General features: G+C 72.3%; 45 protein-coding genes and 3 tRNA genes (1 of these 48 only partly in view). 21 read left to right on the forward strand and 27 right to left on the reverse strand.

Translation table 11 applies throughout. The features are described 5' to 3' along the window. The 8 genes from ACIQTP_RS00980 to ACIQTP_RS01015 form a co-directional block, all read left to right on the forward strand. A protein-coding gene (locus ACIQTP_RS00980) for a long-chain-fatty-acid--CoA ligase (RefSeq protein ID WP_403395045.1) crosses the window boundary here: on the forward strand, positions 1–670 show its end. The gene continues 995 nt to the left of window position 1, outside the view; only the last 670 of its 1,665 coding nucleotides appear in the window; the start codon falls outside the window, past its left edge; it ends in the stop codon at positions 668–670. Between the two features lie 337 nt (positions 671–1,007). Beyond that, positions 1,008–2,204 (forward strand): MFS transporter, encoded by a 1,197-nt coding sequence (locus ACIQTP_RS00985; RefSeq protein ID WP_403396050.1) that lies wholly within the window; start codon positions 1,008–1,010, stop codon positions 2,202–2,204. Next, entirely contained in the window at positions 2,158–5,364 is a 3,207-nt protein-coding gene (locus tag ACIQTP_RS00990; RefSeq protein ID WP_403395047.1) for a type I polyketide synthase, read from the forward strand. The genes ACIQTP_RS00985 and ACIQTP_RS00990 overlap by 47 nt, the downstream gene beginning before the upstream one ends. Next, positions 5,361–10,985, forward strand: coding sequence for a MupA/Atu3671 family FMN-dependent luciferase-like monooxygenase (locus tag ACIQTP_RS00995; RefSeq protein WP_403395049.1), 5,625 nt, complete (start codon positions 5,361–5,363; stop codon positions 10,983–10,985). Before ACIQTP_RS00990 ends, ACIQTP_RS00995 begins: the two co-directional genes overlap by 4 nt. A 6-nt stretch (positions 10,986–10,991) precedes the next feature. Further along, positions 10,992–12,284, forward strand: coding sequence for a M18 family aminopeptidase (locus ACIQTP_RS01000; RefSeq protein WP_403395051.1), 1,293 nt, complete (start codon positions 10,992–10,994; stop codon positions 12,282–12,284). A gap of 41 nt (positions 12,285–12,325) precedes the next feature. Then, positions 12,326–13,045 (forward strand): thioesterase II family protein, encoded by a 720-nt coding sequence (locus ACIQTP_RS01005; protein WP_403395053.1) that lies wholly within the window; start codon positions 12,326–12,328, stop codon positions 13,043–13,045. Between the two features lie 13 nt (positions 13,046–13,058). Next, positions 13,059–13,898 (forward strand): mycofactocin-coupled SDR family oxidoreductase, encoded by an 840-nt coding sequence (locus ACIQTP_RS01010; protein WP_403395055.1) that lies wholly within the window; start codon positions 13,059–13,061, stop codon positions 13,896–13,898. 21 nt (positions 13,899–13,919) lie between these two features. Continuing rightward, positions 13,920–16,421: an amino acid adenylation domain-containing protein gene (locus tag ACIQTP_RS01015; protein ID WP_403395057.1), complete on the forward strand. Its 2,502-nt coding sequence runs from the start codon at positions 13,920–13,922 to the stop codon at positions 16,419–16,421. A gap of 33 nt (positions 16,422–16,454) precedes the next feature. Here the strand turns inward: ACIQTP_RS01015 and ACIQTP_RS01020 are convergent. The 6 genes from ACIQTP_RS01020 to ehuB form a co-directional block, all read right to left on the reverse strand. Continuing rightward, positions 16,455–16,528: transfer RNA gene (locus tag ACIQTP_RS01020), tRNA-Lys, on the reverse strand. Positions 16,529–16,630: 102 nt separating this feature from the next. After that, complete coding sequence (locus ACIQTP_RS01025; RefSeq protein WP_403395058.1) at positions 16,631–17,389, reverse strand: IclR family transcriptional regulator; 759 nt, start codon at positions 17,387–17,389, stop codon at positions 16,631–16,633. 216 nt (positions 17,390–17,605) lie between these two features. Beyond that, entirely contained in the window at positions 17,606–18,382 is a 777-nt protein-coding gene (ehuA, locus tag ACIQTP_RS01030) for an ectoine/hydroxyectoine ABC transporter ATP-binding protein EhuA (protein ID WP_402041721.1), read from the reverse strand. Between the two features lie 10 nt (positions 18,383–18,392). Next, positions 18,393–19,043 (reverse strand): ectoine/hydroxyectoine ABC transporter permease subunit EhuD, encoded by a 651-nt coding sequence (ehuD, locus tag ACIQTP_RS01035; RefSeq protein WP_403395060.1) that lies wholly within the window; start codon positions 19,041–19,043, stop codon positions 18,393–18,395. After that, a complete protein-coding gene (ehuC, locus tag ACIQTP_RS01040) occupies positions 19,040–19,768 on the reverse strand; it encodes an ectoine/hydroxyectoine ABC transporter permease subunit EhuC (RefSeq protein ID WP_403395061.1) in 729 nt (242 codons plus the stop codon). The genes ehuD and ehuC overlap by 4 nt, the downstream gene beginning before the upstream one ends. Beyond that, positions 19,765–20,694, reverse strand: coding sequence for an ectoine/hydroxyectoine ABC transporter substrate-binding protein EhuB (gene ehuB, locus ACIQTP_RS01045; RefSeq protein ID WP_403395063.1), 930 nt, complete (start codon positions 20,692–20,694; stop codon positions 19,765–19,767). The genes ehuC and ehuB overlap by 4 nt, the downstream gene beginning before the upstream one ends. Before the next feature lie 107 nt (positions 20,695–20,801). Here ehuB and ACIQTP_RS01050 point away from each other — a divergent pair, with 107 nt between their 5' ends. Continuing rightward, positions 20,802–21,296 (forward strand): DUF3830 family protein, encoded by a 495-nt coding sequence (locus ACIQTP_RS01050; RefSeq protein WP_403395065.1) that lies wholly within the window; start codon positions 20,802–20,804, stop codon positions 21,294–21,296. A 17-nt stretch (positions 21,297–21,313) separates the two neighbouring features. Here the strand turns inward: ACIQTP_RS01050 and ACIQTP_RS01055 are convergent, their stop codons facing one another. Further along, positions 21,314–22,729: an amidase gene (locus ACIQTP_RS01055; protein ID WP_403395067.1), complete on the reverse strand. Its 1,416-nt coding sequence runs from the start codon at positions 22,727–22,729 to the stop codon at positions 21,314–21,316. Between the two features lie 20 nt (positions 22,730–22,749). Next, positions 22,750–23,673: a D-2-hydroxyacid dehydrogenase gene (locus ACIQTP_RS01060; protein WP_403396052.1), complete on the reverse strand. Its 924-nt coding sequence runs from the start codon at positions 23,671–23,673 to the stop codon at positions 22,750–22,752. 290 nt (positions 23,674–23,963) lie between these two features. On the opposite strand from ACIQTP_RS01060, the gene ACIQTP_RS01065 reads away from it, so the two are divergent. From ACIQTP_RS01065 to ACIQTP_RS01075, 3 genes are all read left to right on the forward strand, one after another. Beyond that, positions 23,964–24,746, forward strand: coding sequence for a decarboxylase (locus ACIQTP_RS01065; protein WP_403395069.1), 783 nt, complete (start codon positions 23,964–23,966; stop codon positions 24,744–24,746). Beyond that, positions 24,743–25,474 carry a decarboxylase gene (locus tag ACIQTP_RS01070; RefSeq protein WP_402041290.1) on the forward strand — a complete coding sequence of 244 codons (732 nt, stop codon included), beginning with the start codon at positions 24,743–24,745 and terminating at the stop codon, positions 25,472–25,474. The genes ACIQTP_RS01065 and ACIQTP_RS01070 overlap by 4 nt, the downstream gene beginning before the upstream one ends. Before the next feature lie 483 nt (positions 25,475–25,957). Beyond that, on the forward strand, positions 25,958–27,052 hold the full coding sequence (locus ACIQTP_RS01075) for an LLM class flavin-dependent oxidoreductase (RefSeq protein WP_403395071.1): 1,095 nt from the start codon (positions 25,958–25,960) through the stop codon (positions 27,050–27,052). Between the two features lie 39 nt (positions 27,053–27,091). Here ACIQTP_RS01075 and ACIQTP_RS01080 read toward each other — a convergent pair whose 3' ends face one another. Next, positions 27,092–29,092: a putative bifunctional diguanylate cyclase/phosphodiesterase gene (locus ACIQTP_RS01080; RefSeq protein ID WP_403395073.1), complete on the reverse strand. Its 2,001-nt coding sequence runs from the start codon at positions 29,090–29,092 to the stop codon at positions 27,092–27,094. A 584-nt stretch (positions 29,093–29,676) separates the two neighbouring features. On the opposite strand from ACIQTP_RS01080, the gene ACIQTP_RS01085 reads away from it, so the two are divergent. Further along, entirely contained in the window at positions 29,677–31,107 is a 1,431-nt protein-coding gene (locus tag ACIQTP_RS01085) for a M6 family metalloprotease domain-containing protein (protein WP_403396054.1), read from the forward strand. 70 nt (positions 31,108–31,177) lie between these two features. On the opposite strand, the gene ACIQTP_RS01090 is transcribed toward ACIQTP_RS01085, so the two are convergent. The 7 genes from ACIQTP_RS01090 to ACIQTP_RS01120 form a co-directional block, all read right to left on the reverse strand. Beyond that, positions 31,178–31,251 (reverse strand) — tRNA-Lys (locus ACIQTP_RS01090). After that, the gene (locus ACIQTP_RS01095; RefSeq protein WP_403395075.1) at positions 31,242–31,877 is read right to left on the reverse strand and encodes a bifunctional DNA primase/polymerase; all 636 of its coding nucleotides are present in this window, start codon (positions 31,875–31,877) and stop codon (positions 31,242–31,244) included. Before ACIQTP_RS01095 ends, ACIQTP_RS01090 begins: the two co-directional genes overlap by 10 nt. Before the next feature lie 288 nt (positions 31,878–32,165). Beyond that, positions 32,166–32,549 carry a hypothetical protein gene (locus ACIQTP_RS01100; protein ID WP_266582632.1) on the reverse strand — a complete coding sequence of 128 codons (384 nt, stop codon included), beginning with the start codon at positions 32,547–32,549 and terminating at the stop codon, positions 32,166–32,168. A 347-nt stretch (positions 32,550–32,896) separates the two neighbouring features. Beyond that, positions 32,897–34,231: an AAA domain-containing protein gene (locus ACIQTP_RS01105; RefSeq protein ID WP_403395077.1), complete on the reverse strand. Its 1,335-nt coding sequence runs from the start codon at positions 34,229–34,231 to the stop codon at positions 32,897–32,899. After that, a complete protein-coding gene (locus ACIQTP_RS01110; RefSeq protein WP_403395079.1) occupies positions 34,228–35,832 on the reverse strand; it encodes a hypothetical protein in 1,605 nt (534 codons plus the stop codon). The genes ACIQTP_RS01105 and ACIQTP_RS01110 overlap by 4 nt, the downstream gene beginning before the upstream one ends. Beyond that, the gene (locus tag ACIQTP_RS01115; RefSeq protein ID WP_403396056.1) at positions 35,823–37,037 is read right to left on the reverse strand and encodes a hypothetical protein; all 1,215 of its coding nucleotides are present in this window, start codon (positions 37,035–37,037) and stop codon (positions 35,823–35,825) included. The genes ACIQTP_RS01110 and ACIQTP_RS01115 overlap by 10 nt, the downstream gene beginning before the upstream one ends. After that, on the reverse strand, positions 36,988–37,986 hold the full coding sequence (locus tag ACIQTP_RS01120; RefSeq protein ID WP_403395081.1) for a phosphatase PAP2 family protein: 999 nt from the start codon (positions 37,984–37,986) through the stop codon (positions 36,988–36,990). The genes ACIQTP_RS01115 and ACIQTP_RS01120 overlap by 50 nt, the downstream gene beginning before the upstream one ends. Before the next feature lie 262 nt (positions 37,987–38,248). Here ACIQTP_RS01120 and ACIQTP_RS01125 point away from each other — a divergent pair, with 262 nt between their 5' ends. Then, a complete protein-coding gene (locus tag ACIQTP_RS01125; RefSeq protein ID WP_403395083.1) occupies positions 38,249–38,845 on the forward strand; it encodes a histidine phosphatase family protein in 597 nt (198 codons plus the stop codon). A gap of 20 nt (positions 38,846–38,865) precedes the next feature. On the opposite strand, the gene ACIQTP_RS01130 is transcribed toward ACIQTP_RS01125, so the two are convergent. Beyond that, a complete protein-coding gene (locus ACIQTP_RS01130; protein WP_403395084.1) occupies positions 38,866–40,314 on the reverse strand; it encodes a hypothetical protein in 1,449 nt (482 codons plus the stop codon). Positions 40,315–40,614: 300 nt separating this feature from the next. Here ACIQTP_RS01130 and ACIQTP_RS01135 point away from each other — a divergent pair, with 300 nt between their 5' ends. Then, positions 40,615–41,046 (forward strand): hypothetical protein, encoded by a 432-nt coding sequence (locus tag ACIQTP_RS01135; RefSeq protein WP_402041317.1) that lies wholly within the window; start codon positions 40,615–40,617, stop codon positions 41,044–41,046. Positions 41,047–41,121: 75 nt separating this feature from the next. Beyond that, positions 41,122–42,039 (forward strand): spermidine synthase, encoded by a 918-nt coding sequence (locus ACIQTP_RS01140; RefSeq protein WP_403395086.1) that lies wholly within the window; start codon positions 41,122–41,124, stop codon positions 42,037–42,039. Between the two features lie 106 nt (positions 42,040–42,145). Here the strand turns inward: ACIQTP_RS01140 and ACIQTP_RS01145 are convergent, their stop codons facing one another. Beyond that, positions 42,146–42,673 carry a hypothetical protein gene (locus ACIQTP_RS01145; RefSeq protein WP_403395088.1) on the reverse strand — a complete coding sequence of 176 codons (528 nt, stop codon included), beginning with the start codon at positions 42,671–42,673 and terminating at the stop codon, positions 42,146–42,148. A gap of 119 nt (positions 42,674–42,792) precedes the next feature. On the opposite strand from ACIQTP_RS01145, the gene ACIQTP_RS01150 reads away from it, so the two are divergent. The 3 genes from ACIQTP_RS01150 (at position 42,793) to ACIQTP_RS01160 (ending at position 46,513) form a co-directional block, all read left to right on the forward strand. Continuing rightward, positions 42,793–43,494, forward strand: a complete 702-nt coding sequence (locus ACIQTP_RS01150) for a response regulator transcription factor (protein ID WP_067380965.1) — start codon at positions 42,793–42,795, stop codon at positions 43,492–43,494. After that, positions 43,491–44,873 carry a sensor histidine kinase gene (locus tag ACIQTP_RS01155; RefSeq protein WP_403395090.1) on the forward strand — a complete coding sequence of 461 codons (1,383 nt, stop codon included), beginning with the start codon at positions 43,491–43,493 and terminating at the stop codon, positions 44,871–44,873. The genes ACIQTP_RS01150 and ACIQTP_RS01155 overlap by 4 nt, the downstream gene beginning before the upstream one ends. Positions 44,874–45,031: 158 nt before the next feature. Beyond that, positions 45,032–46,513: a cellulose binding domain-containing protein gene (locus ACIQTP_RS01160; RefSeq protein WP_403395092.1), complete on the forward strand. Its 1,482-nt coding sequence runs from the start codon at positions 45,032–45,034 to the stop codon at positions 46,511–46,513. Positions 46,514–46,530: 17 nt separating this feature from the next. Here ACIQTP_RS01160 and ACIQTP_RS01165 read toward each other — a convergent pair whose 3' ends face one another. From ACIQTP_RS01165 to ACIQTP_RS01185, 5 genes are all read right to left on the reverse strand, one after another. Next, the gene (locus ACIQTP_RS01165; RefSeq protein ID WP_403395093.1) at positions 46,531–47,262 is read right to left on the reverse strand and encodes a class I SAM-dependent methyltransferase; all 732 of its coding nucleotides are present in this window, start codon (positions 47,260–47,262) and stop codon (positions 46,531–46,533) included. A 300-nt stretch (positions 47,263–47,562) separates the two neighbouring features. Then, positions 47,563–48,999: a GH1 family beta-glucosidase gene (locus ACIQTP_RS01170; RefSeq protein ID WP_403395095.1), complete on the reverse strand. Its 1,437-nt coding sequence runs from the start codon at positions 48,997–48,999 to the stop codon at positions 47,563–47,565. Between the two features lie 140 nt (positions 49,000–49,139). Continuing rightward, positions 49,140–50,048: a carbohydrate ABC transporter permease gene (locus ACIQTP_RS01175; RefSeq protein WP_403395097.1), complete on the reverse strand. Its 909-nt coding sequence runs from the start codon at positions 50,046–50,048 to the stop codon at positions 49,140–49,142. A gap of 12 nt (positions 50,049–50,060) precedes the next feature. Next, positions 50,061–51,074 (reverse strand): carbohydrate ABC transporter permease, encoded by a 1,014-nt coding sequence (locus ACIQTP_RS01180; RefSeq protein WP_403396058.1) that lies wholly within the window; start codon positions 51,072–51,074, stop codon positions 50,061–50,063. Positions 51,075–51,079: 5 nt separating this feature from the next. Further along, a complete protein-coding gene (locus tag ACIQTP_RS01185; protein WP_403395099.1) occupies positions 51,080–52,411 on the reverse strand; it encodes an ABC transporter substrate-binding protein in 1,332 nt (443 codons plus the stop codon). Between the two features lie 431 nt (positions 52,412–52,842). On the opposite strand from ACIQTP_RS01185, the gene ACIQTP_RS01190 reads away from it, so the two are divergent. Continuing rightward, a complete protein-coding gene (locus ACIQTP_RS01190) occupies positions 52,843–53,898 on the forward strand; it encodes a LacI family DNA-binding transcriptional regulator (RefSeq protein WP_402041343.1) in 1,056 nt (351 codons plus the stop codon). Positions 53,899–53,934: 36 nt separating this feature from the next. Further along, positions 53,935–54,765 carry a serine/threonine protein kinase gene (locus ACIQTP_RS01195; RefSeq protein WP_403395101.1) on the forward strand — a complete coding sequence of 277 codons (831 nt, stop codon included), beginning with the start codon at positions 53,935–53,937 and terminating at the stop codon, positions 54,763–54,765. A gap of 2 nt (positions 54,766–54,767) precedes the next feature. On the opposite strand, the gene ACIQTP_RS01200 is transcribed toward ACIQTP_RS01195, so the two are convergent. From ACIQTP_RS01200 to ACIQTP_RS01215, 4 genes are all read right to left on the reverse strand, one after another. After that, a complete protein-coding gene (locus ACIQTP_RS01200) occupies positions 54,768–55,283 on the reverse strand; it encodes a GNAT family N-acetyltransferase (protein ID WP_403395103.1) in 516 nt (171 codons plus the stop codon). 113 nt (positions 55,284–55,396) lie between these two features. Further along, positions 55,397–55,469: transfer RNA gene (locus ACIQTP_RS01205), tRNA-His, on the reverse strand. 106 nt (positions 55,470–55,575) lie between these two features. Then, entirely contained in the window at positions 55,576–56,178 is a 603-nt protein-coding gene (gene orn, locus ACIQTP_RS01210; protein WP_402041352.1) for an oligoribonuclease, read from the reverse strand. A gap of 133 nt (positions 56,179–56,311) precedes the next feature. Further along, positions 56,312–57,541: a helix-turn-helix domain-containing protein gene (locus tag ACIQTP_RS01215; protein ID WP_101405028.1), complete on the reverse strand. Its 1,230-nt coding sequence runs from the start codon at positions 57,539–57,541 to the stop codon at positions 56,312–56,314. Between the last annotated feature and the right edge of the window lie 130 nt (positions 57,542–57,671).

The following is a 57,671-nucleotide window of genomic DNA, read 5'->3' on the forward strand; positions in this document are numbered from 1 at the left end:
CGACCCGGGGACCCGGGCCGAGTGCCCGCCCGCCGTCTTCGCCGAGGACGGGCGGCTCCTCAACGGGGACGAGGCGATAGGGGAGTTGGTGAACCGCGGGCCCAACCCCTTCGAGGGGTACTGGCGCAACCCCGCGGCGGACGCCGACCGCCGCCGCGACGGGTGGTACTGGACCGGAGACCTCTTCTACCGCGACACCGACGGCTTCCTCTACTTCGCCGGGCGGGCGGACGACCGGCTGCGCGTCGACAGCGAGAACCTCGCCGCCGCGATGATCGAGAACATCCTCGCCCGTCACGAGGGCACCGCCGCCGTGGCGGTGTACGCGGTCCCCGACCCGGTGGCCGGGGACCAGGTGATGGCGACGATCGCGCCGCGCGAGGGGGCCGGCTTCGACCCGTCGGCCTTCGCGGAATTCCTCCTCGCCCAGCCCGACCTGGGGACCAAGATGGCACCCCGCTTCGTCCGGATCGTGACGCGGATGCCGGTCACCGCCACCAACAAGATCCACCGGGTGGGGCTGCGCCGCGAGGGCTTCCGCTGCGCCGACCCGGTGTGGTGGCGGCCACCGGGGGAGTCCGTGTACCGCAGACTGCGCGAGCCGGACGTCGAGGGGCTGCTGGCCGAGTACCGGGCGCGCGGACGCGAGAAGTTGCTGCCGACCGGGTAGGTTCCGGGCGCGCCTCCCGCGCGGGGGTGCCCGCCGGCCGGAACTTTCGGCGGCCCGGCGGACGTCCCGTCTCAGGGAGTCCCGGGGCAGAGGAATCCCCTCCGCCCCACAGGGGGAGGATGCCCCCGGACACCTGTGCCGTCCGCGCCGAGGAATGAGGGAACATGCGTCACCTGATCCGGGTCGTGAACATCGCCGATGCCGCACCGCCACGCGGCGGACGGGGGCGGTCGGCGGTCCGGGGGCGGCTCGTGGCGCGGCACCGGTGACGGCCGAGGGGCGCTACCGCGTCCTGGTCGCCGGCTACTCCGTCTCCTCGTACGGCACCTTCCTCAACATGGTGGCGCTCAACCTGTTCGTCTACGCCAGCACCGACAGCGCGCTCGCCGTCGGACTGTTCATGGCGGTGCGGCTGGGCGCGGGGTTCCTGGCGGGGACGGTCGCGGGGCGTGTGCAGGCCCGGTTCGGGGTCAAGCCGGTCATGCTGTGGGCCAATATCGCCCAAGCCGTTGTCATGTTCCTGCTGGTAGTGACGCCGGACGGGGGACTGCGGACCGGCGTGCTGTTCACGGTGTCCGCGGCTGTCGGGGCGTGCAGCACCGTGTTCATGGTCGCGCTGCGCAGCTCCATCCCCGACCTGGTCGGCGCGGACCGGCGCGCCTGGGCCAACTCACTGATGGTGGGCGGACGTTCGCTGGCGATGGTCGCCGGGTTCGCCTCGTCCGGTGTGGTGGTGCCCTGGCTCGGCTTCACCGCCGCCTTCCTGGTGGACGCGGCGAGCTTCCTGGTGTGCGCGGCGGCGGTCGCGTGGCTGCCCGGCATCCAGCGCGCCCCCGAGCCCCCGCGGGCGCCCGACGAACCCCGCGAGAAAAGCGGCGTGTGGGCCGCGATGACGGCACTGGCCACCGTGCCCGCGCTCGGCCTCATGATGTGTCTGCGCACCGTCGACGCCCTCGGCTCCTCCTCGCACAACGCGGCCCTGCCCGTCTACTCCAGCACGCTCCACCCGGACGACCCGGCCGCGTTCGTCAGCCGCTTCTGGCTGTTCTGGGCGCTGGGCAACGTCCTGGCGCAACAGGTCATCCAACGCTGGGCCAAACGCTCCGGACGGGCCGTCGGCGCGCTCGGCTTCGGACTCGGCACCATCGTCATGTCCTGCGCGTTCATCCTCGGCTTCGCCGGGTTCCCGATGGCGGCGACCGTGCTGATCGCCCTCGTCGCGGGCGCCGCGGACGGCCTCACCGAGGTGTCGTACACCTCGCATCTGCAGACCCTGCCGGAGACCCTGCGCGGCCACGCCTTCGGGCTCACGGCGACGGTCGAGAACCTCGGCTTCGGGATCGGCATGATCGGGGTGTCGGCGGCCCTCGAATCGTTCTCCGCGTTCACCGTCGTGGCCTGGTCGCACGGCCTCGCCATCGTCGTCGCGGGGATCTACCTGCTCCGGTTGTACGCGGTCCACGGCACCGGCAAGGAGGGGACGAGCGGTGCGTACGGCAGTCGTCGGGATGGCGCTGAGGTTTCCGGGGGCTGACACCCCCGACGGGTACTGGCGGGACATCCGGGCGGGCGTGACGCACGTACGGCGGTTCACCGACGCCGAGCTGGCGGCGGCCGGGTTCGCCCCCGAGGAGTACGGCGCACCCGACTTCGTGGCCGCGAGCGCCCCGCTGCCCGGCATCGACGGCTTCGACGCGGCCTTCTTCGGGATGAGCGCCCGCGAGGCCACGGTCACCGATCCGCAGCAGCGGCTCTTCCTGGAGTGCGCCCACCACGCCCTGGAGGACGCGGGGTACGCGCAGCCGCGCGCCGGGGTGCGGATCGGGGTGTGCGGGAGCACCGGCTACCGGCTGTACTCGCTGCACAGCTACCTCGCCAACAACCTGCGGGAGGAGGCGGATTCGGGGGACTGGCAGCGGCAGAAGCAGGCGCAGGTCGGCAACTACCCCGATTTCGCGGCCCCTCGGACGGCTCACCGGCTCGGACTGACGGGCCCGGCCCTGAACGTGGCCACGGCCTGCTCGTCGTCCCTGGTGTCCGTCCATCTCGCCTGCCAGGCCCTGCACCTCGGCGACGCGGACCTCATGGTCGTCGCCTCGGCCGCCCTGCACGTGCCCCAGGTCACCGGGCACCGGCATGTACGCGGCTCGACGATCTCGCGCTCCGGGACCGTGCGCGCCTTCGACGCCGACGCGGACGGCACCGTCGGCGGCAACGGCGTCGCCGCCGTCGTCCTCAAACCGCTGGAGAGGGCGCTCGCCGACGGCGACACCGTGTACGCCGTGATCGCCGGGTCCGCCGTCACCAACGACGGCGCCGACCGGGCCGGGTTCGCCGCGCCGGGCTCCGCCGGCCAGCGCGACGCCGTGCTCGGCGCCCTGCGCGCGGCCGGGGTGCCCGCCGACTCCATCGGCTACCTGGAGGCGCACGGCACCGGCACGCTCAAGGGCGACCCGATCGAGTTCGCCGCCCTCACCGAGGCGTTCCGGCTGCACACCGACCGCACCGGCTTCTGCGCGCTGGGCTCCACGAAGTCGGCGATCGGCCACCTGGACAGCGCGGCCGGTCTCGCGGGGCTGATCAAGGCGGTGCTGGTGCTGCGGCACGGGGAGATACCGCCGCTGGTGAACCACACCCGCCCCAACCCGGCCCTGGACGTGACCGGGAGCCCCTTCGTCCTGCCCACCCGCGCGCTGCCCTGGCCCGCCGAGGAGGGCCGCCCGCGCCGGGCCGGGGTGCACTCCATCGGGATGGGCGGGACGAACGCCCACGTGATCCTGGAGGAGGCGCCGGCCCCGGCCCCCCGCCCGCCGGACCGCGGGCGGGCCCCCGCACTGCTGCCGCTGTCCGGCCACACCCCCGAGGCGCTCCTCGCCTCCGCACGGGCCTTCCGCGACCACCTCACCGAACACCCCGGGACCGACCCCGCCGACCTGCTCCTGACCACCGCGCTCGGACGACGGCACCTGGAACACCGACTGGTGGTCACCGCGGAGGCAGGCGGCACGGCGGCGGCGCTGGACGCCTTCGTGCGGGGTGAGGCGGGGGCGTACGCGCTCGGCGTCGCCGGGGCGGAGGCGGGCGGTGGACCGGTGTTCCTCTTCACCGGCCAGGGCAGCGGATACGACGGGATGGGCGCTGCGCTCGCCGAGCGGTTCCCGGTGGTGGCCCGCACGTTGGAGGAGTGCGCGGGGATCCACCGGGACGAGACGGGCGAGGAGGGGTTCCTCGACCGGTTGCTGGGCGGCGCCGACGGTGGTCCCCCGGAGGGAGCGCGGGTCTGGGACACCGCCTTCGCGCAGCCCGCGCTCTTCGCCCTGCAGGTCGCGCAGGCGCGGCTGTGGCGGCGCTTAGGCGTCGAACCGGTCGCGGTGGCCGGGCACAGCGCCGGGGAGTACGCGGCCCTGTGTGTGGCCGGAGCCCTGACGCTGGAGGACGGGCTGCGGCTGGTCTGCGAGCGGGGGCGGCTGATGCGCGACGGTACCCCGGCCGGGGGCATGCTCGCGGTGTTCGCCGCCGAGGACGTCGTACGGGGACTGGTCACCGAGGTCGACGGGCTCGAACTCGCCGCGGTCAACGGGCCCGGGCAGTACGTCGTGGGCGGACCGCCCGAGGCGGTGGCCGCCGCCCGCGCCCGGCTCGCGGAACGCGGCACGCCCGCGGAGCCCCTGCCGGTGGACCGCGCGTTCCACACCGCCCTGCTCGACCCGGTCCTGGCGGACTTCCGGGACGCCTGCGGAAAGGTACGACTGCGGCCCACCAGGACCGAGTTCGTGAGCGGCCCGGACGGGGTCCGCCGCCCGGTGGGCTGGCTGCCGGACGCCGACCACCTCGTACGGGGGACCCGGCGGCCGGTGGACTTCGCCGCCGTACTGCGCACGCTGGAGCGGACACCGGGGCGGCCGGTCCATCTGGAGATCGGTCCCGACGCGCCCCTCACCGGGCTCGTCCGGCGCGCTCGGCCGGATACCCCCGCCGTCCCCACCCAGCGCCGCGGCGACCGTGGCCTCGGCACCCTCTGGGCGGCCGTCGCCCGGCTGCACTGCGCGGGCCACCGGCTCGACTGGGCGGCCCTGCTCGACGGCTGCGACGCCCGCCGGATCCCGCTGCCGCCGTATCCCTTCCAGCACCGGTCGTACTGGACAGGACCGCCGCCCACCCCCTTGGCCGACGACCGCAGGACGGAGCAGGGCATGACCGAACAGGCCGTACTGGAAAGGGTGCTGGCGCTCAGCGCCCGTCATCTCGGATACGCGCCGGAGGAGATCACGGCGGAGCGGACGTTCGTCGGGCTCGGCGCGGACTCGCTCCAACTCATCGGTATGGTGCGGCAGTTGGAGGCCGAGTTCGAGGTGGAGATCGGAATGCGGGAGATCCTGGAGGAGGCGGGAACCCCACGGCTCGCGGCCCGGTTGATCGCGCAGCGGACGGGGCGGGGAGCGGCCTCCGCGGGCGTCACCCCGGACGACGAGCCGGTCCGCGTCACCCCGGGCGACGAGCCCGCGTATGTCACCCCCGACGACGAGCCCGTGCACGTCACCCCCGACGAGGAGCCCGTCCACGCCACCCGTGCCGAGGTCGAGGAACTCGCCCGCCAGATACGCCAGCTCGCCGAGGCCCAGACCAGAATGCTCGGTCAGCTCTCCGAAGCCGTGGCCCTGCTCTCCGAGGGCCGCAAGGCGGTCGGGGGATGACCACGGCCCAGATCAGCCCCGAGTCGCGGGCGAGCGCCGAGGCTGTCGCCCGAACCGTCGCCGTCTCCGGACGGCTCGACGAACTCCTGGCGGCGGCCCGTCACCACACCGAGCCGCCCGCCGAGCCGCCCGCCGAGCCGCCCGCCGAGCCGCCCGCCGGGCAACCCGTCCACCACGGCCCCCACGTCACCCTCCCCCCTGACTCCGGCATGTTCGGCACCGGTGCGAGCGAGGCCCAGCGGGCCCACGCCGACGACCTGGTCCGCCGCTTCACCGAGCGGACCCGGGCGTCGAAGGAGCTGGCGCAGCGGCACCGGACGGTGCTGGCGGACAGCCGGGCCGTGGTCGGCTTCCGGCGGGCGACGAAGGAGATGCAGTACCCGATCGCGGCCCGCTCGGCGCACGGCGCCCGGCTGACGGACGTCGACGGCAACGACTACACCGACATCACCATGGGCTTCGGCGCGCTGCTGCTCGGCCACGAGCCCGCGCCGGTGACGGAGGCCGTCCGCCGGCACCTCGCCGACGGACTGCGCCTCGGACCGCGCTCCGAGGACACGGGCGTGGCCGCCGAACTGCTCGCGGAGCTCACCGGCATGCAGCGGGTGGCGTTCGCGAACTCCGGCACCGAGGCCAACTCCGCCGCCCTGCGGCTCGCCCGCGCGGCCACCGGACGCGACCGCGTGGTCATGTTCCGCGGCTCCTACCACGGCCACATCGACTCGGTCCTCGGCCGCCCGGGCCCCGACGGCCGCCACGCCGTCCCCGTCTCGCGCGGCATCCCCGCGAGCGCGGTGTCCGAACTCCTCGTCCTCGAATACGGCAGCCAGGAGAGCCTGGACGTCATCGACGAACTCGGCGACACGATCGCCGCGGTCCTCGTCGAACCGGTCCAGTGCCGCAACCCCGCCCTGCGCCCCGTCGCCTTCCTGCGCACGCTGCGGGAGCTGACCGCCCGGCGCGCAATCGTCCTCCTCTTCGACGAGATGCTCACCGGCCTGCGCCCCCATCCCCGCGGCGCCCAGCACCACTACGGCGTCGTCCCCGACCTCGCCACCTACGGCAAGGCCCTCGGCAGCGGTCACCCCATCGGCGCGATCGCGGGCCGCGCCGACCTCATGGACGGCATCGACGGCGGCTTCTGGCGGTACGGGGACGACAGCCGCCCGACGCGCGACACGGCCTTCTTCGGCGGTACGTACATCCAGCACCCCCTGTCGATGGCCGCCGCCCGCGCGGTCCTCACCCATCTCAAGGAGCGGGGCCCGGGGCTCCAGCAGGCCCTGAACGCCCGCACCGACGCGCTCACCGCCCACCTCGACGACTTCTTCCGCGCCGAGGAATTCCCCCTGGAGACAGCCCACTTCGGATCCATGTTCCGCTTCACCCACCGCGCCGACATGGAGCTGCTCTACCACCACCTGCTCCTGCGCGGGATCTACGTCTGGGAGTGGCGTTCCTTCTACCTCTCCACCGCGCACACCGACACCGACGTCGAACGGATCACGGACGCGGTGAAGGACTCGCTGCGCGAGCTGCGCGCGGGCGGCTACTTCCCGACGACGGCCCGCCACAGCCGAAGTCACCGCCACGGCAACGCCGCCGAGCGGCCCGCCCCCGACTTCGGCGTCTACTTCTTCGGCGACCACCCCGACGGCGAGGACAGCGCGCAGGCCTACGAACGGCTGATAGAGACCGCACGCTTCGCCGACACCCACGACTTCAGCACGCTCTGGCTCCCCGAACGCCACTTCCACTCCTTCGGCGGCCTCTTCCCCAACCCGTCCGTCCTGGCCGCCGCGCTCGCCCGGGAGACCCGCCGCATCCGCCTGCACGCGGGCTCGGTGGTCCTCCCGCTGCACGACCCCGTGCGGATCGCCGAGGAGTGGGCGGTGGCCGACAACCTCTCCGGCGGCCGGGTCGGCATCGGCTGCGCGAGCGGCTGGCACGCGAGCGACTTCGCCCTCCACCCCGACCGCTTCACCGACCGCACCGAGATCGCCTTCCGACACCTGGAGGACGTACGGCGGTTGTGGCGCGGCGAGAGCGTCGCGCGCCGTACCGGCGAAGGGCACCCCATCGACGTACGCCTGCACCCGCGGCCCGTGCAGGAGCTGCCGCCGATGTACCTGGCGACGTCCGGGCGGCGTGCCTCGTACGAGGAGGCGGCCCGCCGCGACCTCGGGATCGTCACCAACCTCATGAACCAGACGGTCGAGCAGCTCGCGGCGAACATCAGCCACTACCGCCGACTGCGCGCCGAGAGCGGCCTCGACCCCGACGCGGGCCGCGTCACCGTCCTGCTCCACACCCACCTCGCCGAGGACCACTGCGCCGCCCGGGCCGCCGCGCGCGAGCCGATGAGCCGCTATCTGCGCTCTTCCCTCCAGATGCGTTCCGCCGCGAGCGCCCTCGGCGGCCGCCCCGAGGACGTGGCCGACGCGAGCGAGGCCGACCTCGCCTATCTCTTCGACCGCGCCTACGACCGCTACTGCGACCAACGGGCCCTGATCGGCTCCCCGGACAGCTGCGCGGCCACCGTCGACGCGCTGCGCGCCGCGGGCGTCGACGAGATCGCCGCCCTGGTCGACTTCGGGCTTCCGCCGGACACGATGAGGGCGGCCCTGGAGCAGCTGGACGTCCTGCGCCGCCGCTACCACGAGCCCCCGACGGAGGTACGCGAACGGCGGGCTCCCGCGACCCCCGCCCAGCGCCGCCTCTGGCTCGCCGCCACGCTGATCGCCAACCCGGCCGCGTACAACGAGATCCAGGGCGTACGGCTGCGGGGCCCGCTGGACGTCGAGGCGCTGCGGACCGCCGTGGACGGCCTCGTCCGCCGCCACGACGGTCTGCGGACCGTGTTCGTCGCCGGGGGAGACGGGGTCTTCCAGGTCGTACGGGAGGACCGGGACCCGGCACGTCCGGCACTGACCGTCGACGACCTCCGGAGCCGGGACGCCGACGAGGTGATCCGGGCCGTCCTGCGGGAGGAGAGCTCCCGCGCCTACGACCTCGCGTCGGGGCCGCTGTTCACACCCCGGCTGCTGCGGCTCGCCGACGACGACCACGCGCTGATCCTCGGCATGCACCACCTCGTCACCGACGGCCACTCCGCCGGGCTGGTCGCCGCCGACCTCGCGGAGTTCTACCGGGCGGCGGTGGAGGGGCGCCCGCCCCGGTTCGAGCGGCCCGCCGGCAGCACGCTCGACACGGCCGAGGTGACCGGGGGAGCGGACGACCTGGACTGGTGGCGCGCCCACCTCGGGGACGGGCCGGGCGCGCCCGCGCTGCCCACGGACCGGCCGCGCACCCGCACCGTCGCCGGACGCGGCGGGGCCGTGGGGCTGCGGCTCGGGCCGGAGCGGGCGGGGCGGCTGCGGGAGTGGAGCGGACGGCAGGGGGTCACCCTGTTCGCGACGCTGCTCACCGCCTGGCGGATCGTGCTGCGCCAGTACGCGGGACAGGACGACTTCGTCATCGGGTCCACCTTCGGCCGCCGCACCCCCGAGACGCGGGACACCGTCGGCTTCCACATGTCCCTGCTGCCGTTGCGCGCAGCCCTGACCGACGGCACGACACTCACCGACGCCGTACGCGCCACCCGGGACACGCTCTTCGCCGCCGACGCCCACCAACACGTCGACCTGGACGCCCTGTCGGCGTCCCGCCACCCCGACCCGGGCAACCCGCGCCCCCTCGTCACCGTCTCCGCCGACCTCGACACCGCGCCCCTGACCACCCTCGCCCTGCCGGGCCTGCGCGCCGACCCCCTCGACGGCGGCACCGAGTCCGCGCCCCTCGAACTCGCCCTGATGGCCACCCGGCTCCCCGACGGGGACCTCGGCCTGCGCCTGCGCTACGACGCCGACCTGTTCGACGAGGCGACGGCGCGGGGGTGCCTGGACCGTCTGGAGGACGTTCTGACCACCATGACGGCGGGCGCCGCGGAGACGGTCGGCGACCTGACACCGGGTTCCCTCACCCCGGGCACCCCCGACGGCGCCCACCGTCTGCGTACCCTCTGGCAGCACACCCTCGGCTCCGCCGGCGCTCTCACCCCGGACGCCAACTTCTTCGAGCTCGGGGGGAATTCGATCGGCGCGATCAGGCTGGTGAACCGGGTCCGGGACAGCTTCGGCGTGGAATACCCCTTGGCGGACTTCTTCGCCGACGCCACGCTGGGGGCGATGACCGCCCGGCTCGCGCCACCCCGGGGCGTGACCGTGGTGGACACGGCGCCCGTCAGCGACCAGCAGGCCCGCATGATCGCGGGCGTCCTGAGCATGCCCCGCCCCGAGGTGTGGAACATCCCCACCCGGATCCGTTTCACCGGCCCCCTGGACGTGGCCGCCCTGCGCACGGCGGTGGCCGGGCTGCTCGACCGCCACCACGGACTGCGGTGCCGCTTCGTACCCGGAGACGGGCAGCCGGTCCCGTCGCACGGAACGGACGACGGGACCGGCTGGCGGCAGGAGGTTCTCGACGTGCCGCCCCCGGCGCTTCCCGTCGAGGACCTCACCGGCATCGCCGCGGAGTCCGAACGGCTCGCGCGCGCGGAGGAGTTGTGCCGGGAAGCCGCCGCGACACCCATCACGGTGACCGGCCCCGCACTGCCCGTACTGCCCGTCCTGCGGCTGCTGCGCGTCGCGCCCGACCGGTGGACGCTGATGTTCGTCGTGCACCACATCTGCGTCGACGGCTGGTCCCTCTCCCTCCTCCTGGCCGAGCTCGCCGCGCTCTACACGGCCGCCGCCGCGGGCCGCCCGCACGGTCTGCCCGAACCGGCGGCGCAGTGCACGGACTACGCCCGCTGGCAGCGCGAGCACGCCGACCCCGCCGAGGAGGCCCGCAGGACGGCGTACTGGACCCGGTATCTGGAGGGGATCCCGGCCGCGGTCGAGATCCCCGGCGACCGGCCCCGGCCCGCCGTGCCGAGCGGACACGGCGACACCCTGCGCGGCACCATGTCCGGGGAACTGCGCAGAGCCGTCGAGGAGTTGGCGGCCGCCCGGCACACCACGCCCTTCGGGGTCGCGGCCACGTCCCTCGGCGTACTGGTCGCCCGCCGGTCCGGGGTACGGGACATCGCGATGGGCACGCCGTACGCCCACCGTGAGCGCAGCGCGTTCGAGTCGATGGTCGCGCTGACGTCGACCGGCGTGGTCGTGCGGGTGACGCCCGACCCGGACGAGACGCGCGGCGCCCTCGTGGAGCGCACCGGCGCCGGCGCCCTGGAGGCGACGGCCCACGTCCTGCCGACCGCGCGGATCGTGCGCGCCCTGCGCGAGAGCGGCGCCCGCGCGGTGCCCGAGCGCTTCCCGCTGACCATCGCCTTCCAGAACTCCCTGGACACGGACATCGAGATCCCCGGACTCGACGTCGAGGTCGACGACCTCGCCCCGCCCGTGTCCCGCGGTGACCTCTCCTTCGGTCTCGCCCCGCGCCGCGATCCGGCAGGCGGCTACCGCACCTTCCTGGAGTACTCCGCCGATCTGTGGGACCCCGCCACGGCTCAGGAGCTGCTCGACGACTGGCAGGCCGTCCTCGCCGAACTGTGCACTCGGCCGGACGCGCCCGTCGCTTCACTCCTCAACCCTCTCCAGCCCCTCCGAAAGGCGTGAGCGCCCATGTCCCCCACACATGACCGCAGTCACAGCGACGACCTGCTCTCCTTCGTCCGCTCCAGCCCCTCGCCCTACCACGTGGTCGCGAACGCGGCCCAGCGCCTGGAGAAGGCGGGCTTCCAGGAGCTGCGCGAGACCGACGACTGGACGGCCGGTGCCGAGGGCGGCCGGTACGTCGTCCGCGGCGGAGCACTGCTCGCCTGGTACGTCCCCGCGGGCGCCCCGGCCCGCACACCGTTCCGGATCGTCGGCGCCCACACCGACTCCCCGAACCTGCGGATCAAGCCCGAGCCCGACACCGGCTCCGCGGGCTGGCGGCAGATCGCCGTGGAGATCTACGGCGGCGTCCCCCACAACACCTGGCTCGACCGCGACCTCGGCATCTCGGGCCGGCTGACGCTGCGCGACGGAGCCAGCCGCCTCGTCTGCGTCGACCGGCCGCTGCTGCGCGTGCCCCAGCTCGCCATCCACCTCGACCGCTCCGTCAACGAAGGCGTCGTGCTCGACCCGCAGCAGCACATGACCCCGCTGTGGGGCCTCGGCCCCGCCCGGCCCGGCGCCCTGCTCGCCCGGGTCGCCGCCGAGGCGGACACCGACGTCACCGAGGTCCTCGGCTGGGATCTGATGCTGCACGACATCCAGCCGCCCGGCTACCTCGGCGCCGACGAGGAGTTCCTCGTCTCGCCCCGCCTGGACAACCAGATCTCCGTGCACGCGGGCGTCACCGCGCTGGTCGCCGCCGCCGCCGCCGCCCGGCCGCCCGCCCATGTGCCCGTGCTCGCCGCCTTCGACCACGAAGAGGTCGGCAGCGGCTCCCAGTCGGGCGCCCAGGGCCCCCTGCTGGAGCGGGTGCTCGGCCGGTCCGTCGCCGCGCGCGGCGGCAGCGCCGAGGACTTCAACCGGGCCCTCGCCGGCGCCTTCTGCGTCTCCGCCGACATGTCGCACGCCGTGCACCCCAACTACGCCGAACGCCACGACCCGGACCACCACCCCCTCCCCAACGGCGGCCCCGTCGTCAAGGTCAACGTCAACCAGCGGTACGCCACCGACGGCACCGGAGTCGCCGCCTTCGCCGCGGCCTGCGAGCGCGCCGAGGTGCCCTGGCAGCCGTTCGTCTCCCACAACGCCATGCCGTGCGGCACCTCGATCGGCCCGATCACCGCGGCCCGGCTGGGAGTCGCCACCGTCGACGTGGGCGTACCGGGGCTGTCGATGCACTCCGCGCGGGAGCTGTGCGGGGCGCAGGATCCCGGTCTGCTGGCCCGGGTCCTCACCGAGTTCGTCACCACGGGCTGAGCCCCGGCCCCTGTTGTATCCGGAACCGAGACCCGGGAGCGATGTCAGCAGTGGAAGAGACCCACCTCGTGTGCCTGCCCTTCGCCGGGGCGGGCGCGTCCTTCTTCAAGCCGTGGCAGGACCGGGCGCCGGCGGGCCTGCGCGTCCTGCCGGTGCAACTTCCCGGCCGCGAGGAGCGGTTCGTGGAGGAGCCCCACACGGACGCGGGGCGGGCCGCCGCCGAGGCGCACGCCCAGGTGACCCGGCAGCTCCCGGAGGGCGCGCGGGTGGTGGTGTTCGGGCACAGCCTCGGAGCGGTGCTCGGCTTCGAGCTGGCGCACCGGCTGGCGGCCGAGCCCGGCGTCCGCCTCGACGCCCTTGTCGTCAGCGGCGCGCCGGGCCCGTGGACCGGCCGCGCGGACCGTGCGAGCGGTCTGCCCGACGCGCAGTTCCTGGCCCGCGTGCGCACCTTCGCGGGGTACGCGCACCCGGCCCTGGAACACCCGGAGATGCGCGAGCTGCTGCTCCCGCTGCTGCGGGCCGACGTACGGATGCACGAGACGTACCGGCCCGCCGACCGCCCGCTCGCCGCCCCGGTCCTCGCCCTGCGCGGCCGCGACGACGAGCTGGTGAGCGCTGCCGAGGCCGCCGAGTGGTCCCGCGCCACCACCGGGAAGCTCACCACGGCGGAGCTGGACGGCGGCCACATGTACCTGACGGAGAACCCGGGCGCCCTCCTGCGCCTGATCGGGGCCGAACTGCGCGCCGGACGCGCCCGGTGAGCCGGGTGAGCCGGTGAGCCCGGGCGGTACGAGGCTCTCGGGCAAGGTCGCCCTCGTCACCGGCGCGGCCCGCGGCATCGGCCGGGCGACCGCCGTCGCGTTCGCCCGGGAGGGCGCCGACCTGATGCTCGTGGACATCGCGGCGGACCTCCCTGGTGTGCCCTATCCGCTGGGCTCCGAGAGCCAGTTGGCGCACACGGCGGAGCTCTGCCGGGAGACGGGCGCCGCCGTCCGTACGGCCCGGGTCGACGTACGGGACCTGGCCGCGGTGGAGACGGCGGTGAAGGAGACGACGGCCCGCTTCGGAGGGCTCGACGTCCTCGTCAACAACGCCGGGATCGCCGCGCCCTCCGGCCGGGCCGCCCACGAGATCGAGGAGCACGAGTGGCAGCTGATGCTGGACGTGGACCTCTCCGGGGCCTGGCGCACGATCCGCGCGGCGGGCGCCCTGATGACCGCGCGGGGCGCCGGCTCGATCATCAACATCGCCTCCACGGCCGGGCTGGTCGGCTACCGCCACTTCGCCGGGTACGTCGCCGCCAAGCACGGCCTGATCGGCCTGACCAAGGCGGTCGCCCTCGACTACGCGCCCCGCCGGGTCCGCGTCAACGCCATCTGCCCCGGCTCGGTCCGCGACGACCCCCGTGTGGAGGGCCGGATGCTCGCCGAGATCGCCCGCGCCCTGGACGTGCCGGTCACCGAGCACGAGCAGACCTTCGTCCAGGCCCAGCCCATGAACGCCCTCGTCGAACCGGACGACGTCGCCACCGCCGCCCTCTGGCTCGCCTCCGACGAGTCCCGCCAGGTGACCGGCACCGTCCTCACGGTCGACGGCGGCTTCTCGGCCCGTTAGCCCCACGGTTGGAGACCGAACGTGACGTGTCACGCCCTCGCCGCGCGCCTTCCCGCCGCCGTCGATCCCGGGCCCCTGCTCGACGCGGCCGTACGCGGCTGGTGGCCCGAACTCCCGGACCGCTGGCCGGTGTTGTGGCACGACCAGGTGCCCGCGCGGTTCGCCGAACACCGGCTGCGGGCCGAACTGCACCGGCCCGTCACCGAGGGGGGCCCCGCGTTCCGCGCGGTCTTGTTGCGGTACGAGGACGGGGGCGCCCATCTGGTGCTGGTGGCGCACCACGCGCTGCTGACCCCGGGCGTGCTCCGGGACATCGCCCACGTCCTGCTCGGCCACCGCCCGGCCACCGAAGTGACCGCTCCCCTCGGCTGCGACGAGCCCCCGAAAGGCCCGCACAGGCCCCGTATCGACTGGGCGACGGGCGAGGTGGGGGCCGGTGACCGGTCGGGCGTGGTCACCGTCCCGGTACCGGCCGGGGCCCCTGCCGCGGCCCTGGTCCTCGCCCGCTACGAGCACCGCGACCCGGGGGAGGGACTACCCGCGTACGCCACGGTCCTCGACGAGGTGGGCCCGGTGGACCCCACCTTCAGTCACCGACTTCCGTTCCAGTCGGCCCCCTTCCCCCTCACCCTCGTCCCGCGCGGGACCACCGTCGAGGTGCACCACCAGCTCCGGCACATCGACGAAGCCTCCGCCCGGGCCTTCGTCCGCCACCTCACCCACGTGCACGCTCAGCTGGGCCACCGCCCCCTCGCGGAGATCGAACTGATCCCCCGCGAAGAGGCGGAGCGCCTGCTCCCGCCGCCCGCCGGCATACTCCGGTCCGCCGTTCCCTCCCGTATCGACACCGCCTTCGACGCCCGCGCCGGCCGTCACCCCGACGCCCCCGCCCTCACCCACGACGGCACCACGACGACCTACGGGGCACTGCGTGAGCGCGCCGAGCGGCTGGCCGCCGGACTGCGCGCCGCCGGGGTCCGCCCCGGTGACCGGGTCGGTATCCGGCTGGAGCGGGGCGCCGACCTGGTGGCGACGATGCTCGCGGTGCTGAAGGCGGGCGCGGCGTACGTACCGCTGGATCCGGCGCACCCCGAGGAGCGCCTCGACCGCACGGCGCGCGACGCGGGCGTACGGCTGGTCGTCCGGGACACCGCGCCCTACCTGGGCGCCGCCCGGACCGACCGGCCGCGCAACCGCACCCCGCAGGATCCCGCCTACGTCATCCACACCTCCGGTTCGACCGGCCGCCCCAAGGGGGTCGTCGTCCCTCACGCCAATGTCCTCGCCCTCCTCGCCGCCACCCGCGAGGACTTCGCCCTCACCGCCGCCGACACCTGGACGTTCTTCCACTCCGGCGCCTTCGACTTCTCGGTGTGGGAGATCTGGGGCGCCCTGCTGACCGGCGCCCGGCTGGTGGTCGTGGACCACTGGGTGGCGCGCTCGCCGGAGGACTTCCACGCGCTGCTCGTACGGGAGTCGGTGACCGTCCTCAGCCAGACCCCGTCGGCCTTCGGGCAGTTGCGGGCGGTGGACCGGAGTGCGAAGGAACGGCTGTCCGTGCGGCTGGTCGTGCTGGGCGGGGAGGCGCTGGACACCCGGCCGCTGCTCGGCTGGTTCGACCGCCACCCGGAGGACCGCTGCCGCCTGGTCAACATGTACGGGATCACGGAGACCACCGTCCACGTCACCGCGGCGACCGTCACCCGGCGCGAGGCCCTGGCCGCCTCCCGGTCGGTGGGCCGTCCGCTGCCCGGCTGGTCGGTGTCGGTGCGCGACGAGCGGGGCCGCCCGCTGCCGACGGGCGCGGCGGGGGAGATCTGGGTGGGCGGGGCCGGGCTCGCCCTCGGATACCTGGGGCGGCCCGAGCTGACGGCCGAGCGGTTCGTGAACGATCCGTACGGCCCCGGCCGGTGGTACCGCAGCGGTGACCTGGGGCGGCTGCGCGCCGACGGTGCACTGGAGCACCTGGGGCGGATCGACAGCCAGGTGAAGGTGCGCGGGTACCGGATCGAACCGGACGAGATCCGGGCGGTGCTGCTGGAGGACCCGGTGGTCACGGCGGCGGCGGTGGTGCTGAGCGGGGACGCCTTCGAGGACGCGGCGGGGGTGCGGATCGACGCGTATGTCGTGGCCGACGGGGACACCGGCGGCGTACGCCGCCGGGCCGCCCGGCTGCTGCCCGACCACATGCTGCCGACGACCGTCACCGCCGTCCCCGCGCTGCCGCTCACCCCGAACGGCAAGCTGGACCGCGACCGTCTGACGGCGACGGCGCCCGTGAGGCCCGTACCGGTGTCCGCGCCCACCGGAGACCTGGTGACGGCCCTCGCCGGAGTCTGGGAGGAGATCCTCGGTGTTCCCGTCGGCCCGGACGACAACTTCTTCGAGCTCGGCGGGAACTCGCTGTACGCGATCCGTGTCGGCACCGCGCTGCGGGAACGCGGGCTGCCCGCGCTTTCCATGCGGCTGCTTTACACGACCCCGACGGCCCGCGCCCTCGCCGAGGCGCTGGGACATGCTTGAAGGCCCCCCACAACCGTGAAGGGCCTTCTCATGTGCGCCGCCAGGGACTCGAACCCCGGACCCGCTGATTAAGAGTCAGCTGCTCTAACCAACTGAGCTAGCGGCGCATGACTCTCGCCTCCCGCTCCCGCGGTCGGCGACAAAAGAAATACTACCTGGTCCGGACGGGTGCTTCCGACCATCCAGGGCCTGATCCAAAAGAGCAGGTCCTAGATGGCCAGGGAGAGCAGGACGGGGGTGGCGCCGCGGTTGAGGGTGTCGGCGGCGCGGCGCAGGCGGTGGGCGTGTTCGACCGGGAGGGAGAGGGCGAGGCAGCCGACCGAGGAGCCCGCGGTGATGGGGACGGCCGCGCAGACCGTGCCGATCGCGTACTCCTGGAGGTCGAGCACCGGCACCGTGGACGGCTGGGCGTCGAGCCGGGACAGCAGCAGCCGCTCGTTGGTGATGGTCCGCGAGGTGAGGCGGGCCATCTTGTGGCGGGAGAGGTGGTCGCGCCGGGCGTTCAGGTCGAGCTGGCCGAGAAGGCTCTTGCCGACCGCGCTGGCGTGGGCCGAGGAACGGAAGTCCACCCATTCGTTGACCGCGGGGGTCGCGGGGCCCTCGGCGCACTGGGTGACGTGCACCTCGCCGTCGATGTAGCGGCTGATGTAGATCGCGGCGCCGACCGAGTCGCGCAGCCGGTCGATGGTCTGCTGGAGTTTCTCGCGCAGCGCCTGGTCGCGACCGTGGGCGGAGCCCAGCCGGCCGAGGGCGGCGCCGGCGACGTACGCGCCGTCGATGACCTGCTCGACGTACCCCTCCCGGCGCAGCATCCGCAGCAGCGCGGTCAGGCGCTCCGTGCCGAGGCCCGTCTGGCGGCCCAGCTCGACGTCGGTGACGCCGCTGGAGTGCCGGGCCACCGTCTCCAGGACGCGCAGGGCGTCCTGGGCCGAGTGGTACGGCGCGGTCGGCTCGTTCATCAGCGCCACGGTTTCCCCCTGCGCTTTTTGGGCCATCGATCCGGACAGCTGAACTCCTCCACGATAACTGTCAAACGCTCGGTGGGGAGGGGCTGTTGGCGAGAAAGTCGGCGCGCTCCGGTTCGCTCAACAGGAGTGCGACACTCTGGCATATGCCGAGGTCATGGCTCAGCGGGCATGCCACGCGGTCCGGACCTCGCACCTTGTCGCGTTCACTTTTTGTAGTCATAGGATCGCGCTGAGGAATTCCCGGGTCCTTTCGTGCTCCGGATCGGTGAAGATCCGGTCGGGCGAACCGGACTCGATGACATGGCCGGAATCGAACATCAGCACCTGGTCCGAGATGTCGCGGGCGAAATTCATCTCGTGGGTCACACAGAGCATCGTGATGTCGGTGGTGTGGGCGATGTCACGGAGGACGTCGAGGACGCCCGTGACCAGCTCGGGGTCGAGCGCGGAGGTCACCTCGTCCAGCAGCAGCACCTGCGGGCGCATCGCCAGCGCCCGTGCGATCGCCACCCGCTGCTGCTGTCCGCCGGACAACTGACTCGGGTAGGCGTCGCACTTGTCCGCGAGGCCCACCATCTCCAGCAGCTCCCGGGCCCGCGCCTCGGCCTCGTCCCTGGACAGCCCGAGGACGGTGACCGGTGCCTCGGTGATGTTGCGGAGCACCTTCATGTTCGGGAAGAGGTTGAACTGCTGGAAGACCATCCCGATCTTCTTGCGGACCTCCCGGATCTGCTTCTCGGGGGCCGGGTGGAGCCGCTCACCGGCGACCGTGATCGTGCCCTCATCGGGCTTGGCCAGGGTCATCAGCAGCCGCAGGATCGTCGTCTTGCCGGAGCCGGACGGGCCGATCAGCGTGACGTGCTTGCCGGAGTCGACGCGGAAGTCGAGGCCGTCGAGAACGGTGTTGTCCCCGAAGCGCTTGGTGACCTTGTCGAAGCGGATCAGCTCGCCGCCGTCCACCGGCGGATTGGTGTGTGCGTCGGGGTCGTTCATCAGGGGGGTGTCAGCGGACAAGACGTCGCTCCAGGGCTCGCAGAAGGAGGGAAGCGGGATAGGAAATGAGGATGAAGGCCACGCCGATGACCGTGAGCGGCTCGGTGAACTGGAAGTGCTCCTGCGAGTACAGCCGCGCCTCACCGAGCATCTCCAGCACGGTGATCGCCATCAGCATCGGGGTGTCCTTGAGCATCGAGATGACGTAGTTGCCGAGCGCGGGCACCACCCGGCGGATCGCCTGCGGCAGGATCACCGCGGTCCAGGTGTGCCGCAGCGGCAGGTTGAGCGCCGTGGCCGCTTCCCACTGGCCGGCCGGCACGCCCTCGATACCGGCCCGGTAGACCTGCATCGTGTACGTCGAGTAGTGCAGCCCGATCGCGACGACACCGGTGGTCAGCGCGGAGAACGTGATGTTCCACTCGGGCAGCACGTAGAAGAGGAAGAACAGCTGCACCAGCAGCGGGGTGTTGCGGATGAACTCCGTGACGACCCCGACCGGCCAGCGCACCCAGCGGGTCGGCGCGCGCATCAGCAGCGCCCACACCAGACCCAGGGCGAAGGAGATCACCGAGCCGAGGGCCAGCGCCCGCAGGGTGACCAGCAGTCCGTCCCAGAAGTGCGGCATGAAGTCGCGCACCGCGCCCCAGTCCCAGTTCATGCGGCACCTCCGCTCGCGGCTCCCACGCCGGTTGTTCGTGCGCGCTTGAGTTCACGCGCCGTCGCCTCCGTCCCGGGGTCCTTGCCGACCCCGGCCTTCAGCCGTTTCTCCAGTGCCCGCATCAGCCGGGTGATCACGAAGGCGATCGCGAAGTAGATCAGCAGGACGTACGCGTAGATCTCCGCGCTCTCCTGGAGCGCGAGCCGCACGAGGTTGCCGCTGAACGTCAGATCGCCCATGCCCATGATCGACACCAGGGCCGTGCCCTTGAGCAGCTCGACCAGCAGGTTGCAGAAGGAGGGGATCATCTCGGGCAGCGCCTGCGGCAGCAGGATCAGCCGCATCCGCTGCCAGGGCGTGAAGCTGAGCGCGATGCCGCCCTCGCGCTGGGCGGGGTCGACCGCGTTCAGGGCGCCGCGCACGATCTCACTGCCGTACGCCCCGTAGGTCAGTCCCAACGCCAGCGTGCCCGCCCACATCGGGACGAGCTGCCAGCCGAAGGCGAGCGGCAGCACGAAATACACCCAGAAGATCATGATCAGGGCGGAGGTGCCGCGGAACACCTCGGTGTAGAGGCCCGCGAGGAAGCGGACGATCCACCGTCGCGAGGTGCGCGCGACACCGACGGCGAACGAGACGGCCCCGGCCACCAGTGAGCTGAGGAACAGCAACTGGACGGTGACCCAGACACCTTTGAGTACGAGTTCCCAGAGTCCCGAGGTCATCCGCGGCAGAGCTCCTTCGCGGTCATGTCGGTCATCTCGGCCCGGGTGAACCCGAAGGGCCGCAGAATGCGGAACAACTCCCCGCTGGCCTTCAGCTTCTTCAGTTCCACGTTGAAGGCGTCGCGCAGCCGCGTCTCGGCGGAACGGAACGCGAAGCCGCCGCCGTCGACGTGCGGCTTGCCCTTCACCAGGGGCGTGAACGGCTTCGTGCTCTCCGCCTTGCGGGACTTCCTGGCCACCTCGCGCGTGGTCAGCGCGGTTCCGGCGAAGACGTCGACACGGCCCGCCTCGACCGCGTTCAGCCCGGCGACCTGATCCGGCACGATCAGGATGTCGCTCTCCTTGTACCCGGCCTCGACGGCGTACTGGATCTCGGCGTACCCGGTGCCGGTCGCGAACTTGGCCTTCTTCGCCACGACGTCCTTGTAGTCGTGCAGGCCCTTCGGATTGCCCTTGCGCACGATGAAGGCGTCCAGCATCTGGTAGTCAGGGTCGGCGAAGACGACCTGCTGACAGCGTTCCGGGTTGATGTACATCCCCGCGGACACGACGTCGAACTGCTGTGAGTTGAGCCCGGGAATGAGCGAGCCGAACTCGGTCGGCACGGGTTGCACCCGGTCGACGCCCAGCCGCTTGAAGATCACCTTGGCGAGTTCGGGTGCCTCGCCGGTCAGTTCACCGTTCTTGTCGATGTAGCCGAACGGGATCTCACCGGCTATGCCCAGCCGTACGACGCCCTGCGCCTTGAGCCGGTCGAGGAGATCACCGCCGTTGTCGGACGCGGTGGCGACCCGGGTGCAGCCCGCGGCGCCCAGCGTGCCGACGGCACCGAGCGCGGAGACACCCGCGAGCAGCGACCGCCGACTCGGACTTCGTTTCTCCGCGTCGGTCCGGTCATTCCCGTCATTCCTGAGTGGTGGAGCCATGGCCGCGCGGCTACCCGAGAGCATGCGAAGTATTCGGATCGATTTCGGCCCCGTACGACGTCGAGTGACGTCGAGGCGCCCTTGACTCCGCGGAGACCATGGAATGCATGGCTGATCGATTCATCGAAGTCTCGCTGGTCAAGCGAGGAGTCCACTGCACCGCGAAACTGCTCGACGACCGGGCGCCGATCACCTGCGCGGCGGTGTGGGACGCGCTTCCCCTGGGCGGCGACGTCTACCACGCGAAGTACGCGCGCAATGAGATCTACGCCCTTTTCCCGCCTTTCGCGAAATCGGAGCCACCCCTGGAAAATCCGACAGTTACCCCCATTCCCGGAGACCTCTGTTATTTCGCCTTCGCGGGCACGGAGCTGGGCACCAAGGCCTACGGCTACGACGCCGACGTACGCCCCGGCACCACGGTCGTCGACCTCGCCCTCTTCTACGAACGCAACAACCTGCTGCTCAACGGGGACGTGGGCTGGGTCCCGGGCATCGTCTGGGGCCAGGTGACCGAGGGCCTGGACGCGATGGCCGAGGCCTGCAACGACCTCTGGCGTTCGGGAGCCCAGGGCGAGACGCTCAGCTTCCGTAGGGCGTAGCGGGCAGGGCGTGGGGTTCAGGGGCGTCCCCGGAACCCCGCCGGCGGAGCCACCCCCGCGGTACCCGTCTCGTAGAGGGCGTGTGCCGTGCGCAGGACCAGGTCGTCGCGGTGGCGGGCGGCGACGATCTGCAGGCCGACCGGGAGGCCGTCGCCGTCCGTGCCGACCGGGACGCTCGCGGCGGGCTGCTGGGTCATGTTGAAGGGGTATGTGAACGGGGTCCACCCCGTCCAGCGGCGGTGGCCGGAGCCCGGCGGCACCTCCACCCCCGCCGCGAACGCCGTCAGCGGCAGGGTCGGCGTCACCAGCACGTCGTACGCCTCGTGGAAGTGGCCCATCCGCCGCCCGAGCTCCATCCGGACGTCCACCGCGGCCAGGTAGTCCAGCGCGCTGAACCGGGCGCCCTGCGCGCAGATCTCCCGCAGCCCCGGGTCCAGCGACTCCCGCTGCCGTGGCCCGAGCCGCTGGGTCACCCGGGCCGCACCGGCGAACCACAGGACGTGGAAGGCCTCCACCGGGTCGGTGAGATCAGGGTCGGCCTCGGTGACGTACGCGCCGAGCCCCGCGAGCCGCTCCACCGCCCGGCGCACCGCCGCCGCGACGGCCGGCTGGACCGCGACCTGCCCGCCGAGGGACGGCGAGTACGCGACCCGCAGCCCGCGCACCCCACCCGCGAGCGCCTCGACGAACGACCCGTCCACCGGCCCGAGCGCCGACCAGTCACGGGCGTCCGGCCCACTGATCACGTCCATCATCAGCGCCGCGTCGGCCGCGTCCCGTGTCATCGGGCCCACGTGGGAGAGCGTCCCGAACGCGCTCGCGGGGTACAGCGGCACCCTCCCGTACGTCGGCTTCAGACCGAAGATCCCGCAGAACGCGGCCGGGATGCGCACACTGCCGCCCCCGTCCGTGCCCAGCGCCAGCGGCCCCGCCCCGAGCGCGACGGCCGCCGCGCTGCCGCCGCTCGAGCCGCCCGCCGTGCGCGTGACCTCGTAGGGATTGCGGGTGACCCCCGACAGCGGTGAATCCGTGACGCCCTTCCAGCCGAACTCGGGTGTCGTCGTCCTCCCGAGGAACACCGCCCCGTGCTCGCGCAGCCGGGCGACGGACGGCGCGTCCTCGTCCCAACTCCCCTGTGGATCAATGGTCTTGGAGCCGCGCAGGGTCGGTCCGCCGCGCAGCAGCAGGATGTCCTTGACGCAGACCGGCACCCCGTCCAGCAGCCCGGCGGGCTCACCCCGTCGCCAGCGGTCCGCGGACTGTGCCGCCCGCACGAGGGCCGCGTCCGCGTCGAGAGCTACGAACGCGTTCACGGACCGCTGGATCTCCACGGCCCTGCGCAACGCCGCCCGCGTGGCGTCCACGGGGCTGAACTCGCCCGTGCGGTAGCCGTCGAGGAGTTGTACCGCGGTCAGCTCGACGAGTTCCGGCATCGGCCCCTCCAGAGGAAGTCTCAGTGTCCCGGTACGTATCCGCGCTTCTTGTCGACCACGTTCGGCAGTGGTCTGCCCGCCTCCCAGCGCTCGTACATCTCCACGAACTGCGTCCCGAGTTCGTCCCGCCAGCCGACCGTGTCCCCGCTCATGTGCGGCGACACGATCAGCCCGGGGACACCCCACAGCGGGCTGTCCGGGCCGAGCGGTTCGTCCTGGAAGACATCGAGGGCCGCGCCCGCGATCCACCGCTTCGACAGCGCCTCGGCGAGCGCGTCCTCGACGACCAACTGCCCCCGGCCGACGTTGATGAAGCGCGCCGAGGGCTGCATCATCCCGAAGCGCCGCGCTCCGAACATGCCGTACGTGGCCTCGGTGAGCGGCGCCGCCGACACCACCCAGTCGGCGCGCGCCATCAGCCGGTCGAGTTCCTCGGGGCCGTGGATCCCGGTGCGCGCGGTACGCCCCACCAGGGCCGTCGTCACCTCGAGCGCCTTGAGCGTCTTGACGATCGTCCGCCCGATCGGCCCGGAACCGACCACACAGGCGCGCGTGCCCGCCACCCGCTGCGACTCCCGGTGCCGCCACTCCCGCTGCCGCTGAAGGTCCCACGTCCTCGGCAGGTCCTTGGCCATCGCGAGGACCAGCGCGGCGACGTACTCGGCGATCGGCCGGTCGAAGATCCCACGCGCGTTGGTCACCACCGTGTCGGACGTGGCGAGTTCGGGGCACATGAGGTGGTCGACGCCCGCGCTCGCCGTGTGCACCCAGCGCGGCCGGGGACCCTCGCCCGGCCAGGCGCGGCGCACCGAGTGCGAGGTGAAGTCCCAGACCAGCAGTACGTCCGCGCGCGGCAGCCGCTCGGCCAGCGTCGACTCGTCGGCGTGCTCGATCCGCACCCGGCCGGTGAGTCTGCCGAGGCGGGGGAGCGGCTCGGCGTCCAGGACGAGGAGGGTGGTGCGGGATCCGGCGCCGGACCCGGGTGCCGGGGCCGACGCGGAAACGGGGCGGGGCGGGCGAGGGAAACCGTTTCGCAATGCGAGTCCGCTTTCCTGAGAGTTCCTGAGAGTTCCTGAGAGGACGAACCTGTGGGTCGGGGGCAGCCGGAGCCGTCTGAGACGCGCCGTCTGAGATGCGCGGATTGACCACGCTCGCACCCGAACCTACCTTCGTCAACACGGACGCACACACGGTCCGTTGCCCCTTCGTCTCCCTTCGTGAGGCCGGTGCTGCCATGGACGTCTCCTTTCTCGGCGGCCCCCGCCCACAGCGCGGGATCGGCGTCGTCGCCCCCTTCGACTTCGCCCTCGACCGCGAGCTGTGGCGCTGGGTCCCCGACGACGTCTCCCTGCATCTGACCCGCACCCCGTTCGTGCCGGTCGAGGTGAGCCTGGACCTGGCCCGCCTGGTCTCCGAGCACGAGACGCTCGGCGACGCGGTCCGCGCGCTGAACGCGGTCGCGCCCGAGGTCGTGGCGTACGCGTGCACCTCCGGCAGTTTCGTGGGCGGGGTCGCGGGCGAGCGGGCGATGTGCGAGGCGATGACACGGGCGGGCGAGGTGGCGTCGCTGACCACCTCCGGCGCGTTGCTGGAGGCGTTCACCGAGATGGCCGCCCACCGCATCGCTCTCGTCACCCCCTACACGGTCTCGGTGACCCAGTCCCTGGAGGAGTACCTCGCCGAGGCGGGCATCCATGTCACCGGGCGCGCCTTCATGGGCCTGACCAGGCACATCTGGAAGGTTCCGTACCGTGATGTGGTCGACATGGCCCGCCGCGCGGTGCGGGGCGAAGGGGCCGACGCCCTCTTCATCAGCTGCACCAACCTGCCGACGTACGACGTCATCCCCCAGCTGGAGGCGGAACTGCGCATACCGGTGATCTCGGCCAACCAGGTGACGATGTGGGCGGCACTGCGTCACCTGGGTACTCGGGCGGTGGGCCCCTATCAGCGGCTGATCGATCAGTCCGCCCGCGGGGGACCTGTACTGCCGGAAGAACAGGAAGGTTGGGCATGACCGCACTCGGATTCCTCTACCCGGGCCACTCGGCCGAGGACGACTACCCGCGCATCGAACAGCTCCTGGGCAGCGACGTCCGCCTCCAGCTGGTCCACACGGACATCGGGGAGGACGCCCACCGGATCGACGCGTTGCGAGAGATGGGCTCGGCGGCCCGGCTCTCGGCGGGCGTCGAGGAGCTGCGGCTGTCCGGCGCGGAGGCCGTGGTCTGGGCGTGCACCAGCGGCAGCTTCGTGTACGGCTGGGAGGGCGCCCACGAGCAGGTACGGGCCCTGGCCCGGGCCGCCGGGCTGCCCGCCTCCTCCACGTCCTTCGCGTTCGCGCACGCCGTCCGGGAGATCGGGGCCCGGAGGGTCGCGATCGCGGCGACGTATCCGCAGGACGTGGTGGACCTCTTCGCCGCGTTTCTTCGGGATGCGGGGGTGGAGGTCGTGTCGATCAGGGCCTCCGGGATCATCACGGCGGCGGAGGTCGGGACCTGGGGCGAGGCGGAGGTACTCGAGCTCGCCCGGGCCGGCGACCATCCCGACGCGGACGCCGTCCTTCTCCCCGACACGGCCCTGCATACGGCGGCGCACCTGTCGGCCCTGGAGAAGGACCTCTCCAAGCCGGTCCTCACCGCCAACCAGGTCACGGTCTGGGAGGCTCTACGCCTCGCCGACCGCAAGGTGAACGCCCCTACCCTCGGCACCCTCTTCACCAAGGAGCCCATCATCCAGGCGTAACGCCTCCCGGGGCGAGCGGTGTGCTCTTCGTCCGCGACGGGGTGGGACTTGGCCACACAGTTCCCCACACCCCCGCCTGTCCGTAGTTCTTCGACCGCGGGTCGGTGGGGGCTGGTCGCGCAGTTCCCCGCGCCCCTAAAGGCCCCGGTGCCCGGCGTTGGGGGCCGAGGCCCGCCCCCAGCCACACGGCCTGTATCGGCGTTTGAGGACGTGGCCGGATTCTTACCACCCCACCCACCCCGGCCCGCACCGTTTCAGCCTGTCCGGCGTTTGAGGACGAGCCCTTTGGGCGATGCGGGGGTCCAGGGGGCGCGGCGCCCCTGGCGGGGGTGAGGGGGCGGAGCCTCTGGGGATGGGACGGGTAGGGGCGGCGGGGGCGAGAGACCCTTTCCGGGGGCCGGGGCGCGGTGGCGGGAATAAACGGGGACTGTCTCCTGTTGGCCACGGGAGGACAGCAACACGTACGCAACAGGAGGCACCCCGGTGGACGACACGGACGAGATCCGAGGCACCGCACAAGGCACCGCGCCCGTACCCCTCTCCGTACTGGACCTGGTCACCGTCGGCGCCGGCCGCACCGCGACCGACGCCCTACACACCAGCGTCGCCATCTCCCGCCTCGCAGAGTCCCGCGGCTTCCACCGCTACTGGGTCGCCGAACACCACTCCATGCCGGGCGTGGCCTCCTCCTCACCCGCGGTGATCCTCGCCCACCTCGCCGCCCACACGACCCGCATCCGCCTGGGCTCGGGCGGCGTCATGCTCCCGAACCACGCCCCCCTGGTGATCGCGGAGCAGTTCGGCACGCTGGAAGCGATGGCCCCGGGCCGAGTGGACCTGGGCCTGGGCCGAGCCCCCGGCACGGACGGCGCCACCGCCGCCGCCCTCCGCCGTACCGACCGCCTCAACGAGGGCGCCGACGACTTCCCCGAGCAGCTCGCGGAGCTGACCCGCTTCCTGGACGACGACTTCCCGGCCGGCCACCGCTACGCCCGCATCCACGCGGTCCCGGGCCCCGTCCAGTCGACCTCTCCGGGCGGCGTACAGTCCCCGCACCGCCCCCCGATCTGGCTCCTCGGCTCCTCCGGTTTCAGCGCCCGCCTGGCCGGTGTCCTCGGCCTCCCCTTCGCCTTCGCGCACCACTTCTCGGCCCAGAACACGATCCCGGCGCTGGACCTCTACCGCGAGTCCTTCCGGCCGAGCGCCGTGCTAGACGCTCCCTACGCCCTGATCGGGGTCTCCGCCCTCGCCACGGACGACGAGAAGGAGGCCCGCCGCCAGGTCAGGGCCGCGGCTTTGAACATGGTCCGTCTGCGTACCGGCCGCCCGGGTCTCGTCCCGACCCCCGAGGAAGCGGAGGCGTACGACTTCAGCCCGATGGAGCGGGAGTTCGTCGACTCCTGGAACGCCAACGTCATCCACGGCACAGCGGACGAGGTCCGCGCCGGCCTCGACGACCTCCAGAAGCGCACCGGCGCCGACGAGCTGATGCTCACGGGCAACGCCCACGGCGGCGACGTACGCCTGCGCTCGTACGAACTGATCGCGGACGCGTACGGGCTGCCGAAGGCGCGGTAGCGCCCGTTCGTCGTCGAGCTCTCCGTCAGAGGCTCGCCGTCAGGAGCTCGCCGTCAAGAGGGCGGAGATACGATCCGGCGCCACCGGGCGGGAGTACAGCCAGCCCTGCCCGGTGTCGCAGCCGATCCCGCGCAGCCGGGTGGCCTGGGAGGCGGTCTCCACGCACTCGGCGGTGACCGTCAGGCCGAGCCGGTGGGCGAGTTGGATGAGGGCCTCGACGATGACCTCGTCGGCGGGGTTGGGGTGGGCGCCGCCGGCACCGCCGTCGGGCCCCTCGTACTGGAAGCCGCGGACGAAGGAACCGTCCAGCTTCAGGACGGAGACCGGCAGGCGGCTGAGGTAGGCGAGGTTGGAGTACCCGGTGCCGAAGTCGTCGATGGCGATACGGACGCCCATGTCGCTGAGGGCCTGAAGGGCCTGGAGGGGCCGCCCGGCCGAGCCCATCACCGCCGACTCCGTCAGCTCCAGCTGGAGCAGATGCGGGGCGAGACCCGTCTCCGCGAGGATCTCCGCCACGTCCGCGACCAGGTCGGAGTCCCACACCTGCCGTACGGCGACGTTGACGCTGACGAAGATCGGCGCCGCGTCCGGGTGGTCCAGCTGCCAACGGCGGGCCTGGCGGCAGGCCGTGGCCAGTACCCAACGGCCGAGCTGCACGATCGAACCGTCTTCCTCGGCCAATCCGATGAACCGATTCGGCGTCAGCGTGCCGAACTGCGGATGGTTCCAGCGGACCAGCGCCTCGACCCCGCGCACCCCGCCGTCCTCCATGCCCACCAACGGCTGGTACTCCAGGGCGAATTCGTTCCGGTCGATCGCCGCCCGGAGGGTGGAGGAGAGCGCCTGACGGGTCATCCGGTGGGCGTTGCGCTCCGGGTCGAACAGCGTCCAGCGGCCCTTGCCGTCCGCCTTCGCCCAGTACAGCGTGGTGTCGGCGGCCTGCATCAGATGGGTCGCGCTCGTCCCGGCGGCGCGCCGCTCGACGACCCCGATCGACGCGGAGACCGACAACCGCTGCCCGGAGAGGTCGAAGGGCGCCTGCAGTGACTTCAGGACGGACTCGGCGAGGTCGGCCAACTGGTCCGTCCCCGTCGAGTCCTCGACCAGCAGCGCGAACTCGTCGCCGCCCAGCCGGGCGACCAGGGGAGTGGCCCCCCGGGCGTAACCCGCCTCGTCGGCGCAGCGCGTCAGCCGTTCGGCGACGGCCGCGAGCAGCCGGTCGCCGACCCGGTGGCCGAGCGTGTCGTTGACCGCCTTGAACCCGTCCAGGTCCAGATAGCAGAGCCCGATCCGGCCGGTGCCGCCCTCCTCGTACGCCTCCGCCTCCAGGGCGGACGAGAGCCGCTCGAAGAACAGGGTGCGGTTGGGCAGCCGGGTCACCGGGTCGTGCATCTGCAAGTGCCGCAGCCGCGCCTGGAGTTCACGGCGGGCGCTGATGTCGGCGATGGACAGCAGTACCGCCTCCTCCTGCGCGGGCAGCGGCGCGACCGTCACCTGGACCCAGAGCGAGTGCCCGTCGGGGTGTTTGAGGCGGCGGGTGCAGCGCAGCCGGGCCTGCCGGCCGCGCAGCACCTCGCGGTACGCGTGCCAGGTGCGGGCGTCGGAGGCCAGGTCCACCAGATCGGCCGCGATCCGCCCTACGAGCGCGCCCGATCCGGTGCCGAGCAGCGCGCCGAGCGACTCGTTGGCGGTGACGACCAGACCCTCGCGGTCGACCACAGCCATCGGAAGGGGCGCGGCGCCGAAGGCGGCACGGAACGCGCCGGACTCGGAAATGCCAGGGATGGACTCGGGCGTGTCGAGGGGGGACTCAGGCGTGTCGAGGGTGCCGAGGGGTGTTTCCGCCGGGGCGTACGTGCCGGGAGAGGCACCGGCGCAGGGGGATGCACCGGGGGGTGAAACGGCGGAGACGGATGCGCTGGGAGGCACCCCGGCGTACGTACGAGGAGACGTACGCGGAGATGTGTCGATGTGACGCTCTGTGACGGCCGACCGGATGAGATCTGCCGTGGGCGTCGGCCCTTCGGACGTTCCGCTCACCGCTCGCTCCCGCAGTGCACTCGTTCTTCGTATGGGTCTCTCGGGTGGTCGGCCGGTGCTGGACGGCCGAACAAGCCGTGTCCGTGCAGGAAAGTGTGCCGATCATAGAGGCTGGTTCCGGAGCCTTCCAGCCACAGTCCAGTGTCCCGGAACAACCACCGGTTCTGACAGATCGTTTCTGCCTGCATCTGGACCGGTTCCTGCGCCTGGCGATCGCATGTGACGTTCCGTGAGTGTTCGGGGTGTCGTTCGGGGTTTCGGCTGCTCAGGGTCCCTCACTCTTCTGGTGCAGGCAAATAGGGCGAACTGTCACTAACTGACCCAGGCTGGGTGCGGTGTCCCGAAAACCGCATCCGGAGGTCGACGTGCCGCGTCAGCGCCCCCTGAGGGGTCTCGCCCGAGAGGCTCGGCGGCGTCGAACCCGTGACGTTTCGCGGGTTCCTGACGTCCTGACGGTTCTCGGCGTGCCGCGGGTCCTCGCTCGTCCGGGCGCGCCGCGGGCCTTCGCCCGTCCGGGCGCGCCGCGGGCCTTCGCCCGTCCGGGAGCGCCGCGCTGGCGCAGTACCGCGGCCGTGTTCACCTCCATGACGGCGCTGGCCGCGACCTCCCTGATCACGGGCCCCGCGCTCGCCGAACCCCTCTTCTCCCCCTGCGCACTGAAGCGGACCGAGGCCCACCACTCGGAGGGCCTGGACACCTGGAACGCCGACTATCCGCGCCCCACCCGGCCCCTCGACGCGGTGCTCGTCTATCTGTCCTTCCCGGACTCCCGGCCCCGCACCACCCCCGCCGAACTGGCCGCCGACTACTTCCCGGCCACCAGCCAGTTCTTCGAGCGCGCCTCGTACGGCAGGTTCACGCTGCGCCCGCATCCGCAGCGCGACTGGGTCCGGATGCCGCACGCCTCCACCTCGTACGCCATAAAGCGCGACTGGAACGCCGCGCGGCGCGGCGCCTATCTGCGGGACGCGGTCGCCGCGGCCGACCGGCAGGTCGACTTCTCCCGCTACGACATCGTCTACTTCGTGGCCGACCCGGACGCGCCGGGCGTCGACTCCGACGCGACGAAGGTCGTCAATCTCGACACCCCCATCGAGGCCGACGGCAAGGACATCCGCCGCGTCGTCACGGTCTTCGAGAAGCACCCGCCGGACCGCCTCGTCCTCGCCCACGAGACGGGGCATGTCTTCGATCTGCCCGACCTCTACCACCGCCCCACCGACGGCAAGGGCGACTGGGACACCTACGTCGGCGACTGGGACCTCATGGGCAGCCAGTTCGGCCTCGCCCCCGACCTGTTCGGCTGGCACAAGTGGAAACTGGGCTGGCTGGAAACACGCCAGGTGGCCTGCCTGCGGGAGCACGGGACCACGAGGCTGACGTTGGAGCCGCTGGGGTCGGGTCCGGTGACGGGCGGGGCGGGGACGGCGGCATCGGGAGCTCCGGTTTCCGTGGCGAGCGCCGCGGCCCCGGCCGGTCCGACACCGGCCTTGGGTCCTGGGGGATCACCCTCGGGCTCCGGGGGGCCGGTTTCCGGTTCCGGGACGTCCGTCTCCGGTGCGGGCTCCGGCCCGGAGGGGGCCGTTCCGGGCTTCCGGGTGCGGACCTCGGCCACTGTCCTGCCTGCCTCGGGGCCGGCCCCGTCGACCTCGGTCCCGGGCGCGCGCGTCTTCGGTTCCGGTCGCGGTACGAAGCTGGCGGTCGTCCGTACGGGTCCCGACAGCGCGCTGGCCTTCGAGGCGCGCGCCTCGACGGGCAACGACGGCGCCACCTGCACCCAGGGCGTCCTGATCTACCGCATCCGCAGCGATGCCGACTCCGGCGGCGGCCCGGTCGAGGTCGTCGACGCCCACCCGCACTCCGAGTCCTGCTGGGGCGAATCGGTCTACCCGCCCCTGGCGGACGCGCCGGTGGGACTCGGGGAGAGTTTCACGGTCCCCGGCGAGAAGGTGCGCGTCGAGGTCGAGGACCGGACGGCGTCCGGGGCGTGGACGGTGAAGATCACGACAGGCTGAAGCCCCTCGCCCGCGCGCAGCCGGACACGCAAGAAGCCCCTCGCTTTCGCGAGGGGCTTCTCACCGTCTGTGCGCCGCCAGGGACTCGAACCCCGGACCCGCTGATTAAGAGTCAGCTGCTCTAACCAACTGAGCTAGCGGCGCCTGCTGACGTCGTAGACCTTAGCATCCTGATCGGCGGGAGGAAAAATCGATATCCGCACCGCGGCGGATGCGGCCGAGCGGGCCGCCCGGATGGCCGCCCACACCAGGATCTCGGGCCCCGGAAGCCACGGATGCCGGGTGTCGGGGGCCACCAGCCAGCGGGACGTGAGGTGGGCGACGGGGCTCAGGGCGGGCACGGTCACGGCGTCGCCGATCCCGTGGCAGAGCAGCGGGGGGATGGCGTCGACGCGCCCGGATCCCCCCGACTCACCCGCCCCCCACTCCTCCCATTCCAGGAGCGACGGCAGGCGCGGTGCGGTGCCCGGCGCGCTGAACAGCAGCATGCGCCCGCGGTGCACGGCCACCGGGCCGGAGCCAGGCCCCTCGTCCCACAGTCGGTCGAGCATCCGCCGGCCGAAGATCGCGGGTACGTTGACGATGTCGAAGGCGGTGCCGCAGGGCAGGACGACCGGGGCGGTCGGGCGTTCCTCCCAGAGGGTGAGGGTGCTGCGCGGATACGTTCCTGCCGAGGCGAGCCAGGCGGCTCCGTCCGGGGTGACGCCGGAGACGTCGAACCGGTCGGGCAACGGGGCGGCGGAGCTTGCCGGATTCCGTGTGCTGCTCATGCCTGTCAGATCTACCGTCGGTAGGCATCCGCCCCCCGAGAGTTGCGAGAACCCGGGACAGGACGTCGGGGGAGGAGTACCTTGCCCCCGCGGCATATGCCAGGCCCTTGAGGCCTTCGGGGGCGCGGGGAACTGCGCGCCAAGCCCCATCCGCCCGCGGTCGAAGAACGCACCCGGGGGGTCTGGGGGCGGAGCCCCGGGTTCGGGACGGGACGGGTAGGGGCGGCGGGGGCGGCAGGCCCCCCGGCTTACGCGGCAGGCCCCCCGGCTTACACCGAACAGACCGGCTCACGCATGGTCGCCGACCCCATGCCCCAGCCCACGCCCGTCCCCTTCGGCCCCCCGCAACAGATCCCGCCCGAACTCGATCATCTTCTTCGCGTAGTCCTCGGTCCACTCGGCCCGCTCCGCGATCGCGGCCGGCGTGAGCCGATCGAACCGCCGGGGATCGGCCAGCTGCGCGGCGGCGATCGCCTGGAACTCGAGCGCCCGATCGGCCGCGGCGCGAAACGCGAGCGTCAGCTCCGTGGCCCGCGCCAGCAGCGCCCGAGGATCGTCGATCGACTCGAGATCGAAGAAGTGCTCCGGATCACCGGCCGCCTCCGCGGGCTCGAAGAGCAGGGGCGCGGGGCGTAGCCGCGGTTCGTTCCGACGCGGCGTGGGCTCCGCCATGTCTTCTCCTCCTCGTACGGTTCAGGGGCCCGCTTCGTGGGTGGGCCACCGTCCATTCTCCCCCGTCCGCGCAAGTAGGCCCCTGTGAGCGGACCCGCACAACCGTGCAAGCCGGACCCTCGGCCGCCATCTGTGGATCTGCCATGGATCCGCCATGGATCCGCCATGGATCCGAGGTGGATCCACGGTCGCCACACCACCCCGGTGCTCCGCCAAATGCGCCAGCACCGCGTGATGGACCTCCCAGCCGTCGGGGCTGTTTCCATTGGCCGCCTGCGGCGGCGTGCCGGACTCCGTCCGGCGAGAGGACGGCGCGGCGCGTGTGGGTCAAGCGTCGGGACGCCGGTTCACGGCTGCCAGGCCACCCGGTGTTCGGACCAGTGATCCCATGTGGACATCATGGCCTCCCAGCCGTCCGGAAACTTCACCGTGACTCCCAGCTGCACCGGCTCCGTCGACGGATGGTCGTCCAGCAGTTCCGTCACCCCCGCCCGGCACACCACGATGCACGCGTGCCGATGCCGCGAGGCGAGGACGCACAGCCGCCCCGTCTCCAGGTGGAACGCGGTCGCGTCGGGCCGCCCGGACAGCGGATGCAGCACCACGGTGACGTCGAACTCCCGCCCCTGAAGCCGATTCGCCGTGTCGACGGTGACGTCCGTGACCCCGAGGTCGGCGAGCGCCGCCCGTACGGCCGCCGCCTGGTCCCGGTGCGCCGTGCCGACGGCGATCCGGTCGGCGGTCAGCGGCACCGGTTCGTCCGCCCGCTCCGACGTGGCCGCACCGCCCCGGTCCAGCAACCGTCGTACGACCTGGGCCACCGCCCGTACCGCCTCCGGGTCCGTACGCGGCGTGTGCCGGGCCGGCAGCTCCAGCAGCCCCCAACCCGCCTCCGCCGCCTCGTCGATGACCCGGTCGGGACCCGAACCGTCCGACGCCACGGCGAACTTCAGCCGCCGGTCACCATGGCCGGTGCCGCTGCGGAACGGCGTGTACGGGTAGAACGCGTCCGAGACGAGCGGCGCCGCGGAGGCCGGGAGCCGCCACGACACCGGGAGGCGGTGCTGCGGCAGTTCGGGGTTGTGGGCCAGCAGGGTCGTCACCGCGGACGCCGACGGGTCGTACGACAGCCCCGCCCACTGCTCCGAGCCGACGATCGCGAACGGGTCCAACTGCCCGGGGTCGCCCACGAACAGCGCCCGCTCGAAGAGCCCCGCCACGGCCAGCAGCGCGTCCGACCGCATCTGGTAGGCCTCGTCGACGATCGCGTGCCGCCACGGCTCGACCCCCTTGACGTGGGCCCACTTGGCGGCGGTCGAGACGACCACGTCCAGGCCGGCCAGATCGCCGGCCTTGGTGGACTTGCGCACGTTCGGCAGGTCGTCCAGGGCCTTGTCGTAGGGGTCGGGATCGCTGCTGTGCAAGCGCCCCACCGGCAGCTCCCCGTTCTTCTCGGCGAGCCGCAGCACCAGGTCGTCGACCTGGGCGTTGGTCTGCGCGATGACCATCAACGGGCGCCCGGCGGAGGCGAGTTCGAGCGCCGCGCGGACGACGAGGGTGGATTTCCCGGCACCCGGGGGCGAGTCGACCACGACGCCGCGGTGCGTGCCGTGCAGGGTGTCGTGCAGGATCGCGTCGGTGGCGCGGCCGGCCGCGGCTGCGGGATCGAAGACCGTGGTCACAGGATGTCCTCCTCCGTCACCGGGTCCGGCTGCGGTAGCGCGTCGGGCTCACCCGGCGGTCCGCCGTGCGTCCACGGGGTCTCCTCCGGGTCGGGCAGCTTCGCGCCGCCGCGCTGCTCGTGCTCGAAGAGCGTGAAGCAGACCAGGTCGCCCTTCTCCGGCACGGATCCGGTCTCGGGTTCCTTGCCGCGCCCCATCTTGTCGACGATCCGCAGGACCACCAGCCCGTCGCCCTCCGCTGACTCCTCGTACCCGACGAACTCGGCCGCCTGCGGCTTTCCGCCCAGTGACCGGTACACCTTCGTCCGCTCCCCGAGGTGCGGCCGGTCGTCCGTGCGCACGGTCACCAGGGGGCGGGGGCTCGGCCGCTTGCTCTCGCTGTACGCCATGACGACGTCCGTCACCTCACCCGCGAAGGCCTCGCCGACCAGCCGCCGCCCGGCCATGACCAGCGGATCGTCGAGGGCCTCCTGCGCGTCCAGGCGGGCCTGTTCGCGCTCGCGCGTGGCCAGTTTGTTCGCCGCGGTGACCGCGTCGTCACGGCGTGGCTGCGGGGGCTCGCCCGCGGTGATCCGGTCGCGGTGGCCGGTGAACGACCAGCGGTCGCGGGTCCACCGGTCGGCCGCGTGGGTGCCCTCGGGGAGGGTCCGCAGCAGGTCGAGGCCGCGCCACACCGCGTCCCAGGTGGGCCGGGTGATCTGCTCGACGAGAGCGCGGATCTCCCGCTCGGCGGTGGTGAGTTCACCGAGCCGGTCGTCCGCCTCCAGACCGTCCTCGGCGGCGCCGAGGGCCGTCCGGGCGCGGTCGTAGCGCTCGATGGCGGGAGCGAGCAGTTTGTTGTCGAAGGCGGGGTCGGTGGCCGGTCCCGCGGGCGGGCACACGAGCTGGCCCCGGGCATCCCGCCGCAACTCGGCCCGCAGCGCGGCGTCCGCGCCCGACGCACCCTCCGGAGGGTCGATCCAGGCGAGCAGCGCCCCCAGGTGCTGGTCCTCCAGGCTGCTCTGGCCGGTCGCCCAGTGCCGCGACAGCACGTCGGTGAGGGCGAGCAGCAGCGCGGAGCCGGGCACCCGGGCCCGCTCCCCGAAGTGCGTCAGCCACCGCCCGAGCAACGGCACCCGGGGCGGCGCCGGATGGGGCGCCTCCGGCTCCTGCTCCGCGGTGCGCCGAAACCGCATGGAGCGGCCGAGGAGCCGTACGAACTCCACGCCCGCGCGGCTCGGCACGATCAGCTGCGGGGCGTCCGCGCACAGTTCGACCTCGACCTTGACGCGCTTGCCGGTCTCGGGATCGGTCTCGCTGCGCTCGGCGGCCTCGACGTCGTCGGCGTAGGTGTCCACGTAAGGCAGTACGACATCGGCCAGCTCCGCGAGGAACGCGAACCGCAGGTCGCGGTCCCGGGGTTGCGGCACGACCAGCAGGCGGGGCGCGTCCCGGTCCGTGCCGACCAGCGCCCCGAGCGGGGCCCCGGCCTCACCGGCGGTGGTCAGCGGTACGAACACCAGGGGCCGCTCGGTGAGATGCCGGTGCCGCGCGGTGGCGAGGGGCTGGGCCCGCCCGCTCTCGACGGCCTCCAGCCGGGCGAGGGTGGCGATCAGCGACAAGGGGCCACCTCCGGGAGGTCTTCGCGGCCCGGCTCCTGCCGGCCGGTGGGAGGCGTCGCGCGTCCCCGCAGGGCCTCCGACCGCAGCGCCGCGGCCCTGCGCAGGGCCACGACCGCCGGGTCGTCGGGGTCCCCGGCCGCGCCGTGGGCCGCCGCGAGGACCTCACCGATCGTCGTCAGCCCGCCCAGCTCGGAGCGGAGCGAACGCCCCAGGGCCGTCACCACGCCCTCGGCGCGGGAGCGGTCGCGGCAGTGGAAGGCGAGCTCGCAGGCGGCCAGGCACTCGGGGGCGTAGGTCGCGGAGACGGACTCGACGGCGGTCGTCAGGTCGGCGGCCGGGAGGTCGGGGGCGAAGCAGGTGCCCTCGGGGAGGGCGTCCGCGATGTCCTCGACGCGCGTGAGGCGGGACAGCTGGCGGCGGGTGACCGCGCGCTGCTTGCGGATGTCGACGGCGGACGCGGTGGGCAGGTTGGAGAAGTCCTTGGGGCAGACCAGCAGGACCCGGTGGCGAACGTCGGGGGAGGCGTCGCTGTCCTCGGCGTCACGTCCCTCCGGCCCCGCGCCGAGGCGCGCCGCCACCTCCTCCAGGGCGAGCACGTACACCGCGGACTGGCGGGCGGCGGCGCCCACCTTCGCCGGGTCCGCGGAGCCGTCCAGCATCGGGAAGGACTTGATCTCGACGACCGTCCAGCTTCCGTCCGGGTGGACGACGACGGCGTCCGGCTCCAGGAAGGCGGGGGAGCCCGCGACGTCGAGGGCGAGCATGGGGTGGTCGAGCAGGGTCCAGACGCCGGCCGCGGTGGCCTCGCGCAGGGCGAGCGCCGTACGGGCCGTGCGCCCCTCGGGGCCGACCGCGCTCAGGTCGGGGACGACACCGGCCGCGGGCGGCTCGGCGCCCGGGTCCAGCTTCTCGTGCACCAGCCGCAGCAGCTCCGCGCCGCCGTCGGCCTTGACCCGTGCCTCGAACGCGTTACCCCGCATGAAGGCGAACTGGGACTGGCCGAAGGCGGACGGCGAGCCCAGCGCGTCCGCCAGCCTCGCCTTGTCGACACCCGCGCCGTCCAGCAGGGCGCGCCGCTCGCACCCCGGGTTCGCGGCGAGCGCCGCGAGGGCCCGCGCGTCCAGCGCCTTGGGTGGTACGGCGGGACCGCGCAGCTCAGCGAGCCGCTGTCGCAGCGCCTTCTCCCGCGTCCGCGGGGGAGGCACCCGGCTCGGCTTCGGGCCCGGTTCGGGACTCGCGCTGTCGGGGAATTCGCTCACCCGTGGAAGTCTGGCATCCGCCACTGACAATTGAGGAACGTGCGCCGCGCGAGGCGCCCGCGACCCCCGGGACGCGGGCACTCAGCAGCCCCCGCACGCGGTCCGCGAGCCGCATCACGTACGGGGTCAGCAGCAGCCCGATCCCCATCACCGTGGCGCCCGCCACCGCGTCGAGGAAGTAGTGGTTGGCGGTGCCCATCACGACGATCGTGGTCAGCAGCGGATAGGCGATGCCCGCGAGCCGGACGACGGGCGTGCGCCCGTAGCGCCACAGCATCACTCCACACCACAGCGACCAGCCCACGTGCAGGCTGGGCATCGCCGCGTACTGGTTGGTCATGCCGCCGAGGCCGCGCGGCGCGCTCGCCTCGCCGCCCCACCAGCCGTACGAGCTGTACTGGGCCATCGTGTCCACGAAGCCGTGGCCCGCGGAGAGCAGCCGGGGCGGGCAGGTCGGCATCAGCGTGAAGCCGATCAGGCCGATCAGCGTGGATGTCATCAGCCAGGTGCGGGCGGCGCGGTAGCGCACGGCCCGGGAGCGGAAGAGCCAGATCAGGATCGCGGGCGTCACCAGGTAGTGCAGCGACGCGTACCAGAAGTCGGCGGGGACGCCGAGCCAGGCCTCGCTGGTGAACAACCGGTTCAGCGGGTGCTCGGCGTTGAGGTGGAGGGCCTTCTCGATGCGCAGGATCTCCAGGCCGTGACCGACGGCGTCGTCGGTGTCGCCCCGGGCGAGCAGCCGGCCCGCCGAGTACGACGCGTACACCATCACGAGCAGCGGCAGCTCGGTCCACCAGCGCAGCCGGGTGTGCGACGCGGCGGTGCGCAGTTCGGTCCACCGGCGGAGCCGGGCGCGCGGTGCCGCCTCGGTTCGCCGTGCATCGGTCTGCGGCATCCGATCGCCCTCCCCCATCTGCTTGCGTGACCTGTGGTTGTTGCTCGCGTGACCAGCCGATTGCGATCCGGTGGCGCGGCCATCCGATTTTACGGTGTATGTGAACGGCTTAAGGAGGCGCCCCCTGGTCGTCAAAGACGCAGAGATCGCCCGCCGGGTTGCCCGGCGCGGGGGTGAGACATGATGGAATCACCCATCTCTCAGGTCCGCGTCTCCCCCTCGTCCCGCACGTCCTTCACGCGAACCGGAAAGGCTTCTCCTCATGGCACCGCGCATCCTGCTGGCCCGGCACGGCCAGACGGAGTGGTCACTGTCCGGCAAGCACACCGGCAGGACCGACATCCCGCTCCTGGAAGAGGGCCGATGCGGCGCCAAGGTGCTGGGGGAGCGACTGCACCGGGCGCCCTTCGACGGGCTCTCGGGGGTCGAGGTGCGCACCAGTCCGCTGGCACGCGCGCGTGAGACGTGCGAACTGGCCGGCTTCGGCGAGCGTGCCACCACCTGGGACACGCTCATGGAGTGGGACTACGGCGCGTACGAGGGCATGACCCCGGCCGAGATCCAGGCGGTCCGTCCGGGCTGGTTCATCTGGCGCGACGGCGTCCCCGAGGGGGAGACCCTGGAGCAGGTCACCGCGCGCGCGGACGAGGTCGTCGCCTGGGCCCGTGCGGAGGACCGGGATGCGCTGGTCTTCGCGCACGGGCACATCCTGCGCTCGATCGGCGCCCGCTGGCTCGGCCTCCCGCTCGACTTCGCGGCCCGTATCCGCCTCAACCCGACCTCGCTGTCGGTGCTCGGCTGGGCCTACGGAGAGCCCGCGATCGAGGCGTGGAACGACTGCGGGCACCTGACCGCGTAAGTGTCGGCCGGCGGCCGGGATCACACGATGCGCGGCAGACTCGCGTGGCGATCGAGGAACGCCGACACACCCGACGCCCGGCGGTGCGGCAGCAGTACGCGCGCGGTGCCCGCCAACATGGTCTGGATACGCGACGACTGGACCTCGCCCAGCAGGTCGAGGACGCGCAGACCCGCGAGGGCGGCCTCGTCGGGGCGGCCGCCGCGCGCGAGGTCGTCCGCGAGTTCGGCGGTGTAGAGGGCGATGTTGCGGGTGAAGTGCGGGTCCTGGAGGTGCGCGGCGCGCCGGGCGTGCCGGGCCGCGCGGGTCCAGTCGCCCAGCGTCGACCAGCACTGTGCCTCCAGCCCCTCCAGTTCGGCCTCTCCGTAGAAGGTCATCCACTCGGGATCGGTCTCCGAGGGGCCGCGTTCGAAGAGCGTCTGCGCGCGGGCGAGCGCCTGCTCGCACCCCGGGCGGTCGGCGAGTCCGGCCCAGCCGCCCGCCTCGCGCAGCGCGAGCAGCGAGAGCAGCCGCGGTGAGCCGAGCGGGCGTGCCGCGCGCTGCGCCGCCTGCGCCGCGCGCACCGCCTCGCGCGGGCGCCCCGCGTCGCGTGCCAGGAACGCGGTGTTGCAGAAGGCGTGCGCCTCGAGGGCCGGGTCGCCGGACATCCGGGCGGTCGCCAGCGCCTCGGCGTAGTGCGAGCGCGCGTCCTCGAAGCGCCCGGAGTCGTGTGCCAACCAGCCCACCGAGATCGCCAGTTCGCCTGCCCCCGCGTACAGCCGGTCGGCGGTGGTCTGCCGGGTGGTGCCCGCGTCGAGCAGTTCGTAGGCCGTCCGCAGCGGCGCCGCGGCCCGCCGGTAGAGGCCGTCGGCCCCGTGCCGGTCGTCGAGCAGCCGGATCCGGCGGACGGCCTCCTCGAGGGCGCCCGCCTCGGACGTCCCCACCCGGTGGACACGACGGTCCGCGGCCGCGGCCGGAGCGCCGAAGGCGACCCCGAAGGGGCCCAGTGAGGCCGCCGCCACGGTGGCGGTGCCTCCAGTCATGAATGCGCGACGTTGCACGTCGCTCTCCTCGTGGTTCTCGTGCGTGCCATACGGGTCCTGCGTGTCATACGTCTCGTGCGTCTCCTCCGTCTCACCGGTGGCATATGTCGGGCTCGTGGTGTGGGGAGGGGGCGCCTCGTCCGCGTCGCGCGCCCCTCGGCCGCGTACGGACGAGCGGGGCGAGAAGCCCAGGTCGGTCAGCGTGCGGCCGGGGAACATGTGTAGGAACACCCGTTCGTACGCGTAGTTGGGGCAGCGGATCTCGCCTGCCTCGACCCGCCCGATATAGCGCGCGTCACAGCTGACCCGCTCGCCGATCTCGCGCGCGGCCCTCCGTACCGCCGCGGCGAACTCGCCCGGCGAGCGCTGTGCGCGCAGCCGCCGGAAGGCGAGATTCGGCCGTGGTGGCCGGGGGGACTGGGACGAGGTCACCGCTGACGACGCCATGGCCGGGCCCTCTCTTGCGAACCGTCGAACCATGCCGGACCCAAGGCGAGTTGTCCGTGTTGTGGCGTGTATCGCCTTGTCCCGGCGGAGCAAGAACGTACCTGCTGTGACGACGTCGCCACGCTGGGTTTGGCTACAAAACGGATATCTCATCCACGATCTGCCATGAACTGCCATCCTTTGCGGCTGTGTTATGCCGTAGCCGTTGACGTTCTGACGCGTTGAACCCTGTGGACCGGGAGCGCACCCGAACTCCCGACCCACTCGTGCAGGAGGAGGGGTTCCGTGTTGGAGGCCGGGATGGAGAGCACCGAGTTCCGTACGCCGCTGTCGACCGCCGAGCACAGGCCGTCCCCCGAGTGCGACGCCCCGCCGGAGCCGGTCGCCGACTGCGACCTCGTGACCGTTCCGGCGCGCCAGGGGCTGGAGGCGGTCGACATCCTCCGCCGCGGCTCCTGCGACTCCGTCGGGCCCGTCCTGCTCGAGGACGGCTGCGACACCCTCGGCTTCCTGGTGCCGCCCGGCACCGCGGACGCCTGGGACATGCCGGGCAGCACCTGTACCCAGACCAACGGCCGCGGCCTCAGCCTGGTGGCCCCCGAGTCCCCGGTCGAGGGCTCGGACTGGCTGCTGCCGCCCGGCGACGCGGACCTCGCGACCGACCCGGCGGTGCTGCGGGCGGCGCTGGGCGAGGCGGCGCGGCTGATCGAGGCCGCGGACAACTGCCGCTGACACCGGAAACACCGGGCGGCCGACCCCACGGGTTGCCGCTGGGCCGACCTCCCTGTAGGCGCTGATAATGGTGGGATGGGAAGGTCGAGGAACAAGCGGTCCGACGACGCGCGGGGCACGGCGCGTGACGCGTCGCGTGGCTCGCGCCGCGGGCAGGCGTCCGCCGACGCCGTCGTCGAGACGGTCGAGGGCGGCCTCGCCGAGCTGATACCCGACCGGGACCGTCCGCGTGCCTGGACCCTCCTCATCGACGGCGCCCCCCAGTCCCACGTCGATCTCGACGACCCCGCCCATCTGAGCTTCGAGTACCAGCGCCGCCTCGGCCATGTCATCGACCTCGTGGCCCCGCCCGGCAAGCCCGTGCACGCCGTCCACCTCGGCGGCGGCGCCCTCACCCTCGCCCGCTACACCGCCGCGACCCGCCCCCGTTCCACCCAGCAGGTCGTCGAACGCGACGGGGCCCTCGTCCAACTGGTCCGCCGCGAACTCCCCCTGGACCCGAACGCCCGCATCCGGGTGCGCTCCCTGGACGCCCGCGAAGGCCTCACCAAGGTCCCCGACGGCTGGGCGGACCTGGTGATAGCGGACGTGTTCAGCGGCGCCCGCACCCCCGCACACCTCACCTCGGTCGAGTTCCTCACCGACGTCCGCAGAACCGTCAAACCCGGTGGCCTGTACGCCGCCAACCTCGCCGACGGCCCCCCGCTGGCCCACCTGCGCGGCCAGATCGCCACCGCCGCGACCGTCTTCCCCGAACTCGCCCTCATCGCCGACCCCACGGTCCTGCGCGGCAAACGCTTCGGCAACGCCGTCCTCGTGGCCTCCGGCCACCCCCTGCCCCTGGCCGAACTCACCCGCCGCGCCGCCTCGGACCCCCACCCGGCCCGACTCGAACACGGCAAACAGCTCACCGACTTCACCGGAGGGGCGATGCCGGTGCTGGACGCGGCAGCGGTGGCATCCCCGGCCCCGCCGGCTTCCGTGTTCCGGTGAGTGTGACGCGCCCCAAAGGGGCGTGGGGCTGTGAACATATGCGGCTCCGCCGCGTGGGCGCGCCCAGCCACAACAAACCCGCACCCGACCCGCAAAGCCCGCGCAGCTAGTACGTGCCGATCTCCACCCGCGGCGGCCCGTCGTGCCACGTGCAGAACACCGACACCCGATCCGCCCCCGAAGTGAACTCCACCCGAATCCACGACTCCGTCTTCCACACCTGCATCGACCACCCCGAACCCGGCGTGGCCGAGACGAGCGTCGCGGAGGCGGTACCGAGGTCGAAGACGGCCCGCCCCCCGTCGGTGTCGTAACTCTTGACCTGCCCCGCCGGTCCGGAGGCGCTCGGACCCGGGTCGGCGGAGGGCGACTTCGAGGGGGCCGGCGTCGCGGTCGGCCGCGGACTCGTCGAAGGCTTCGAGGCGGAGTGACTGGGGCTCGCCGGCGGCCGACTCGTCGGCGAGGCAAGCGGCTTGGACTCCTGCGTCGTCGCCCTGCCCACCGTGATGGGCAGCGCGCGCGGCGGATCGTAGGCCGTCCCCGTCATGACCGTGTGGACGCCCCACCACGACAGCGTGACCGCCGCGCCCGTGGCGAGCGACCAAGCCAGTACGTGTACGAATCCTCTGAGCATCGCGGGCCATACTGCCTCACGCGCCCCGCGGGTGTCTCCCGTGTCTCCTGACAGAACGGCGGCCCGAGTTGTCCACAGGCACCGGACCGGCATCGCACGGATGGCGTACGGTGCGGCGCATGGCAAGTGTGCTCGTGGTCGAGGACGACCAGTTCGTACGCAGCGCTCTCATCCGGCATCTGACCGAAGCCGCGCACACGGTGCGCAGTGTCGGCACCGCCCTTGAGGCGCTGCGCGAGGTGGCCCATTTCTCCTTCGACGTCGTCATCCTGGACCTCGGACTGCCCGATCTGGACGGGGCCGAGGCGCTGAAGATGCTGCGCGGCATCACCGACGTCCCGGTGATCATCGCCACCGCGCGGGACGACGAGACGGAGATCGTCCGCCTGCTGAACGACGGGGCGGACGACTATCTGACCAAGCCGTTCTCGGTCGAGCACCTGTCCGCGCGGATGGCCGCCGTCCTGCGCCGCTCGCGGGCGACGGGCGACACACCCGCGTCGCCGGTCCTGCGGGTCGGCGGCCTGTCCATCGACCCGCTGCGCCGCCAGGCCGAGCTGGACGGCGCCCGACTGGACCTCACCCGGCGCGAGTTCGACCTGCTCGCGTTTCTCGCCGGGCGGCCCGGTGTCGTCGTCGCGCGCAAGGAACTGCTCGCCGAGGTGTGGCAGCAGTCGTACGGGGACGATCAGACCATCGACGTCCATCTGTCGTGGCTGCGCCGGAAACTGGGCGAGACGGCGGCGAGGCCCCGCTATCTGCACACGCTCCGCGGGGTCGGCGTGAAGCTGGAACCACCGAGCTTGGAGCCGCCGCGATGAGGTGGGCACTGGTCAAGGTTTGCGTGGCGGTGACCACGATGGTCGTGGTGGCCTTCGCGGTCCCGCTGGGGCTCGTCATCAAGGAGATGGCCAGGGACCGCGCCTTCTCGAACGCCGAGCGGCAGGCCGCGGCCATCGCGCCCGCGCTGTCCATCACGACCGACCGGGACCAGCTGGAGCGGGTCGTCGCCTCCGCCGGCTCGGACGACGGGATGGCCGTGCACATACCGGCGAGCGACGGCGCCAAGGCGGTCGACATCGGACGGCAGCGCGCCGCCGCCAAGGACATCGCGACCACACGCAGCATCGGCCGGGCCTCCACCACCGAGGTCCCCGGCGGCTCCACCCTGCTCCAGCCCACCGCGCTGAGCTCCGGCGAGATCGCGGTCGTCGAGGTGTACGTCCCCGAGTCCGAGGTCAGCAACGGGGTCGGCACCGCCTGGGCGGTGCTCGCCGCGGTCGGGATCGCGCTCATCATCGGCTCGGTCGCGGTCGCCGACCGGCTGGGGGTACGGATGGTGCAGCCGGCCCAGCGACTGGTCGAGGGCGCGTATGAGCTGGGGGAGGGGAAGCTCGGCGCGAGGGTGCCCGAGGAGGGGCCGAACGAACTGCGGCTGGCGGCGGTGGCGTTCAACTCGATGGCGGATCAGGTCGTACAACTCCTGGCGAACGAGCGGGAGCTGGCCGCTGATCTCTCGCACCGCCTGCGCACCCCGCTGACCGTGCTGCGGCTCAACACGGCCTCGCTCGGTGACGGGCCGGCCGCCGAGCAGACGCGGGCGGCGGTGGCGCAGTTGGAGCGGGAGGTCGATACGATCATCCGGACGGCCCGGGAGGCCAAGCCGCAGACGGCGGCGACAGTCATCGGCGCCGGGTGCGACGCGTCCGAGGTCGTCCGCGAACGGATGGACTTCTGGTCGGCGCTCGCCGAGGACGAGGGGCGCAAGGTGCGGGTCGCGGGGGTGGACCATCCGGTACGGATACCCGTCGCCCGGACCGACCTCGTCGCCGCGCTCGACGCACTCCTGGGGAACGTGTTCCGGCACACCCCGGAGGGCACGGCCTTCGCGGTCGACGTGCACAACAGCGAGGACGCGGTGATCGTGCTGGTGTCGGACGCGGGCCCGGGCATCGTGGACCCGGAGGCGGCGATGGCGCGGGGGAAGGGTTCCGGGAGCGACGGCTCGACCGGCCTCGGCCTGGACATCGTGCGCCGGCTCGCGGAGTCGACGGGCGGGGACGTGCGGATCGGTTCCTCGGTGCTGGGCGGCACCGAGGTGCGCATATGGATCCAGCTGGACGGGCGGGCTCCGGTGCGGCGCGGGCACCGGGGGTCCGTACGGCGACGTAGGCGGGGCGTGGGCGTCAGCCGGGTGTGAAGCCGAATTGGTCTCTACCTTTAACCGTCCCCGATGCCTTCCTTAAGCGCACCATAAGATCGTCAACGGGCGTCCTGATCAGGCGGTTTGCCCGATTCCGGATCGCTAGCGTGCTGCCGCACCCCACCCCCCGTGAACCGCGAAGGCAGGCACACGCGATGAGCACTACGCACCGGCGCAAGGTCAGTGGCAGGAACAAGGCGATAGGCGGGATCGTCGCCGCGGCCGTGGTCGGCGGCGGCGCCCTCCTGTTCTCCGGGACCGCGCTGGCGGCCGGCGTCGGTGCCGCGTACACCAAGACCAGTGACTGGTCGACGGGCTACACCGCGCAGTACGTCATCACCAACGACACCGGCCAGGCGAAGGGGGACTGGACGCTGGAGTTCGACCTGCCGTCGGGTGCCGGGCTCAGCTCGCTGTGGAACGGGACGTCGACGGTGAGCGGGCAGCACGTCACCGTCAAGCCGCCGTCCTGGGACAAGGACGGGCTGGCGGCCGGCGAGTCGGTCACCGTCGGCTTCGTCGTGAACGGCACCGCGGACCCGAAGGGCTGTGTCATCGACGGCGCCAAGTGCTCGGTGGACGACGGCGCGACGCCGGAGCCGAGCGGTCGCCCGACCCAGTCGCCTACACAGTCCCCGACCCCGACCCCCACCGCCACTCGGCCCCCCACATCGACCCCGACCCCCACGTCCACCCCCACCCCCACTCCCTCCGCCTCGCACACCACCGGCAGTGGCACGACGACCGGCGCGGGCTTCGCGCCGTACGTCGACACCTCCCTCTACCCGGCCTTCGACCTGGTCGGCAGCGCCACGGCCACCGGTGTGAAGGACTACAACCTGGCCTTCATCACCGACGGCGGCGGCTGTACGCCGAAGTGGGGCGGGGTGACCGACCTCGCCAGTGACGGCGTGGCGTCGCAGATCGGCGCACTGCGGGCGAAGGGCGGCGACGTCCGGGTGTCCTTCGGCGGCGCCTCGGGCTCGGAGCTGGCGACGACCTGCTCGTCGGCGGACGCGCTGGCGGCGGCGTACGGGAAGGCCGTCGACGCGTACAACCTGACCAAGGTCGACTTCGACGTCGAGGGCGGCGCGCTGCCGAACACGACCGCGAACACGAACCGGGCGAAGGCGATCGCGAAGCTCCAGCAGCAACACCCGAACCTGGACGTGTCCTTCACCCTCCCGGTCATGCCCGAGGGACTGACCCAGGACGGCGTGAACCTGCTCTCCGACGCCAAGTCGAACGGCGTGAAGATCTCCGCGGTCAACATCATGGCGATGGACTACGGCCCCTCGTACAACGGTGACATGGGCACCTACGCCGAGCAGGCCGCCACCGCCACCCAGGCCCAGGTGAAGAGCGTCCTCGGGCTGTCGGACAGCGCGGCGTGGAAGTCCGTCGCCATCACCCCGATGATCGGGGTCAACGACGTCGCCTCCGAGATCTTCAAGGTCGACGACGCGACCCAACTGGTCGACTTCGCCAAGTCGAAGGGCCTCGGCTGGCTCTCCATGTGGTCCGCCGCCCGCGACAAGCAGTGCCCGGGCGGTGCGAAGAACTCCGCCGACGCGACCTGCAGCTCGATCGTGCAGGACGCGGGCGCGTTCTCGAAGTCGTTCGGCGCGTACAAGTAGCCGACTCCGCCAGGGGGTTATCCGTCGCGGCGGAACAGGGCCGCCCAGAGGAACGGCTCACCGAAGAGCCCGGACCCGGGCGGCTCGTCACGCATGCGGCGCAGTTCGACCTCGGTCAGGTCGGAGAAGACCCAGCGCAGGGACTCCGGTGTGTAGGCGAGTCCGCCGTGCAGTGCGGACTGCTGGTAGAACGCCTCGTCGGGGAGTTCGCAGCCCATCGCGCCGGCGGCGAAGCAGGTGACGGCGAGGTGGCCGCCCGGGGCGAGGACGCGATCGAGCAGGGCGAGGTAGCTGATGCGGCGGTGCGGCGGCAGATGGTGGAAGCAGCCCGAGTCGTGGACGAGGTCGTACGGGCCGCCCCAGCCGGGGTCGGTGAGCGCGAACGCGTCACCGCAGTGGAAGCGGATCTCGGCCCCGGCCTCGCGCGCACGGTCCTCGGCCCAGGCGATGGCCGTCGGGGAGAGGTCGACCGCGTCCACCTGGAAGCCCGCGGCAGCCAGATGAAGGGCGTTGCGCCCCGGCCCGCAGCCCAGATCGAGGGCGCGGCCCGGGGCGATCAGGTTCTTGTCGAGGTATCCGACCAGGTTCTCGTCCGGCTTCGCGACGAAGAACGGCACGGGCTTGGAGCGGTCGGCGTAGAAGTCGTCCCACCAGGCGGCGCCACCCGCCGTCCACCGATCCGCCTCCGGGGCGAACAGGCCGTCCAGCAGCTTCAGCACATCGTCGACGGTGCGTATGTTCCGGTCCATACGGTCCCCTTCCAGGATGAGGGAACGGTAGGCCAGGACTCCACGAAAGACCAGGTCAGAGCGGTTCTGTGGACAGGCGTGAAGGGGCTTTGCGGGAGGCGGGACGGGCGGCCGCGCCCACCCCTCCGGAGCTGCGCCACACGGTCGCCCAGGCCCCCGCCGACAGGCACGCCGGGGGCGTTCCCGAAGGCGCCGAGGCCGCTTTCTGGGAAGTAGCGGGACTCGACCGCGTCGGAGGCGCGGCACCCCCAGGTGCCGCGCCCCCTCCCCCGCTTTCCCCCGGACAATGGACTCTGTGGCCTACGCGGCGCCGGCCGACGCCGCCGGCGGCAGGGAACCCGTCCGGGCCACCTGCCCGTACCAGTGCGCGCTGGACTTGGGCGTACGGGCCAGGGTCGCGTAGTCGACGTACACCGCCCCGAACCGCTTGCCGTAGCCGTACGCCCACTCGAAGTTGTCCATCAGGGACCAGAGGTAGTAGCCCCGCACATCCGCGCCGTCGGCGATCGCGCCGCGCACCGCCGCCAGATGACCGTGCAGATACGCGATGCGCTCGGGGTCGTGGACGCGGCCCTCCGGGTCCGGCTTGTCGTCGTAGGCCGCGCCGTTCTCCGTGATGTACAGCGGCAGCCCCGGGGCCTCCCGCGAGTAGCGCATGATCAGGTCGTGCAGGCCGGTCGGGTCGATCGTCCAGCCCATCTCCGTACGCTCACCCGGGGTTTGGTGGAACGCGACATCGTCCGCGCCCGGCCACGGCGAGTACGCACTCGCCCCGTGCCCGTCCGCGCGCGGGCCGTCCGCCGACTTCTCCGCCGCCGACACCAGCGCCGGGGTGTAGTAGTTCAGACCGAGCGCGTCGAGCGGCTGCTTGATCACCGCGAGGTCGCCGTCCAGGACGTACGACCAGTCCGTGACCGAGGAGGTCTGCGTGAACAGGCCCTCCGGGTAGGCGCCGTGCAGCATCGGGCCGTGGAAGACGCCGTTGGCCAGGTTGTCCACGCGCCGGACCGCCGCCAGGTCCGCCGAGGACGGGGAAAGGGGCCTGACCACCGACGAGTTCAGGCTGACCGCGACCGTGTTGCGGGCCGGCATCACGGACCTCAGCGCGGTGGTGCCCAGGCCGTGCGCCAGGTTCAGGTGGTGGGCGGCCTTGAGCGAGGCCGCCGCGTCCGTACGGCCCGGCGCGTGCACACCCGAGCCGTAGCCCAGGAAAGCGCTGCACCACGGCTCGTTCAGGGTGATCCACTGCTCCACACGGTCGCCCAGCGCCTCGCCCACGATCTGCGCGTACTCGGCGAAACGAAACGCCGTGTCGCGCGTCGGCCAGCCGCCCGCGTCCTCCAGCTCCTGCGGGAGGTCCCAGTGGTAGAGGGTGATGGCCGGCTGGATGCCGTGCGAGAGCAGCTCGTCGACGAGGTTGCGGTAGAAGTCCAGGCCGCGCTGGACCGCGGGACCGCGGCCCGTCGGCTGCACCCGGGACCAGGAGACCGAGAAGCGGTACGCGGACAGGCCCAGCTCCGCCATCAGGGCCACGTCGTCCCGGTAGCGGTGGTAGTGGTCGACAGCGATGTCACCGGTCTCATCACCGGCCGTCTTGCCGGGCGTGTGGCTGAAGGTGTCCCAGATGGAGGGCGTACGGCCGTCCTCCCGCACCGCCCCCTCGATCTGGTACGCGGAGGTCGCCGCGCCCCAGAGGAAGGCGGGGGGAAAGGTCACGGGCGATGCGGACTCAGGCATGGAAGCGCTCCCATAGGAGGTCGTGGAGACCGACAGTAAGAAGAGGGGAGGGACGAGGGGGAGAGAAGAGAGCGAAGAGCGGGGGAGGAGGGGCCGGGGCGGCGATGGCCCGGCTCCCCTTCTCCCACCGGCGAACGAGGTCAGCCCTTGACGGCGCCCTGCATGATGCCGCCGACGATCTGCTTGCCGAACAGGGCGAAGACGAAGAGCAGCGGCAGCGTGCCGAGCAGCGCGCCCGCCATGATCAGGGACTGGTCGGGAGTGAAACCGCGGCCGAGGCCCGCGACCGCGACCTGCACGGTCGGGTTGCCGGTCTGGGTGAGCACCAGGAACGGCCACAGGAAGTCGTTCCACGTCTGCACGAACACCAGCATGCCGAGCACCGCCATGGCGGGCCGGGCGGCCGGGAACACCACGTGCCAGATCACCCCCCAGCTGCTCGCGCCGTCGACACGGGCCGCCTCGATCAGCTCGTCCGGCAGCGCCTGGATCAGGTACTGCCGCATGAAGAACACCCCGAACGCGCTCACCAGCGACGGGAAGATCACCGCCTGGAGCTGGTCCGTCCAGTCGAGCTTGGCGACCATCATGTAGAGCGGGATCACGCTGAGCTGCGGCGGCACCATCATCGTGCCGACGACGATCAGCATCAGGGCGCCACGGCCCCTGAAGCGCAGCTTGGCGAAGGCGAACCCGGCGAGCGTCGACAGGAAGACCACGGTCACCGCGGAAACACCCGCCACGAACGTGGTGTTGACGAACGCCTCGCCCAGGTTGGCCTCCGTCCAGGCGACGTCGAGATTGTGGAAGAGGTTCGAGCCGAACCAGAACGGCGGCGGGGACTGCGCCAGCCGGTTGGTGTCGCGGGAGGCGGCGATCGCGGTCCACACCAGGGGGCCCAGCGAGCCGAACGTGAACAGCGCGAGGATGACGTACGCGAGGGGCCCCGCGTGCATCTGCCCGCCCGCGCGCGCCGACTTGGGGCGCCGCGGACGCTTCGGCGGTTCGGGTACCGCGTCCGCCGGGGGTTTCGTCAGGGTCGTCGTCACGGCCGGTTCTCCTTAACTACTGGCGCGCAGCCGGCGCGAGATGACGTAATTGACGATCCCGATCACGATGAGGATCAGGAACATCGTCCAGGCGATCGCGGAGGCGCGGCCCAGGTGCTGGTTCACCCAGCCCTGCTCGTAGAGGTACAGGCCGAGTGTCTGGAACTGGTGCTCGGCGCCGCCGGAGGCCCCCTTGTTGGCGTCGAACAGCAGCGGTTCGCCGAAGACCTGGCTCGCTCCGATGGTGGAGACGACGACGGTGAACAGGATCGTCGGCCGCAGCGACGGCAGGGTCACGTGGAAGAACTGCTGCCAGCGGTTGGCCCCGTCCAGGGCCGCCGACTCGTACAGGTCGTGCGGGATCGCCTGCATCGCCGCCAGGTAGATCAGCGCGTTGTAGCCGGTCCAGCGCCAGATGACGATCGTCGAGACGGCGATCTGCGAGGGCCACTTGTCGTTCTGCCAGTCGATCTTGTCGAACCCGATGGCGTGCAGGGCCCAGTTGATCATGCCGTAGTCGCGGCCGAACAGCAGCACGAACACGAGTGAGGCGGAGGCGATCGACGTCGCGTACGGGGCGAGCATCATGACCCGGTAGAAGATCGAGCCGCGCAGCTTGTAGTTGAGGATGTGGGCGAGGCCCATCGCCATCATCAGCTGCGGGACGGTCGAGATGATCCCGATGGTCAGGGTGTTCTTCGCCGCGTTCCAGAAGAAGTCGTCGTCGAAGATACGGGTGTAGTTGCGCAGACCCGCCCACTGCATGTCGGTGGGCGCCGTCAGCTCTACCGTGTGCAGCGAGGCCCAGCCCGTGTAGATCAGCGGGAACAGGCCGAACGCGAGGAACAGCAGGAAGAACGGCGAGATGAACGCGTACGGGCTCCACCGCAGGTCCCGCTGCCAGCGGCGGGACAGCCGGGCCCGACGCCGCTGGTCCTTCTCGTCGGGTACGGCGGCGGGCGGACGGCCCGGGGCCGCGCCCCCCTCCTCGGTGGGGGGCGCGGCGGTGTCGTGCCGGGTGGCCATACCGGTCACTTCTCCAGGTTGTTGTCGATGGTCTTGGTGGCCGTGTTCCAGGCCTCCGCGGCCGACTTGCCCTTCGTGACGAGGATGACGCCGTTGTCGGTCAGACCCTGCTGGATGATCTGGTCCTTCGGGCCGATCACCTGGGTCGGGATGGCCTTGGCGGCCTCGGCGAAGACCGTGCCGATCGGTGTGTCACCGGTCATCGCGTTCTTCGCGCCGGTCACCTGGGGCAGGCTGTAGGCACCGGGTGCGCTCGGGAAGCTGCCCTGCACGTTGAACAGCTTGGCCTGCTGGGCGGGCGCGGTCAGCCAGGTGACCAGCTTCTCGGCCTCCGTGACGTGCTTGCCGCTCTTGGGCACGGTCAGGAAGGTGCCGCCCCAGTTGCCGGACTTGGGCGCGGCGGCCACGTCCCACTTGCCCGCGGCGTCCGGCTTCGACTTGCCCTTGAGGTAGCCGAGCATCCACGGCGGGCAGGCCACCGCGGCGAACTTGCTGTTGGCGATCGTCGTGTCCCAGGCCGGCTGGAACTGCGTCTGCGCGCCGACCAGCCCCTCCGAGGCGGCCTTCGCGGTCAGGTCGAAGGCGCTCTTGATGGCCGGGTTCGTCTTGTAGATGACCTTGCCGGAGGAGTCGTAGAACTTCTCCTGCTCACTGCTGATGACCGCGTTGAGCAGACCACCGGGGGAGTCCATGAAGGTGGTGCCGCTGGGCGCCTTCTTCTTGTACGTCTCGCCGGCGGCGACGAGCTTGTTCCAGTCGCCCGCCCACAGCTGCCCGACCTTGTCGCGGTCGGTGGGCAGGCCGGCCTGCTGGAAGAGGTCCTTGCGGTAGCAGATCGCCATCGGGCCGATGTCGGTGCCGAGTCCGATCGTCTGACCGTCCTTGGTCGTGGCCTGCTGCCACTTCCAGTCCAGCCAGTTGCTCTTGCTCACGCCCGAGACCTTGGACAGGTCCACGAGCTTGCTCGCCTGGGTCCCCACGACCTCGGCGATGTTGCCGACCTCGACGGCCTGGACGTCCTGCAGGCCGCTGTTGGTGGTGAGGTGGTTGACGAGCGCCGGGTAGTAGTTCTCGTTGCGCTCGACGACATTCTCGGCGATCTTGATGTTCGGGTTGAGCTTCTCGTACTCGGCGTAGAGGCCGGCCTCCTTGAATCCCTGAGTGCCGAAGAGACCCAGGGTGATCGTGGTCTTGCCCTTGCCTCCGCCCGTGTCGCTGCTGCTCCCACCGCTGCTTCCACCACTGTCGTTGGCACAGCCGGCCAGCAGCCCTGTGGTCAGCGCGGCGACGGCCGCGAGGGCCCCCAGACTGCGGGACCGACGGGTGATCGTGCGCATTGCGTCCTCCTGTTGCCTGACGTGCCGACCCCCCGGCCAACTGCTCTGTTGGGCCCGTTCGTTCATGCTGCGGCTCGGGCGGGGAACGTGCGGGATGTGTATGTGTCAGGTACCGTGGGAGCGCTCCCACAGGTGATGTGTTGAAGAGTCGTCGGTTCGCGCGGGGGTGTCAAGGGAGCCGACGCGGAGAGATGCGTTCAGTTATCGGCCCGTTAGCTAACTTCAGGGAGGCGGGTGGGTGAGGTGCGGCGGACGGTTGAAGTGGCTCGTGTCAGTGGGGTATTGGCCCCGGCGGGACGGCCGGCCGACGGCCCCTGCCGGGATCGGCACGGAACCTCGTTCACGTACGGGTTGCCGAGGTCCCGGTGGTGAACGGGGCTGTTAGATTCCAGGCCAGTCGCGGAGCGCGCGACGTCGACGGGAGGCGGACCATGGCAAGCCACGGAGCGCGGGGCCGGGGAGGCGGCCGGCCGACCTTGGAAGAGGTCGCGGCACGCGCGGGCGTGGGCCGCGGCACGGTGTCCCGGGTGATCAACGGCTCCCCGAGGGTCAGCGACGCGACCCGCGCGGCCGTCGAGGCGGCGGTCGCCGAACTCGGCTACGTCCCGAACACGGCGGCACGCGCCCTCGCCGCCAACCGCACGGACGCGATCGCCCTCGTCGTCCCCGAGCCGGAGACCCGCTTCTTCGCGGAACCGTACTTCTCGGACATGCTGCGCGGCGTCGGCGCGGAGCTCTCCGACACCGAGATGCAGCTGCTGCTGATCTTCGCGGGCAGCGACCGGGAGCGGCAGCGCCTCGCCCAGTACCTGGCCGCGCACCGCGTCGACGGCGTACTTCTCGTCTCCGTCCACGCCGACGACCCGCTGCCCGACCTCCTCTCCCAGCTGGAGATCCCGGCCGTGATCAGCGGTCGCCGCTCGGCGGAGGAGACACTGCCGTCCGTGGACTCCGACAACTACGGCGGAGGCCGCATGGCCGTCGAGCACCTGATCGCCCGGGGACGTCGGAGGATCGTCCATCTGGCGGGGCGCCTCGACGTCTTCGGCGCCCAGCGCCGTGTCGACGGCTACCGCGAGGGCCTGCGCGCGGCCGGACGCGAAGCGGACGACCGGCTGATCGTCCCGGGCGACTTCACGGAGGAGGGCGGCCGGCGCGCGATGACCGAGCTGCTGGCCCGCTGCCCGGACCTGGACGCCGTGTTCGCGGGCTCGGACGTGATGGCGGCGGGCGCCCGCCAGGTCCTGCGCGAGGTGGGCCGCCGCATACCGGAGGACGTGGCCCTCGTCGGCTACGACGACTCCGCCATCGCCCGCCACATGGAGCCGCCCCTGACGAGCGTGCGCCAGCCGATCGAGGAGATGGGCCGCGCCATGATCGATCTGCTGCTCGGGGAGATCGCCGACCGCCGCCCCGCGGTCTCGCGCGGTCTGGAGAAGCGGCAGGTCGTGCTGCCGTCCGAACTGGTGGTACGGGCCTCGTCCTGACGCGCGGAAAGGCTTCGATAGGGCAATCTGATCGGTATGGTCCTCCACCCGTTGCTCGGAGTCGATGAAGTGCCCGCCATGGAGCCCTACCTGGGCAGGGTGGGGGAGGTGTTCCAAGCGTTCCGGGAACAGGACTCGGGGTGCGTGTCGTACGGCGTCCGGCTGCTCGACGGGGCGCGCTGGTTCGTCAAGGAGGCGGTGACCGACGGCGGACGGCACTCGCTCGAACGGGCCTGGGCCTTCCACCGGGCCGTACGGCACCGGGCGATCGTCCCGCAGGTCCACCGCATCACCGTGGGGCGCGGCGGCGCGGCGGTGGTGATGCCCTGGCGGGAGGGCGAGGTGCTGTACCCGGCGATGGTGGGCGGACCGCGCGACCGTACGGGCCCTGGCACCCCCATGGCCCGCTTCCGCGCCCTGCCGATCTCCCGCGTCCTCGCCGCCTTCGAACGCGTCCTCGACGCCCATCTCGCGGTGGAGGTCGCCGGGCATGTCGCGGTCGACTTCTACGACGGCGCGCTGCTCTACGACTTCGGGGGCGACGTCGTCCACCTGGTCGACCTCGACGAGTACCGGCCGGGCCCGTTCGTGGTCGAGGAGGAACGCCTGCCGGGTTCGCGCCGGTTCATGGCCCCCGAGGAGTTCGAGTGCGGGGCCGTGATCGACACCCGTACGACCGTCTTCACCCTGGGGCGCACGGCCCGGCTCCTGCTGGACGCGGGCGACGAGGAACGCGCCTGGCGGGGCACCCCGGCCCAGCAGGCGGTGATCGTCCGGGCGACCCGGTCCGACCCCGAGGAACGTTTCGAGGACGTCCACCGGTTCGCCGACGCGTGGCGGGCGGCGAACCGCCCGCACGAGGGCTGAGGTCACCGCCGTAGCGGCAGCTCCCACCGGACTTCGCCGTCCTGGTACCGGTCGGTCGGGCCCAGCCCGGCGGCCGCGGCGACGGCCGCGGAGGCCCGATGGTCGGGGTGGACGTGCGCGACGACCGTACGGACGCCGGGCTCCTCGCCCAACCGGCCGACCAGCCCCCGCGCCGCCTCCCCGGCGAACCCCCGCCCCTGCCAGGGCGTGCCCACCACCCAGGCGATCTCCGCGACCTCCCCGGTGACCGTCGCCTGGACCGTACCGACGAGACATCCCTCCTCGCGCAGCCGCAGAACCCAGTTGCACCAGACGACGGCCGGGTCGGGGGAACCCGCGACGAGGCGTTCATAGCGTGAACGCAAGGCCTCGGGAGTGGCGGGTGTGCCGCCGATGAACGTGTGCAGCGCCGGGTCGGACAACACCTCGGCCATTTCCCCGGCGTGTTCGACACGCAGGGGCAGGAGATCGAGGCGGGCGGTGCGCAGGGTGTGGGCGGGCAGGTGGGGTTGGGGCATTGGGTGAGCCTAGAGGGCACACCGGACACGCACGGACTGGGCCGTACGGTCGTACGGCTCGCCGTACGACCGAGGCCCGGTCCGCTTGTGCGGACCGGGCCTCGGTCGATCAGGGTGAGTGACGGGACTTGAACCCGCGACATCCTGGACCACAACCAGGTGCTCTACCAGCTGAGCTACACCCACCACGACCGGTCTTGGTTTCCCTGACCGGCCGAGAAAAAGTGTACAGGGTCCGAAGGGGTGCTCGCGCCAGGCTTTCTCCGGGGTCCCCCGGGGCCCCGGACATGCGTCATTCGGCGGACACCACGTGCTTCGCCGCGATGGTGCGGGCGGTGTCCGAGTCGGGGCCGGGCTGCGGGACGAAGATCGCCTCGCGGTAGTAGCGGAGCTCCGCGATGGATTCGCGGATGTCGGCGAGGGCGCGGTGGTTGCCGTTCTTCTCCGGACTGTTGAAGTAGGCCCGGGGGTACCAGCGGCGGGCCAGCTCCTTCACCGAGGAGACGTCCACGATGCGGTAGTGGAGGTAGTCCTCGAGGGCCGGCATGTCGCGCGACAGGAAGCCCCGGTCCGTGCCGACCGAGTTTCCGCACAGCGGGGCCTTGCCCGGGTCCTTGACGTGCTCACGTACGTAGGCGAGGACCTGTGCCTCGGCGTCGGCCAGGGTCGTGCCCTCGGCCAGCTCGTCGAGGAGGCCGGAGGCCGTGTGCATCTGGCGCACCACGTCCGGCATCGTCTCCAGCGCCCGCTCCGGCGGGCGGATCACGATGTCCACCCCTTCGCCGAGCACGTTCAGTTCCGAGTCGGTGACCAGCGCGGCCACCTCGATGAGTGCGTCCTCCGACAGCGAGAGCCCGGTCATCTCGCAGTCGATCCACACCATGCGATCGTTCATGGCCCTAACCCTACGGCGCGCCCGGGCGCACGGGCAGATCCGGGACGGCGGTGACCTGGGTGGTGGCCTGGGAAGACGGTGGCGGCCCGGACCCTCGTCGGGTTCCGGGCCGCCACCGTCTCGCGTCATCGCCTCAGGGCGCGCTGCGCTGCCCCGGCAGGCGCCCGGCCGCGTACAGCTCCGTGCCCGTCTTGCCCGGCTCCGTCGACAGGGACGTCGACGGGCCCAGGGCGGTGGCGGCCGCCGTGCGGCGGGTCTGCAGCGGCACCGGGCTCTCCTGGCTCAGGACGGGCGGTGGCCCGGCCTGACCCGCGGAGCCGTCCACGTCGGACGGCCGTTCCGACTGCGGCCTGCGCGCGCGGTACGCCGCCCGGTACGCGGCCGGGGACGAGCCGAGCTGGCGCCGGAAGTGACCCCGCAGCGCGACCGGCGAACGGAAGCCGCAGCGTCCGGCGACCTCGTCGACCGAGTAGTCGGAGGTCTCCAGCAGCCGCTGCGCCTGCAGTACGCGCTGAGTGATCAGCCACTGCAGGGGAGCGCTCCCCGTGAGCGAGCGGAACCGGCGGTCGAAGGTGCGGCGGCTCATGTACGCGCGTGCCGCCAGCGTCTCGACGTCGAACTGCTCGTGGAGGTGCTCCAGCGCCCAGGCGACGACCTCCGCGAGGGGGTCGGCGCCGATCTCCTCCGGTAAAGATCGATCGAGATAGCGCTCCTGACCGCCGCTCCGGCGCGGGGGCACGACAAGACGGCGGGCCAGCGCGCCGGCCGCCTCGTTGCCGTGGTCCGTCCGCACGATGTGGAGACAGAGATCGATTCCGGCCGCCGTACCCGCGGAGGTCAGCACATCCCCGTCGTCCACGAAGAGTTCTCGCGGGTCGACGTGGACCGACGGGTAGCGCTTGGCCAGCGTCGGTGCGTACATCCAGTGGGTCGTCGCCGGTCGGCCGTCCAGCAGTCCGGCTGCGGCCAGCACGAAGGCGCCGGTGCACAGTCCGACTATGCGGGCTCCCTCCTCGTGCGCCCGGCGCAGCGCGTCGAGCGCCTCCTCCGGTGGCGGCGAGGTGATCGAACGCCAGGCCGGCACCACGACGGTGCCCGCCCGCGAGATCGCCTCCAGGCCATGCGGCGCGGTGAGTTCCAGGCCCCCTGTGGTCCGCAGCGGGCCCTCTTCGCCGCCGCACACCAGCAGTCGGTAGCGCGGCACGCCGGCGTCCTGGCGGTCAATCCCGAACACCGACAGCGGTATGGAACTCTCGAAGATGGGGCCGCCGCTGAACAGCAGCACCGCGACGATCTCCTTGCGGCGTCGCCCGGAAAGCTTCCGGGCCGCGGCTTCCGGCGCGGCAGTGGAGTCGTGGCTCATACTGCTAAGCCCCCCTCGGTGGTCGCGGCTCCTCGGTTGTGTCGCTCCTGCACGTTTCCCCTCGGTCCTGCACGAGTCCCCCGCCGTAAGACAGTCAAGATCGAATCTACTGTGTCCCGTGGCGCCAAGG

Source organism: Streptomyces sp. NPDC090798 (genome assembly GCF_044768965.1).
GTDB lineage: Bacteria > Actinomycetota > Actinomycetes > Streptomycetales > Streptomycetaceae > Streptomyces.

Bases quoted from the DNA above. Each gene is read 5' to 3' on its own strand.
- ACIQTP_RS00985 (WP_403396050.1), top strand. From the start codon at position 1,008: ATGGTGGCGCTCAACCTGTTCGTCTACGCCAGCACCGACAGCGCGCTC.
- ACIQTP_RS00995 (WP_403395049.1), top strand. From the start codon at position 5,361: ATGACCACGGCCCAGATCAGCCCCGAGTCGCGGGCGAGCGCCGAGGCT.
- ACIQTP_RS01000 (WP_403395051.1), top strand. From the start codon at position 10,992: ATGTCCCCCACACATGACCGCAGTCACAGCGACGACCTGCTCTCCTTC.
- ACIQTP_RS01005 (WP_403395053.1), top strand. From the start codon at position 12,326: ATGTCAGCAGTGGAAGAGACCCACCTCGTGTGCCTGCCCTTCGCCGGG.
- ehuA (WP_402041721.1), bottom strand. From the start codon at position 18,382: ATGAACGACCCCGACGCACACACCAATCCGCCGGTGGACGGCGGCGAG.
- ehuD (WP_403395060.1), bottom strand. From the start codon at position 19,043: ATGAACTGGGACTGGGGCGCGGTGCGCGACTTCATGCCGCACTTCTGG.
- ehuC (WP_403395061.1), bottom strand. From the start codon at position 19,768: ATGACCTCGGGACTCTGGGAACTCGTACTCAAAGGTGTCTGGGTCACC.
- ehuB (WP_403395063.1), bottom strand. From the start codon at position 20,694: ATGGCTCCACCACTCAGGAATGACGGGAATGACCGGACCGACGCGGAG.
- ACIQTP_RS01050 (WP_403395065.1), top strand. From the start codon at position 20,802: ATGGCTGATCGATTCATCGAAGTCTCGCTGGTCAAGCGAGGAGTCCAC.
- ACIQTP_RS01055 (WP_403395067.1), bottom strand. From the start codon at position 22,729: ATGCCGGAACTCGTCGAGCTGACCGCGGTACAACTCCTCGACGGCTAC.
- ACIQTP_RS01065 (WP_403395069.1), top strand. From the start codon at position 23,964: ATGGACGTCTCCTTTCTCGGCGGCCCCCGCCCACAGCGCGGGATCGGC.
- ACIQTP_RS01070 (WP_402041290.1), top strand. From the start codon at position 24,743: ATGACCGCACTCGGATTCCTCTACCCGGGCCACTCGGCCGAGGACGAC.
- ACIQTP_RS01085 (WP_403396054.1), top strand. From the start codon at position 29,677: ATGACGGCGCTGGCCGCGACCTCCCTGATCACGGGCCCCGCGCTCGCC.
- ACIQTP_RS01095 (WP_403395075.1), bottom strand. From the start codon at position 31,877: ATGAGCAGCACACGGAATCCGGCAAGCTCCGCCGCCCCGTTGCCCGAC.
- ACIQTP_RS01100 (WP_266582632.1), bottom strand. From the start codon at position 32,549: ATGGCGGAGCCCACGCCGCGTCGGAACGAACCGCGGCTACGCCCCGCG.
- ACIQTP_RS01120 (WP_403395081.1), bottom strand. From the start codon at position 37,986: ATGCCGCAGACCGATGCACGGCGAACCGAGGCGGCACCGCGCGCCCGG.
- ACIQTP_RS01125 (WP_403395083.1), top strand. From the start codon at position 38,249: ATGGCACCGCGCATCCTGCTGGCCCGGCACGGCCAGACGGAGTGGTCA.
- ACIQTP_RS01130 (WP_403395084.1), bottom strand. From the start codon at position 40,314: ATGGCGTCGTCAGCGGTGACCTCGTCCCAGTCCCCCCGGCCACCACGG.
- ACIQTP_RS01135 (WP_402041317.1), top strand. From the start codon at position 40,615: ATGGAGAGCACCGAGTTCCGTACGCCGCTGTCGACCGCCGAGCACAGG.
- ACIQTP_RS01140 (WP_403395086.1), top strand. From the start codon at position 41,122: ATGGGAAGGTCGAGGAACAAGCGGTCCGACGACGCGCGGGGCACGGCG.
- ACIQTP_RS01145 (WP_403395088.1), bottom strand. From the start codon at position 42,673: ATGCTCAGAGGATTCGTACACGTACTGGCTTGGTCGCTCGCCACGGGC.
- ACIQTP_RS01150 (WP_067380965.1), top strand. From the start codon at position 42,793: ATGGCAAGTGTGCTCGTGGTCGAGGACGACCAGTTCGTACGCAGCGCT.
- ACIQTP_RS01155 (WP_403395090.1), top strand. From the start codon at position 43,491: ATGAGGTGGGCACTGGTCAAGGTTTGCGTGGCGGTGACCACGATGGTC.
- ACIQTP_RS01160 (WP_403395092.1), top strand. From the start codon at position 45,032: ATGAGCACTACGCACCGGCGCAAGGTCAGTGGCAGGAACAAGGCGATA.
- ACIQTP_RS01165 (WP_403395093.1), bottom strand. From the start codon at position 47,262: ATGGACCGGAACATACGCACCGTCGACGATGTGCTGAAGCTGCTGGAC.
- ACIQTP_RS01170 (WP_403395095.1), bottom strand. From the start codon at position 48,999: ATGCCTGAGTCCGCATCGCCCGTGACCTTTCCCCCCGCCTTCCTCTGG.
- ACIQTP_RS01180 (WP_403396058.1), bottom strand. From the start codon at position 51,074: ATGGCCACCCGGCACGACACCGCCGCGCCCCCCACCGAGGAGGGGGGC.
- ACIQTP_RS01185 (WP_403395099.1), bottom strand. From the start codon at position 52,411: ATGCGCACGATCACCCGTCGGTCCCGCAGTCTGGGGGCCCTCGCGGCC.
- ACIQTP_RS01190 (WP_402041343.1), top strand. From the start codon at position 52,843: ATGGCAAGCCACGGAGCGCGGGGCCGGGGAGGCGGCCGGCCGACCTTG.
- ACIQTP_RS01195 (WP_403395101.1), top strand. From the start codon at position 53,935: ATGGTCCTCCACCCGTTGCTCGGAGTCGATGAAGTGCCCGCCATGGAG.
- ACIQTP_RS01200 (WP_403395103.1), bottom strand. From the start codon at position 55,283: ATGCCCCAACCCCACCTGCCCGCCCACACCCTGCGCACCGCCCGCCTC.
- orn (WP_402041352.1), bottom strand. From the start codon at position 56,178: ATGAACGATCGCATGGTGTGGATCGACTGCGAGATGACCGGGCTCTCG.
- ACIQTP_RS01215 (WP_101405028.1), bottom strand. From the start codon at position 57,541: ATGAGCCACGACTCCACTGCCGCGCCGGAAGCCGCGGCCCGGAAGCTT.